The sequence below is a fragment of the Embleya sp. NPDC005971 genome (assembly GCF_040629175.1).
In the GTDB taxonomy this organism is placed as follows: Bacteria; Actinomycetota; Actinomycetes; order Streptomycetales; family Streptomycetaceae; genus Embleya.
Genome location: NZ_JBEXUX010000024.1, coordinates 56015 through 113685, shown reverse-complemented (window position 1 = coordinate 113685; position 57671 = coordinate 56015). Strand labels below are relative to the sequence as shown.

Genomic DNA, 57671 nt, shown 5'->3' with positions numbered 1-57671 from the left:
ACTCAAACACGCCGCCCGCCGCGCCCTGGCCAACCGCACCACCGACGGATACGCCCAACCGGACCCGGCGTGGGCCCGCGAGTTCGACGACGACCTCGCCGACGCCGCGGCCGCCCACCTGACCGAACTCCTCACCGCCCGCACCGGTGGTGTCCCCGTCGCGGTCGGCCCCGGAGCCGACCGCCTCCACCAGGGCCTGGACCGTGTCGACGCCCTCCTCGACGCCCCGCCCGCCCCACCCGGCGGGGCCCTGCGCGGCCACGTCGCGGACCAGCACACCGTCGCCCGGCTGTTGCGCGCCGAGTTCCCGAACCTGCACTGGGGCACCCTCAACCACTGCCTCTTCGACCCCGAACAGGCCGAATGCCACAAACCCCTGCCCGAAACCGAACGCGGCACCGGCCCGGTGATCGGCGCCTGCCACCCCGCGCGCTGCCGCAACTCCGCCGTCACCACCGCGCACGCGCCCGTGTGGCTCTCCGAACGCGACGACCTGGCCGCCATGCTCCGCACCACACGCCTCGCCCCACCGCGGCGCGCGGCACTGCGCGCCCGCCCGGCGGACGTCGAACAGGTCACCGACGCCCTCACCCGCATCGACGAGAACGGCGACAACCCCTGATGCCCGTGTCCGCGACCACCGAGACCCGCCTGCGCGCCGCCATGCAACGCCTGCTCGCCGGCACCCCCGAACACACCGACGGCGCGCTCACCAAGGAGAACCTCGCCCGCGAGGCCGGGGTGAGCCACGCCACCGTCCACCGCGCCGCGACCGTCCTGGCCGACTGGGACGCCGCCGTCGCCCGCCCCGTCCTGCGCACCCCGGGCGAGGTCCGCCGCGACGAGGAGATCGCCACGCTCAAGCGGGCGTTGCGCACCGCCCGGGCCGACGTCACCACCCTGCACGGCAAGTTGGACGCGCTCGCGTCGGTCACCGCGAACCTCTACCACGAGAACACGCTGCTGCGCCGCCGGCCGGGGCCGTCCCCGCTCGGGGCCCTGCCCGCCCCCGACACCCTCGGTGAGGGTTCCGACTGAGGCCGCGGATCCGCCAAGGGCGGACGGGTCGGTCGCGGGCGCCGGCCGCCGAGGCGGCCACTGATCCGCGACGCGCCGACCTGTCCTCTCCGGATGGGCAGGGGCTCCGGGAGGCACCCCTGCCCACCCTCCGCATCACGGACTTGCGCGAACTTTCGGATACATCCTTCGGTCCGCCCCGTCGACCGGCTATGCGGTGACGGTCATGGTGAAGGTGGCGACACCGCTGCCTGTGAGTGCGGTGACGCGGACGCTGAAGCCGCCCGCCTCGGGGCCTGCGGCGAGAGGGGCGGCGGTCGCCTTCCCCTGGGCGTCGGTGACGCCGTCACACGAGGAAACGCCGCCCTTGAAGGTGGGGCGGGTCGTGCCGGTGTCCTGGATCGTGAAGCGGATGGTCGCTCCTTGAACGGCGTTGCCGTCCTTGTCTCGGGCGACGACGGTGAGGGGGTCGGCGAAGTCGGTGTTCCTCCTGGCCGAGAAGTGATCGCCTCCGACCGAGCCGATCGAGTTGACCGGTTTGTGCGCGCCGGTGACTTCCAGGTGGAAGGTGTTGGAGGCCGTGCCGCCCGGCGTGGTGACCTGGACGGTGAAGGGGGCGGCGGTTTTCCCGGCCGTCAGGGCCGGGGCGGTGGCGACGCCGTCGGGGCCCGTGGTCGCGTCGCAGGTCCGGCCGTCGGGGAAGGCGGAGTCGCCGGTGCCGGTGACCGCGAAGTGGACGACCACGCCCGGCACGGGTTCACCGGCCGCGTCGCGGGCGGTGACCCGCAGGGTGGGAAAGGTTTGGCCGGCGGCGGCCTTGCCTCCGTCCCCGGCGGTCAGGACGAGGGTCGTGACCTGGGCGGCGGGATCCAGGACGGTCGCGGTGACGGGGAGGGCGGGGTGGCGGCCGACGACGGCTTTGCCGTCGGTGTGTGTTCCGGGCGGGGCCGAGGCGTCGGCCTTGACCGGGAGGGTGTAGACGAGGGGGCTCTTGTCGTCGGCACCGGTGTTGAGGTGCGGGTCGCCCGTCACGACCAGCGTCCTGTTGCCGTTGTCGAGCCGGAACGCGAGGTCGCCGTGGGTGGTGGGGTAGGCGTAGCGGGGTGTGGGGGTGAAGGTGAATCCGGTCGGGGCGGTGAACGTCTGGTCGATCCTGCCGGGGGAGACCTTGGTATCGGCGGGGGCGGTGAGTTCCAGGACCAGTTCGCCGGTCCGGCCGGGCAGGGCTCGGGTCTGGCCGCGTTGGGCAATGGTCAGCGCGGTCTCGTCCTTGCCGGCCGGATCCTCGGCGGTGAAGCGCACGTTCGCCCGCCCGAGCGATTGCGTCCCCGTATGGGCCACGATCCGGATCGTGTGCTCGCCCGCGGTCCATTGCGGGTCCGGTCGGAACGTCCAGGAGGTGCCGTTCAACTGCGCCGTGCCGATCGGTGTGCCGTTGTCGGTGACGGTGACCTTGTCCACTCCGGCCTGGACGGTGCCGCGGATCGGTTGGCGCAGGTCGGTCTTCGCCCCGTCGTGGGGTTCCTTGACGACCGGGGGCAGGAACTGGGGGGCGACCAGGAAGCGTGAGAGGGTGCCGGAGGTCTGGGCGACGTACAGGTACGCGCCGTCCGACGCGACGTCGCTGCCGCCCGTGAACCCGTTCGCGACGAGAACCTGCCCTCCGATTTTCACGTCCGTGATCTTGATGACGTCCCCGGTGTCGGTGATCAGGTAGACGGTTTCGTGCCCGTCGAGGGCCAGCCCGAGGTTCTTCCAGGTAAGCGTTTCCCCATTGATCTTGCTGCCCGTTTCGATGTCGACCTTCCTGACGCTGTTGAGAATCGCGAGGTACGCGTATTTCTGGCCCACTGCCAGGCCGAAACAGAAACCGTCGCCCGCAAGAATCAATTTCTTCTGTTCGTCCCCGCCGGCGTCGAGTTTGTACACCAGGTTTTCATCGGATCCTTTTGTCGCGTGCCTCTGCACAAACAATGCGTCCTTTTGTGGACTCATCGCCGTGTTCCATGTGTATGCTTCCTGCCAGCGGGTTTTCGCGTGACTTCCACGGAGGAGGTCGACCTTGCGGAGCGTGTGATTCCAGAGCGACGACTCGCGGGCGGTGGTCACGAAGGCGCCGCTTCCCGCGTCCAGTGTGATGCTGCGGACCTCCTCGGGCAGGCGGGCTGCGACCTTGGGGACGGATCCGCCGCGAAGGTCGACCTCCCAGATGACTCCCTCCTGGGACGACTGGTCCAACGCCGTTACGTAGGCGACCGTCCCGTCGTCCCTCACGGCGACACGCCCGGTTTTGCCGAGCCCCTTGGCGACGACCTCGATATCGGGATTCTTGAAACTGCCCACGGGGTGACCTCCGGTCGGGAATCGGATCGAAGTCGATCCTGGCGACACGCACGGACCTCGCCGTCTCGTCGGCGCCGCGCGTTCTTCCCCGCCGGTTCCACGACCACGACAGAACCAACCCTTCGGATGGAAGAGGTCGCGCGTCCGGCCACGCCGTGGCACGGCGCCCGCCCCGCGAACACACCTCGTTGCCGCATTCCTTCACCCCACCCGTGCGCCCCAGTCCACGGACGCGTCACCCGGCCCGGCAGCGGTGCGGAACCCGAGCCGATGAACCGGCTCTCGCGACGGGTACCCGAGGGAGGAACCCGGGAGTAATCCCGCCGCCCCCGGGAGAAGCCTGCCGACCTCGGACGCGCGTCCCGCCCGGTCGACTCGGCCGAGACGTTCACCAGTCGCCACCGGTGTGTTCGCCAGGCTCGCGCCCGGGACGGTCGCCGGGGATCCGGGGGTTGAGGAACATCCGAACGAAGACTGGCGCTAACCCCTCGACCGGGCTGGTGGCGGGTTCGAGCGCAGGCGAGCCGGACGGTCCGTGAAGTCTTGCCGCAGATAACGCCCCATTATCTATGGGAAGTGGATTCGCCACCTGCGGTAACGAGTTCGGGTCGCTACATGAAGCGACCCCGTTATCTGTGACAAAGGGGAACCGGTGCCCAACGTCGTGCTGCTGCCGACCGGGAAGGTGCTCGCGGTCCGGGTGTCGGCCGACGCCTTCCTCGACTCGATCGCCAACCCGAACACGGCCCGCAACTACGGGATCGGGGTGGGCAAGACCGTGGAGCGGCTCGGTGAGGGCCGGCCGCTCGTGTCGGTCGCGGACGACGAGGTCGGCGAAGCCCTCGAACTGCTGTGGGGCACCGCTGCGGTGAACACCTGGAACGCTCGGCGGGCGTCGGTGTTGTCGTGGTTGGGCTGGTGCCGCGAGCGCGGGCACGAGGTCCCGGCGGTCCCGGCCTGGGCGAAGCGGTTGACGGTGCCGGACTCCGAGACCCCGGCCCGTTCGCGGATGGCCGTCGACCGGTTGATCGCCCGCCGGGAGGTGCACCTGCGGGAGAAGACGCTGTACCGGATGCTCTACGAGACGGCGGGGCGGTCGGAGGAGATCCTGAGCCTGAACATCGAGGACCTGGACCTCGCCGGGCGCCGGTGCCTGGTCAAGGCCAAGGGCGCCCGAGCCAAGGCCCGTCGCCGGGGACAGGCCCGCGAGGACTTCGTGCTGGAGACCGTCTACTGGGACGCCGGCACCGCCCGCCTGCTGCCACGTCTGCTGAAGGGCCGGACGCGGGGGCCGGTGTTCGTCGCCCATCGCCGCCCCGGTCCGGGGAAGGTCGTCGGGCCGCGCGACGTGTGGCCGGACACGGGGTTGGCCCGGCTGTCGTACGGCCAGGCGCGTGCGGTCCTGGACGCGCACACCGCGGTGCGCGGGCCGGGTACGGGGTGGGACCTGCACGAGTATCGTCATTCGAGCCTGACGCATCTGGGCGAGGCGGGGGCGAGTCTGCTGATGCTGATGGCCAAGTCCCGGCACAGGAAGCCGGAGAACGTGCGCCGCTACTTCAAACCGTCCCCGAAGGCCATCGCCGAACTCACGGGCCTGCTGGCTCCGGGCGACAGCCGGCGGTGACGGGGACGTCTCCGTCGCGGTGCCCCGGGCTCGGGCACCCGCCCCACACGGTCCGCTTCGGCGGCGGCCGGGAGGTGACGGTCCCGAGGTCGGACGACGTCGAGTCCCGTACGGGCGGGAACCGGAACACACCCGGCGATGCTGCGGGCCCCGGGCGTCACACCGCCTCGGGCCCGTGGTGCGGCGGGCGGGGTCAGGAGTCGAAGCGCACGCTCCCGTAGATCCCGAGACCTCCCACCGCTCCCGCGGCGATGTCGGTCGCGCCTCCCCGGCACCCGGCGGCGGGGAAGGTGTGCGCGACGGCGTCGGTGTCGTTGGTCGCGGTGGCGAACTCTCCCGGCGCCATGTCGTAACAGGTCCCGGGCTGCGGGTCCTCGACGGCTGGCCCGCCGCTGCCGAGGTTGCCGAGGGGTTGCACCGAGAACGTCCCGGCCGCGGCGTGGGCCGGGACGGGGAGGGCCAGGACCAACAGGGCCGCGCTCAGGGCGGCGCCGGCGAACGAGGTGGGGCGCATACGGGGCTCCGGGAGGACGGGGCGACGAGACGGACCACCCGATTACACCCCGGCTCGACCCGGGGCCGGGAGGATTGGCCCATCCACGGGCGTGGTGCCCGTCCGGGCCCCCGCGGCGTCCGCGACTTCCTGCTCCACCGGAATGTGACGCACGGCTACGCCTGGGTGGCCGTGTAGACGAGCTCCATTTTGGGGCCGCCGCTTGGGATGGTGTAGCGGCCTTCGGTGACCGGGCCGTTGTGGAACCATCCGAGTTCCTTGGGGCCGAGGGCGCAGTCGACCTTGATCGGCTTGGAGATGGCCATTTCGATTCTTGTGATCTTGAAGGGTTCCCCGGATCCGCCCTCGTCGAAGGACCGGCTCTTGGAGGCGGGCAGTTCGAGCCTCGTTCCGTCCAGGACGACGTACACGCCTTTCGTCGTGACGAACCCCGCGCCGGCGAATCCCGTCACCTCCAGGGTGACGTTCCCGGCGTCGCCCCAGACGACGGCGTCGTAGGTGGTGGTCTCGCTCATCTTGGCGGGGGTACCGTCGAGGGTCTGGAGGGTGTAGCCGATGCGTCCGTAGGTCTTGAGTTTCTGGTGGGTGGAGAAGTACTCCTTGAGGGTTCCCTCGCTAAGGAGTTCCTTGATCATCTCGGGTTCGACGGACACGCCGACGATGCTGATCTCGGAGTTCGTGAAGACCTCCTTGAAGTGGGCCTTGACGCTGGCGGACATGTTGGCGAAGCCGCTGTAGCTGGCGTTCAGGGCGGCGTTGATCTCGGTCTCGGACGACTTGGAGGTCATGCTGAACATCAGGATGCGGCCGTAGACGACGCTGTTGACCAGCAGCGGCGGGTTGTCGGGGCCCATGTGCCCGAGGTTGACCAGCCGGGTGATCTTGTCCTGAGTGAAGCCGTCCTTGAACAGGGCTTCGGGGGTGGACGTATCGCAGAAAGCGGTGAAGGCGACCTCGCGCAGGAACACCATGAAGGTGTTCTTGGTCTCCTTGCGTTTGGCGTCCACGTCCAGCGAGGCGGCGAATCCCCCGTAGGTGGCGGACACGCCCAGTTCCAGGGCGACCTCGGCGCTGGAGTACGCCGCCTTGGAGTTGTAGGTGATGTTCGGGGACGCCTCGGTCTCCCCGACGACTCTGGCGATGGCCGCGGTCACGTTGGACGCGGAGGGTGGTGAGACCGTCTCTTTCCTGCCCGTCATCCGGTCGACGGTGATCGCCAGGTCCGCCCGGTCGGCGTCCTCGATCTGTGCCGGGACCAGGTAGCCGTGCTCGATGGCGGGTCTGGCCTGGACGATGGCCCCGGGGAAACAGGTGCTCGCGTTCGGGTTGAACGTGATCGCCATGTCGGGGTTCTTGGTGAGGGTGTACGTCTGCTTGGTGCGTTTGACGCCCTTGACGGTGTCGACCTGCGGGGATCCGACCTTGGTCTTGGCGTCGGGCTTGTGCGGGCACAGGCTCGACCACTGACGCCACTTGCCCAACTGCGCGGCGATGTCGGCCTTGCCCGACCGGCTCCCGAAGCCCACCGCCGAGATACCGACGGGAAGGCCGTCCTGGTCCGCGAACGCCACGACGACGTACCGCCCGACGCCCGGCGTACCGTCCTCGGCGAAGGTCAGCCCTCCGGGGTCGGACGCCTCCGCCACCGTTCGCGTCCGTTCGCGATCCCGCTCGGGAGCGTCCTCCACCCGGTGGAGTTCGTAGCGCACGGCCCCGGGCACGTCCCACTCCACCGCCCATCGCCCCTCGCCCAGGTCCACCCCCCACGCCGGGGCGGGGATCTCTCCCGCCCCGACCGTCGTCGCCTCGTCCGGGTCCTGCCTCGTCGCCGTCATCTGGTTCTCCCTCGGATGGGCGTGTCGCGCCGGGGCCGAAGCGGCGGGACCGCTGGGCGAGGGCGCGGACACACGGGTGAGCCGCCGCGCGCGACGCGACGCCCGCGGTCGGGCGTGTGCTCCCCAACAGCGTGGAGGCATCCCACCGGAATCAACCATCCGGTCGGTCCGAATGGTCGGGGAATCACTCGAACGCCCCAACGCCGCGCGGGCGACCGCGGGATGGTCCGGGAAACCCCTGCTCGCCGCATTCGAGTGGAACCCCCCGTTCGGGCGCTCGATCCTCACGCAGGGGGTATTCCTCCGCTCGACCGCCCCGTCCCGGGCGTGAACCGGGGCGCGAGGCGGACGCGAACGACGGGAGCCCTCCACCATGCCCAAGGCCACTGCCTGGAACTTCGCCCCCCTGCCGGACATGGGGCAGCCCTACGGGGCCATCGCCGCCAAGGACCTGAAGGAGCAAAGGAATTACCCGATGATGTACCACCACGTCGTCTCCAAGACGACGTTGTCCAAGCTGTGGCGCGACACCGTCGCGAACACGACCATCTCCGAGACGGCCAGGTTCTACCTCAAACACATGCAGGCCCACGCCGCGCAGTACACGGCGATGATCAGACCCCCCGGAGACATCCATCCGACGGACGTCGCCAAGTGCGCCGAACTGGCCGAGGGCCTGTGGCGGGGCACCCTCGTCCACGCCCCGGACGGAAAGCGACTCGACGCCTTCGACGCCTTCTGGACGTTCTACATGTGGCTGCCCGGCAACCTCTTCGAAGGCCCCCGCAACCGCGCCGACGACCCCAAGGACGCCATCGACGCGAACGCGATCCGCATCGTCGGAACCACCCAATACACCCTCCTCGCCGACCTCCAGACCGCGATCGACGCCTACGGCCAAACCCCCAAGGACCAGACCCGGGCCAAGACGGCCTGGGAGGCCATGCGGAAGATGGCCGCCTCGGACTACAGGAAGCCCCGCCCCTTCAACGCCAAACACTGGACCTGGGTATCCGGGGAGAACGGCCCACGCATCGACCAGGGGTGAACGACACACCGCCCCGTCCGGCGACGTGTCGGGCGCCGGCGTCGACACCGGCGCAGGGACACCGTCCCGCAGGTGCCCCCACCGCCCGGGGCGGGCCGGAGGACGGGCCACGAGGCGGGTCGTCTCCTCGAAGACCTCCTCGGCGCGGCGACAGGACAGTCTGGCCCGCCCGGTGACGGGGCACACGTCGGGCGTCGGCGTCCCGGCGGGCCGTCATTCCCGGTCGACGTTCGGCTCGCGCAACGGCCGCAGCTCGTCGGGGAGTTCGGGCAGGGCGAACGAGTACCGCCCGAGCATGTTCACATGGTCACGCGCGAAGGGGGAAAGACGGGCCACGTCCGCGTCCCGGACGTCGAAGCCGTCGGCCCGCAATCGTTTGACGGCGGCGTCCATGTAGCGGGTGTTGAACAGCACCAAGGCGTTCAGGACCAGACCCAGCGCCCCCAACTGGTCCTCCATCCCGTCCTGGTAGTTCTGATAGAGCTGTCCGGCCCTGCCGTGGAAGATCTTCCGGGCGAGGGCGTGCCGGCCCTCCTGAAGGTTGGCCTGGGCCTTGATCTGTCGCCGGTAGCCGGGCTCGTCCGCGAGCCGCAGGATGTGCAGGGACTTGGAGATCCGGCCGTAGTGCGCGATCGCGTCGCCCAACGGGGTGGGCCAGCCGTCGCGCGAGAGCATCCGGATGACGTCGTGGGTGCGCACCGCGCCGGTGTGGATCGAGCCGACGATCCGCAGGATGTCGTCCCAGTGGCGCTCGATTCTCACCGGGTCCACCCGCCCCCGGGCTACCTGTTGGAACGGTCCGTTGTCCGCTCGCGCGTCGACGCGCCACATCCTCTGGTCGGGCAGGTCCGCCAGTTGCGGGGCGTACGCGTACCCCGCCAGGGTGAGGAGGCCGAAGACGATGTCGCTGTAAGAGGTCCTAACAAAGGCGTTTCACGTGTCGGTGGGTGATGAGGCAGACGGCGATGCCGAGGAAGGCTTCATGGATGTCGTCGCGTCGTTCCCAACGAATGCGAAGGCGACGGAAGCCGTGCAGCCACGAAATGGTTCGCTCCACGACCCAGCGCACGCGTCCGAGGCCGGATCCGTGGGGTTGTCCGCGTCGGGCGATCATTGGTTTGGTGCCCCGTGCCCACACGAGGCGGCGGTATTTGTCGTGGTCGTACCCGCGGTCGCCGTAGAGGGAGTCGGGCCGGTGGCGAGGCCGGCCGACGCGCCCTCGGACGTGGGGCACCATGGCGAGCAGGGGCAGAACCTGGGTGACGTCGTTGCGGTTTCCGCCGGTCGGGGACACCGCGAGTGGAATTCCCCGCCCCTCGACCAGGACGTGGTGCTTACTGCCCGGTCGCGCGCGATCGACCGGGCTCGGACCGCTTTTGGGCCCCTTCGGGCGGCCCGGACGTGGCTGGAGTCGATCACCGCCCGCGACCGGTCGAGCTGTTCGGCCGCGTGCAGTCTCGCGAGGAGAATCGCGTGCAGCCGATCCCACACGCCGGCCTCGTTCCAGGCCGCGAGACGACGCCAACACGTCATCCCCGACCCGAACCCCAACTCCTGCGGCAGGAACTCCCACTGGATTCCCGTGTGCAGGACGAACAGGATCCCGCACAACGCCTGCCGATCCGGCACCCGAGGTCGCCCACGCGTCGACTTCGGAGGAGGTGCGGGCAGCAACGACTCGATCAGGGACCACAGTTCGTCTGAAACGATCCACGGACGCGACTCACCTCTACGCACACCAGGCCCAACGACCGAACAAGCCGATAGTCACACCAAACTCATTATTTGTTAGGACCTCTAAGGAGATCGAGACGTTCACCCGCATCCGCGAGCTCGTCGCCGACGGCACCATCGCCGTCCTGATCACCCACCGCCTCGCCTCGGTCCAACACGCCGACCACATATACGTCCTCGACAAGGGCCGCATCGCTGAACACGGTACCCACGGACGGCTCGTGGCGCGGCGCGGAGGCTACGCGGACATGTTCACCCTCCAATCCGACCAATACGGACGCGAGCGGAATGGCACCGGGTGCAACGTCCCACCGGCGCGCCGATGATCCGGCGAGCGAGCGCCGTCCCAGGCGTCGGGTGTCGGTGTCGATCCTCGGCGGCGATTCCATCGGAGGCCGGGCGCGTGCGTGTGGTGCCCCGGTGTGCGCGCAGAAGGCGCGCCGCGCCACCTGTCGCGAATTCCCCTTTCGATGGTCACGCCACCGCCCACACCGGCCGTCGCTCACCGGCAGGAACGGCCGCAACCGCTCCCATTCAGCGTCCGACAGATCGCCGCGTTGTCCCCGTCCCATAACGGGAACAACGAGCAGAACAGGCGACGGTCACATGATCGGCCGGCCTGCGGTGAGCGTGAACCCGTACGTTCCCGAGACCGCCGGGTCCGGCTTCTCGACGACGATCGCGTAGAGCGTGCTTCCCGGGAGCGTGACCGCGCCGAGGTCCTGGCAGACCGAGACCGGTCCCAGCAGCGGCGGTACCGGGACAGGCTGCTCGGGGTTATAGAAGTCCTGGTAGAGCCGCCATTGGAGGCGACAGTCGCCGCCCGGCAGGTGGGTGAGCGTGACCGTCTGCCCGGCCTCGCCGACGAAGACCAGCTCGTGCATCGAGGAGCCGGTCGGCATGACGCCGGCGCAGGGAACGGCACCGCCTGCCCCGATCGTGTCCCCGATCTTCACGTCGAACAGGGCGCGGGAGACGTCGCCCTCGGCGGCGAGGCACTCGGGCGGAACCGGGGTCCCGTCGGTCGTGGTCTCGGTGCGCCGCACGGCCGTCCGGAACGCCTCCTGCGCCGCGGCCGCGGCGGCGAACTCGGGACGCCCGGTCAGTGCCACGTCGAGGACGCACTCCCCGACGACCAGCGGGTCCGTCACCCCCGAGGCCCGGCACGTCGCCTCGGCCTGGTCGCGTCCCGGCAGCGCCGTAACCGGCTTGGGGAAGGCGCGGTCGGTGAACGTCGCCGTCGACTCCCCCGGCCCGTAGTCGAACAACGACGCTTCCTGCGTGATACGCCACCGGTCGGCGTACGCGCCGTGCAGGTCGGCGGGTCCGGCGGGAACCGTCAGCGTCCGCCCGTCGCCGAGGTCGAGGTCGTTGCCGGGGTCGCCGTCGAAGTTCCCCAGCAGGCCCTCCATCCGGCCCTTCCGGGACGACGGCACGACCACGTCCGCCCTGAGGCCGAACGCGCCGACCGTCGAGACGTGCAGGCGTCTGCCGTCAGGCCACGTGACGCTGTACAGCGTCCCGGTGCCCTCGCCGAGTTTCGTCAGCACCCCGCCGTGCGGCAGCGGGGTGTCGCCGACGGGCGGGGTGATCACGGCACCGTTCAGGTGCGTCTCGATCACCTCCGGGTGCGGCGTCAGGTACAGCCCCACCCGGTCGCCCGCGACATCGGCAGCCAGCGCGCTGTTGACGCTCACCGTGGCAAGGCCCGGGTACGCCTTCTGCCGGGCCTGCACCAGCAGCCCGTCGTCCAGCGACCGCGCCAGCGTGAACTCACCGACGGACTGCAGGTCGTAGCGCAGATTGTCGAACGTCACCAGGTGCGGGTCGCCGTTGCTGCCACCGGTGCCGCAGCTCTCGCCCTCACGGAACGGAGCCGAAAACGGGGTCCACGGGGCAAGGGGAACCGCCCGCCCCCCGGTACCCGCAGGGGCCGGGCGGGACTGCGGCGGTGGCGGGCTCGGCCGCTGACAGCCCGGCGCGGGCGCGGGCGAGAACGGCCCATGACCGACGCCCGGGCCGCCGAAGGGCGGTGCCTCCTTCCGGGGACCGCAGAAGACGTCGAGGCGGGTACCGGTGTACCCGATGGAGTCGGCGGATTCACCCCCCGCGATGCCGAGGTAGGCGCGCCCCTTGGCGATGGACCGGAATCGGGTGCCCGCCCTCGCTGTGTCGTTGGGGCAGTTGCAGGCCGATCCGAGCGTGCAGAACACCTCCGTCAGGGCCTGGGGAAAAACGAAGTCGCCGGTGGTGCCCGGTCCGAACCGGCCGTACGGGGTGCCGCCCGCCCCCGGTGCGAACTCCAGGACCTCCGCCGTGACGTTCAATGCCGTCAAGGCGACACCGAGCGGCTGCGAGGTGATGCTGCCGGATTGCCCATTGCCGATCTCCCGCGGCGGGCCGAGATTCGCCTTGGCGTCGGTGATGTTCAGGCCTTTGGTGGTCCACGCGGCCCCGCGCGCGGCGTCGCGTGTGTAACTGATCGGCCAGCTCGTCCTGATGTCGTCGACATTGGCACCCACGGCCGCGCTGAAGGCCGCGGCGTCGTGCCTGGCGTCCGCGTCGGCCGAGGCCGATACGATTGGGATGAAGCGGTTGAACACGTCGATGCCGCGGTAGTCCAATTCCCACCAGAAGCCCATGGCTTGGTAGGACTGCTGGTCGAGCGCCGTGTTGGTGTCGCCGAGGTAGGCATTCCACAGCCGGGTGGAGCTGCCGTAGTGTCCGAGCGTCTTGACGGCCACCCAGACGGCGAGCCCCTCGGCCACCCAGTCCGGCATCCTGCGGTACGCCTCCGGGTTCGCGACTGTCACGCCCTCGGCGCAGTGGGTGAGTTCGTGGATCATCGTTTCGTCACGGTCGTTCCCGGACTTGAAGAACGACGGGAAGAAGGTGATCTGACACTGCGGAACGCCGTGGGAGACCCAGCCCGTAGCCCACGCGTTGGTATGGATCCCTTCTCTGGCCGAGACGCACGCCGCGAAGTTCGGCACAGCGGTCTTCAGCCCCATGGTCTGCGCGAGGACGTTCCACCAGTTGACGAGTTGGGTGCGCAGACCGGCGTCGCCCGGATTCGCCTTCGGGCAGGAGGCATCCACGGGAAAGACCCCCGGCGTCCCGAGAGGACGGGTCGAGCCCTTCGCGCCACCGGCGTCGGTGTCGCCCGGAAGCACGTCGAACCCGGTCGCCTCACGCACGGCCGCCCGCTGCTCCGGCGTGATCTCCTGCCAGTGGGCGGCGATCCAGCGCAACGCGGTCGACCCCGACCTCAACTCGTTGCGGTCCCCGGAGACCGGTGCGACCCCGGGCAGTGGACCGTACACCGTGGCGAACGCCGCCAGTGCCATCTCCTTGGAGATCTCGCCGTTGGGGCCGGTCATCGCCATGACCTTGCGCCAGGCACTCGGCGGCGGCGTGTGCTGCTGGTGAGCACCGCAGCCCGCCAGGGAGCCGGTCAGCGCGACCGCCGACGCCATGACGCCAACCCGCACCCGCACGCTCGAGAATACCCGTGACATCAATGCGGTCTCCCGGCCGGACGGGGCCGCTCTTCCCGTTCCGGCCGCGTTGCGCCCACCCTAGGCGCGATATACGACAAATACGGCGATTCTTTCGGTATGGCGCGGCGAAACCGCCCGTTCGGCGGTCCGGCACCACCCGCGCCACCCGGGAAAGTCGCGCCCGGCCAAGGTGCGGAGACGCTCGCAGAGGGGGCTCCGTCCGCCCGTGAGCGCTGCACGCCGGAGTTCCGGGGAGTCGCCCGAGCCGGTCATCGAACCGTCCGGAGGTGTTCCGTGATGACCGAGATCCGCCTGGCGGACGTGTTCGCGATCAACCGGGAGGGCTTGAACCTGCGCCGGGGCGCCTCCGTCCGGCTGGTGATGATGGTCCCCCTCATCGTGCTGGGCGCACTCGGCGAGGAGAAGTGCTTCGTCAGCGTCGCCCTCGGTGCGCTGTTCACCGGCCTGTGCGACCCCAACGGGCGATATAGCTACCGGGCGCCGCGACTGGCGCTCATCACCGTCGCGGGCGCGGTGCTCGCCGCGCATCACCCATGCCTTCGACGACGACGATCGCGTATGGGACCAGGCGGCGGCACAGTTCTCCGTCGGCTTTGCCAGGCAGCTCAGCGTCCTGCACCTGACCTCGGCTCTGGAGACACTGCTCGGCAGTACGAACACAGCGAAGGCCCTGGCCAAGCCCCTCAACGGAGCTCTCCTGACCGGCCTTTTCTAGGCAGTCCAGTCTGTGCCGCTCCTGGCGGCCGCGCGGCTGGAGGGAGCAGTCCGGCTCGCCGTTTCCAAGATGGTGAGCCCCATAAAGGTGTGGGGCACCCTCGAAGAACTGGACACGCACGGCCCGGAGGACTTCCTCGAGCGTCTTCCGCGCATTCTCGGTCTCGCCCCGGACTGCTGGTCCCAGGACGAACAGGTCATCACCGAGACCGCGCGCACTCTGCTCACGCAGCTCGCCGGCGACGAAGCCGGCGACGTGGATGCCTTCGTAGAACTCGGCTGCGACCACCTGCGATCTGCTCTGTCCGCGCGGTCGTTGGACAAGGTCGGTGAACACGTCACCACCGCCCGGCAACGGTTCAACGCGGCCGACGCTGCGGAGGAAGCCCGCCACGACACGCAGGCCTATGCCGCCTACTGCGACGCAGTCCTCGGCTTCACCGCCGGGGACGCGACGGCAGTCGCCGCGGTGGCGACACGGCTGGAAGCGGCGCTTCACCGCAGGGACGCAGGGCACTGCTACAGCACCGGAACGGCACCCCGGGACCGGCTTTAACCACTCCACTGCCGTGGCCCTGGTGTCCAACATTGATCGCCGTATTGCCTCCACGGCGGCGCAGGCTGGGCGCGAAGCCCATACACCTGCCGGGGACGACACGGATGAGAGCAGCCTCTCGGAGAACGACGTGGACCGCGCCTACCGGTTTGCGCCCACCACGGTCAGAAAGCTCGGAATCGACTTCACCTCCGCCCTTGCACGCAACATCAGCGATGAGGACCTTGTGACGGTCGACGGCCTCACTCACACCGAGGGCCTCGCCCCCCTCTCTGTCAGTGTGTGGCGAGACGCCCGATAGATCCGGGTTACTGAGGTTTTCTTCGTGGTGTCGTGGACGGTTGAAGATCCCTGCGGTATGCCGTGGAAATGCGGTATGCGCAGGGTGGTGGGCTGACTTCGAAGGAACGGGCGAAGCGGGAACGGTTGCGTCTGGATGCCGCGGAGCGGTTCGAGCGCGGTGATTCCAACGCGGTGATCGCGTCCGGGTTACGGGTGGCGCGTCGGTCGGTGGAGCGTTGGCGTCGGGCCTGGCGCGAGGCGGGGCCGGAGGGTCTGCGATCGGCGGGGCCCGCGTCGCTCCCCAAACTGGATCCGTCGCAGGTGGCGGCTCTGGAACGGGAGTTGGACAAGGGTCCCAGGGCCCACGGTTGGGAGGATCAACGCTGGACCCTGGTGCGGGTGAAGGCGGTGATCCGGCGGCGTTTCGGGGTGACGTACTCGATTCACGGGGTGTGGGACGTGTTGCGTCGGGCGGGCCGGTCGTGTCAACAGCCGGTCCGGCGGGCGGTGGAGCGGGACGAGGACGCCGTTCGGGGCTGGGTGAAGGAGACGTGGCCGTCGGTGGAAGCACCGCGGCGGCGCTCGACGCGTGGATCGTCTTCGAGGACGAGGCCGGGATGTCGATGACGCCGCCGCGAGCGCGCACCTGGGGACGACGCGGGGCAACACCGGTGGTGCGGGTGCGGGGAGCCTCGCGCGGTCGGGTCTCGATCGCCGCCCTGGCCTGCTACAAACCGGGCGAACGCCCCCGTCTGCTCTATCGATCCCGTCTGCACACGCGCCGCAAGGGGGAACGCAGGAGCTTCGCCTGGACGGACTACCGCGACCTGGCGGTCCGGGCCCATCGGCGGCTGGGAGGCCCGATCGTTCTGGTCTGGGACAACCTGAGCACCCATCTCGCGTCCGGGCTGCGGGAGTACACCGCCGACCACGACTGGCTGACGATCGTTCAACTGCCGAGTTACGCGCCGGATCTGAACCCGGTGGAGGGGATCTGGTCCCTGGTTCGTCGCGGTTTCACCGGGAACGTCGCGTTCACCGACTCCGACCACCTGGTCCGCACGATCAAACACGGCCTCCGCCACGTCCAACGACGCCCCCACCTCATCGACGGATGCCTCGCCGAAACCGGACTCGTCATCCGACCCAGGAAATGACATCCAACCAAGCGACACCACGAAGAAAACCTCAGTAGCCTGAGAGGCGACAGGAGCACCACCTTCATGACCAGCCGGAATCCCGGCGGCGACCCGGCTCCCAAGCCCAAGCGCCGCACCTTCTCCCCGGAGTACAAGCTCCGGATCGTCACCGAGTACGACGGCGCCCCGGATGCCGCCGGACGCGGCGCGATCCTGCGACGCGAGCGGCTGTATCACTCCCACATCCAGGAATGGCGGGCCGCGCGCGACACCGGCGCCCTGGCGAAGCTCACCGACCGACGCACGAGCCCCGCCCGACCGAAGAAGCCCGCGGCCGAAGCCGAGAACGAGAAGCTCCGGCGCAAGGTCGAGCGCCTGGAGAAGGAGGTGGCCAAGCGCGACGCCGCGCTGGAGATCCCGGGAAAAGGGGTCAAGCTCTTGGAGATGCTCTCCGAGAGCGAGGACCGAAACACGCCCCGAAAGAGCGTTTTATGCCTGAAAAGGTGTTTGGTTCCGGTCCTGAGGTTGGATGTCGCGCCAGTTCAGGGTGGATTCGCGGGTGAGGCGTCTGCTCATGAGGTCGATCATGGCGAGGTGGATCATGGCTTCGGAGCGGTGTGGGTGGGTTTCGTAGTCGCGGGCGAGGCGGCGGTGGTGCATGAACCATCCGAAGGTTCGCTCGACGATCCAACGTTTGGGGAGGATCTTGAATCCCTTGACGGTGGGGTCGCGTTGCACGACGTGAACGTCGATGTCGAGGGTCGCTCCGTGCTCGATGGCCTTGGTCCGGTAGCCGTTGTCGACCCGGGCCTTGGTGACGCGGGGATGGGCGGTGGCGATCGCGGCGAGCGGGTGGATGCCGCCGACGTTGTCGGAGACGCTCGCCGCGGTGACCCACACGGCGAGAAGGAGGCCGACGGTGTCGACCCGAGCCGATGTGGCGCTTCCGTCGATTTTCTTGCCGGCGTCGATGCCCTGGCCTGCGGTGGGGACGTTGGCGGAGGTCTTGACGCTCTGCGCGTCCAACACGCACGCGCTCGGCTCCGCGTCGCGGCCCTCCCGCTTCCGGACCAGGCGCCGCAGGACTCCGTTGAGCCTCTCGAAGACGCCGTCCTTCTGCCAACGGGCGAAGTAGCCGTAGGTGGTTTCCCATGGTGGGAAGTCGTGCGGGAGGTAGCGCCAGGGAATCCCGGTGCGGTCGACGTGGAGGATGGCTTCCATGATGCGACGCAGCTCGTGCTCGGGTGGGCGTCCGAAGTCCGGTCCGTTGCCCCGGCGTTCGGCTCGCCAGGCCGTCAACGTGGGTTCGAGCAATTTCCAACGGGCGTCGGACGGATCACTGGGATAGCGCCGAAGTCCGGTCATGTTTCGTTGGTAGCGCCGGGCGTCCCGTTCATCCAAGGCGTGAATGGGGGCGGACAGGTGCTTCCCGGGATCAGACAGGAGTTAACGTGGTGAAACGGGCAGGCTCGAATCACCTCAAGCCGCACCCGTCACACAAGACGTGCACTGACCCAATCACGTGGACCGCTCCAGCACTTCGAAAGCCGCAACACGCTTCTCTTGGGGCAAAACGCTCTTTGAAAGAGCGTTTTATCCCGGGATGAGTGTGATACGGCATTCACGGTGTTGGATTGATCCGCATGGTTGGGACCGTGGGTGCCTCCTGTGACATACGCGGCTCAAGACGCTTCGAGTCAGTCTGTTTCGCTACCTTCGCTCCTGTCTGATCCCGCGACGCCCCTGTTCACCCCCGTTCACGCCTTGGGCGGGCGGGCCGCCGAGCGCTACCAACAAAACATGACCGGACATCGTCCCTATCCGAGTGATCTGTCCGACGCCCGCTGGAAGTTGCTCGAACCCACCCTGTCGGCCTGGCGGACCAAACGCCGTGGCAGCGGACTGGATTTCGGACGTCCTCCCGAACACGAGCTGCGTCGGATCATGGAAGCGATCCTGTACGTGGATCGCACCGGGATCCCCTGGCGCTACCTCCCGCACGACTTCCCACCATGGGAAACCACCTACGGCTACTTCGCCCGTTGGCAGAAGGACGGCGTCTTCGAGAAGCTCAACGGAGTCCTGCGGCGCCTGGTCCGCGAACGGGAGGGTCGCGACGCGGAGCCGAGCGCGTGCGTGTCGGACGCGCAGGGCGTCAAGACCTCCGCCAACGTCCCCGCCGCAGGTCAGGGCATCGACGCGGGCAAGAGAATCGTGGGACGGAAACGCCACGTCGGCTTCGACACCGTCGGCCTTTTGCTCGCCGCGTGGGTCACCGCGGCGAGCGTCTCCGACAACGTCGGCGGCATCCACCTGCTCTCGGCGATCGCCGCCGCCCATCCCCGCGTCACCAAGGCCTGGGCCGACGCCGGCTACCGAACCAAGGCAATCGAGCACGCCGCGGCCCCGGGCATCGACGTCGAGGTGGTCCAACGCGACCCCACCGTCAAGGGATTCAAGGTCCTCCCCAGACGTTGGATCGTAGAGCGGACCCTTGGATGGCTCATGCACACCACCGCCGCCTCGCCCGCGACTACGAAACCCACCCACACCGCTCCGAAGCCATGATCCACCTCGCCATGATCGACCTCATGAGCAGACGACTCACCCACGAAAACACCCCGAACCGGCGCTACACCTGAAGCTGGAACCAAACACGTTTCACAAGACGAAACGCTCTTTTACTCCCCCGAACCCCACGACGCCGACGCCATGTGGGCCGATCTTTGCACGAAGGATTCATCGTTCGACACCCGTCGAGCGAACCCGACGACAAACCACTACGTCGTGCGGCATGGGAGGGGCATCCGACCGTGCCGCACAAGCACGTCGAGACCGTTGACGTCAATGGGGAGGTGCGCGCGGTGAAGCTGGTGTCGCGCTCGCCAATGCCCGCCAACGACGGGCCACATGCGCGGCGGAACGGCTGGAGGGCCTGACCGGGCTTGGGATGCGTCGGGGACAGCCGGGCATCGGTGGCGAGGGTCCGTTGCCGCACCGGGTGGGCTTGCCGGTGGTGTGGGTCGCGGTGCGGTGTGTCTTCCACGTCGATGTGGTGTTGCGTCATCATGGGGTCTCTCCGGGTGACCGAGGAGGAGGCGTTCATGGGACAACACGAGAAGCCGCCGCCGGATCCGTCGAAGGGCACTCCGCCGCCGAACAACTCCGACGGGCAGGTGCCCGCTCCCCCGCCGTCGAACGGCCAACACAAGAAGGACAAGTAGCCCGCCGTGGATCCTGTCGAGGCGCGGTCGCGGTTGGCGGCCGAGATGGAACGGCGTGGGGACTGGCCCGAGCGCGCGCCGTGGATCCGCGCCGCCGTGGAGGCCACGCCCCGGGACGAGTTCGCGCCGGACCGGCTGTGGCGCTGGGACGGCGAGGGTTATGTGCCGGTCGATCGGGTGGTCGACGAGGGTGCGTGGGTGTCGCTGGTGTACGCCGGGCCCGACGACGCGGCGGTGACGCAGGTCGTCGACGCGGTGCCCACGTCGAGCCTGTCCTGCCAGGCGGTGGTGGTGGACATGCTCGACTCCCTGCTCCTGGAACCCGGGCACCGGGTCCTGGAGTTGGGCACGGGGACGGGCTGGAACGCGGCGCTGGCCGCGCGACGCGCCGGGCCCGGCAACGTCGTCAGCGTCGAGGTCGATTCCGACCTGGCCGAGGGCGCCCGCAAGGCGCTCGCCGCGGCCGGGCTGGACGTGTGCGTCGAGGTCGGGGACGGCGCGGCCGGTCGCCCGTCGGAGCGGCCGTGGGATCGGGTGGTCTCGACCTACGCGGTGGAACGGGTGCCGTGGGCGTGGATCGCCCAGGCCCGCCCCGGAGGTCGCGTGGTCACGCCGTGGGGGTGGCTGGGGCATGTCGCGTTGACCGTCGCCGACGACGGGCTGTCCGCCTCCGGCTGGGTCCAGGGACTCGCCACGTTCATGCCCGCCCGCGGCACCCCGGCCGAGCGCCGATTCGCCGACATACGCGGCGACACGGCGGCCGGGGAGGAACGCGGCGTCGTCCGCGATCTCGCGCCGTTGTGCGACGACGCGCACCTGCTGTTCGCGTTGCGCGTCGCGCTGCCCCAGTTGCGGGTGCGCGCCGCGCGCGACGCCGACGGCGTGAACGCGTGGATCCACGACGGCGACACCTCCTGGGCCGTGTACTCCGCATCGGCCGGCGGCACAACCACGCTGCACCAGGGCGGCGTGCGCCGGCTGGGAGACGAGCTGGAAACGGCCTGGGACCGGTGGATCGCGCAGGGCGGCCCGGGGCTGTACGACCACGGCATGACCGTCACCCCCGACACCCAGTACGTGTGGGCCCACCACCCCGACACCGGGCCTCGGTGGCCCACGAACACGTAACCGCACACGGGCGCGCGGCCGTGGCCGCACACCGACTCGCCGCCGCGGACACGGGCACGCAGCGTGTGTCAGGAGGCGGGCCGTCGTGCGCCGGTACTCGTCGGGAAGTCCGATGCGAGGCGCGGGACATCCGCCACACCCCGCCCGACGGCTCCCCGGGGGCCGTTTGTTCGTCCCGTTCGGGTGGACCGCGCGCATCGGGGACCCGATCGGTGCGATGGTGTGCGGGTGCCCCGCGCGGGGTCCACACACTCGCCTCGCGGCGTTGTCGTGCGGGCTGTGCCCCGCGCGGGGCCAACAGCAACGATCCCGACCGCGGCAATGCGCGGTCGGAACCGTTCTCGCACACCCGGACCCCGACTCCCGAACCGACCGGCCGAGACCCGGGTCGGCACCGACACCGGAAGCCACCCGCCTACGTCCGCGTCGGGCCCGGACGGGAGGAGAAGCCGAGCCCGAAGGTCGTAAGGAAAACCGGGCAGGAAAATCAGCCCGGGAACCCCGAAGCCCACGGGCCGACAACCCTCCACCCGGCACAGCGGCCGGCGGGCCCATACAAAGACCCGACACGAGCAACTCCCGGACCACGCCACAGGCACCGGGCCGAGGCACGAGGTGTGGTGTGCCCTCGGACGACCTGACCGCGACCGAGCACGCCTGCAACTCGTCGACAACCGGGCCGGCCCCGGCACACGCCGCCGCACCGTCCAGTGAAACGCTCATCGAATAGGTCACGCTGCCCATCGGAAGCCTTGCTCGGCAACGGGTTCTGACCGAGTCACCTCTCGAGCTCATTTCGTTGAGAAGACTTCGGTAGCTCAGACGAGTAGGCCTTCGACGGCGACGGCGACCGCCCGCCGGAGGTGGTGCCATCGCTACCGCACCGCGCGTAGGCGGCGCTCGCCCTGGCTTGGGATCCGGTCACCGTTCCAACAGCGCGGCGACGAAGGCCGTGATGCGACCCACCGGGGAACCACGGGCGCCTCCGTGTCCATGTAGCGGTCGTACAGATCGGCAAAGCACTTGGCCGCAGCGGCGTTCTCTGCCGGCCGCGCGCCCTCCCACACGGCAAGGTCGTAGCTTCGATCGCACCTACTCGAGGACGCCCGTGATCGCGGTGGAGTCCGGTTTCGGAGGTTGCTCCCACGCGACGGTCCCGCTCGTTACGCCCGGTCCAAGTGGCGTCGACCGCACTCGTGTCGGCGTTGTCGCCGCTCGCGTGCACGCAGGCGTCCACGCCCGGTTCCCGGCCGCTCGCGGATCTTCCGCCGGTCCTCGCGGGGGCCACGCGGATCGTGGCCGACGGACGCGGCGCCGATTTCTCCCGACGCCTGGACGGCGACGGCGACGGACGACCCGTGACCGCGTCGAGGGAGTACTCGTAGTTCCTCGCGGCCACCGACATGCTCGACCGGCAGGGCGCCGACCACCCGTATCCGGCCCGGGACGACGGCTACGCCCAGGCCGGTCGCATCGTCGTGGTCACCGCCGAACGCGGGCCCACCTCGGCGCTGGACGTGTTCGCCGAACTCTCCGACAACATCGAAGAGATCCGGGCGGACGTGCCGCTCGGTCCCGGAGAACGGCACATCCTCGAACGCGCGAACGGCGGCCGGATCACCTGCGACTCCCACCCCGCACGACCCGCTCTCGACGCCCGATCCGCACCGCGACGCGCGCCTACGCGTCGTGCACCTGGGCCGACCGCGACCGCCTGGTGAGGATCGACTCCTCGGAGGCGGACATCCGCGCCGTCCGCGCCATGGTCGACACCATCCGCACCGCGCCCCCGGCTGCCACGCCCCGTTGACGCGCGCGAGTCCCTTACCCGCGCCCGATGTTCGCCCGCCCGGATTCACCCGCACCACTTCCGAGGCCCGGACGCACCCGCGCGAACCGCACCCGCCCGGCGTGCCGGGGGTCGGCTTCGGGCGCGACGCGCCTCGCCGAGGCGGCGCGGCGCGTGGGCGAGTTCGGCCCGGGCGTGGTCGAGCCACCTGGTGAGGATGTGGGTACGGGGCCGGGGGCGTTGTGGAGTGCGGTGTGGGTTCGTGGTGGAGTGGGGCGACCGCGACGGCCGTGGTGAACATCGACGCGAGGGGGTCGGGTCGTGGCTGTTGCGCCGTATCCGGAAGGGGTGTGGGGCGGGCGTGTTCCGCGGCACCTGGAACGGACCCTGTCGATCCTGGAGTCCGCGTATCCGCGGGGGATGCCGGACGAGGACTATCTGCCGGTGATGCGGGTCCTGGCCGAGGGGATGTCGATCCGGAACCTGGGGGACGTGATGTTCGCGTTCACCACCTTCACGGAGGCCCACCACGACGCGTACGGTATCGGCGGCGACCAGGAATCGACCGACCCGGACGTGCGACGCGTCCGGGAACTGCTCGTGGGGTGCGGATGGGACCCCGACTCCGACGAATAGGCACGGACGAGCATAACGCTTCCTCGGTCCACCAACGCTGCACGCTCGCGCACGAGGACGAGCCGTCGGGAGCATGTGTCCGCGTCCCGGCTTCGGCCGACGGTGCCGACGGCGCGGGGGCGCGTCCTCGGGTGAGGAGGGTCCGCCGAACTTCCCTGCCACCGTGCGTCGTTGCCACCGGTGACGAAATCGGCGTCGGGGCGTGCGGGTCGCCGGTGGTCGCGGTCGCGGGGTCTCGGTGGTGCGGTCGGGGCACGCCGGCCGGCGGCAGGTTGGGGGTGGTGGGGGCTTCGGCCATCGTCTCCTCCTGGATCCACCGACGGCGAACACGGCCCGGGATGGGGCGGGTTCGGCTGGTCGGGGAAGCGAGTACAGCTCACCTGTTCGACTCGCCGACAGGGCCCGGGCGTATCCCCGCTGTATCCCCGGCCGCCCGGGCACGGACAACCACCCGGGCGTGATGGTGTGATGGGTCCGTGGACACTCCGATTCGTCACCTGTTGTCCCACGTTCGGGCCGAGCGCGGCTGGTCGCTCGAGGATCTCGCCCGCGAGGTCCTCGAGCGACCAGCCCACCGGGGTCTTCGATCGGGCACCCGACGCGGCCGCGTGTGGAAGTGGGAGACCGGGGTCGAACCCTGCGCGGAATCCCAACTCCTGCTCGCCGAGGCCCTCGGCCTGGCCCCGACGACGTCGACGTCCGCGCCTGGCCGCACTGGTTACCGGGCCCGCATGCGCCACTGCCCCTGGGCGCACACCACACCGTCACCGCGTTGAGAGAGGCGTTGAAGACGACGATGAAACGCCGCACCCTGCTCGGCTACACCGGCGCGGCCCTGGCCGGCCTCGCCGGACAGTGGGCCACCCTGGAACCGCCCCCCGCCGCCGGATCACGCCACGGCAGCGCCGTGGACGCCGAGTTCGTCCAATGACTGGAGACCACCGGGGCGCAACTGACCGGCCAGGCCACCGAACAACGCCAACACACCGCCACCCTGCTCGACGCCCACCTGAGCACCGTCACCACGTTGATCACCGACGCCCGCTACACCCCGCGGATCGGCCGGCGCCTGCACCTGTTGGCCGCCGGCCTGTCCCAGACCATCGCACGGCGGGAGCCGGGCCGGGCGTGCCGTGCGGTTCGATGTCGACCGCGGCGAAGCGCGGTCGGGCCGCGGGCACCGTGCCGCACCACCGGATCGGTTCCTCGACGGCGCCGGGGGCCCGGCCGAAGTTTTCGCGCAGAGACCGTGGTTGGTGCGGACGGCGTTGCCGATGAGGTGGGCGGCTTTCTCGTATCCGACGTCGGTCACCAGGAGCGCCATGGTGATCGTCCTCGCTCTTTCGGCCCGGGTCGGTACGGCAATATCGGCTGAACATTCGCGTGGCTTACCAGAATTCGTCATGAATTGAGGGATATAACGGAAAACGGACTACATGAAAGAATTCAACCTGCGGGTGGACGCGTCCCTGCTCGCCGCGTTGCGCATGTCGTCTGTGCCGGCGCGCTGGTCGCCGGGGTGTGGTGCTGGCCGTCCACATCGGCATATGCCGACGCCACGTCGGCCTACGGCGACTGGTCGATGAACGGCACCACGGGCACGGTCGACATCCCCCTCACGGACTTCCCGACCGCGGCGGTGACAACGGACAGCACCACCGCCACGGTGCAGTCCGGAACCTCGGACTTTCTGGGACCGGGAACGCCGGTGGGGGATCGGTACGGATCTTCGCAGGGCAAGGAATACGTCACTCTGCGGACCGCCACGGGCCTGACGCCCTCGACGGCGACCCTCACGTTCGAGCACCCGACGAATGCCGGGAACTTCGCCTTCACCCCGGGCGGCATCGACGCCGACAGCGTCACGGTTGCGGCGACGGGTGCTGACGGCCGGCCCCTGACGGTGGATCGGCTGGGCCGGCAGGGGACCTTCAACCAGTGCCAGGCCAGGCTGAAACCGTCAGCCTGCGGTCCCGCCGGAACCGACACCGACGTGCCTTCCTGGGACCCTGCCACGAACACGCTCGTCGGCCACGGTTCGGACACCACGGGCGCCTCGGGCTGGTTCCAGCCGACCGTGCCGGTTACCGGCATCACGTTGAAGTTCGGCCGGCAGACCGGCTTCCCGGTCTACCAGTTGTGGATCTCGTCGCTCCTCGCAGATCGCCGGCCGCGTCACCGCCGACTGCGGCCCGCCCACCGGGCTCGTGGTGCGGCTCCTGGACGAGAACGGGCAGCCCGTCCCGGGCCCGACGGACAGGCCGTCACCACGACCACGGACGACCAGGGAAACCACGCCTTCACGAATCCGGCTCCCGGCCACTACCAGGTGAGCACGACGTCCGACGCCTACGCCCCGCCGACCAGCTCCCGCACAGCCGACACCAGCGACGGGAACAGCGTCATCGACGCCGATCTGGCCCTCACCTGCCGCACCAACCCCAGCCCCTCTACGACTGTGTCGTCCACTCCCACGTGTCGCGTCTTTCGGCCGCCACACCGGGGGCGGCCACTCCGGCCGCCACGTCACGGCGTACCCCGACGTCGGCCACTTCTCGGCGTGGTGGGCGCGGACGTCCGCCTGGACCACCTCGCCGAAACCCGCCACCGCCCCGGCACCACCAAGTCCCGCACATCCGGTCCGTAGGCCATCCCGACCCTGCAAGCAGGCCCAAATCCCGTGACCAACACAAAACACGGTCCGGGCCTTCAGGCGTACAAGGCTATGTGCAACACACCCGCGTTCTCGACGAAACTGCGACATCCCCAGGCCAGACTACGAGGACGCCGCGGTCGGCCTGGTGTGCGTGGCCGCGCCCGTGCTCGGCCCGGACGACGAGCCCGTCGCGGCGATCGGCGTGGCCGGGCCCAGTCCCCGCTTCCGCCCCGAGGCGCACGTGACCGCGCTGCGCGCCGCGGCGACCGCCCTGGGCGGCGTCCTCGCGCGTCGGGACGCACTGTCCTGATCGGTATGCGCCCGGAACGCGGGCAGCCCGGGGCGGGCCGTCCGCGATTGCGGACGGCCCGCCCCGGGCCCAGTCGGCGCGCTCGGGGGTGGCGGATGCTCAGGTGTTTCGGACGAAGTCCGTGACCAGCCGGTTGAATTCGTCCGCGTGCTCGATCATGGCCCAGTGGCCGCACCGGTTGAGCAGCACCAGGCGGCTGTCGGGGACGTTCGCGAGCAGATGCAGCGAGACCTCGTAGGACACCACTCGGTCGTCGCGGCCGTGGATGATCAGTGTCGGCGTGGTGATCGCCGGGAGCAACCTCGGGTCCACCCACGTGGGCAGCGGGGTGCCGTGCGGCAGGCCGTCCACGTAGTTGCGCAGATGCTCGGGCCGGGCCAGCGCCGCGTCCGAACGGGCCTGGCACAGCTCGGGGGTGGCGAATCGCTCCTTGTCGAAGCACATGATCTCGACGAGCCGCCGCATGTTCTCCGGGCTCGGATCGCGGTAGGCCGTGATGAGCACCTTGAGGCCCTCGGACGGGCCGTCGCCCGCGCCGAAAAGGGTCCGCACGGGGCCGACGGGGGCGCCCATCGTAACGAGGTGGGTGATGCGGTCGGGATGTTCGGTGGCGAGCCGGAGCGAGGTCTGGCCGCCCATCGAGTTGCCGACGAAGGCGGCCTTCTCGATGCCCAGGGCGTCCAGGAACTGGATCGCGGCCTCGACGTGGTCGAGTCGGTCCACCGTGGCCGGGTCGGACTCGCCCCAGCCGGGCATGTCGACGGCGTAGACGTGGAAGTGCTCGGCGAGCGCCCCGATGTTCCCGGCGAAGTTGCTCCAGCCGGTGGCCCCGGGGCCACTGCCGTGCAACAGCACCAGCGGGTGGCCCTCGCCGACCTCGTGGTAGCGGAGCTCCCAGTCCTTGGTCCGGACCAGGCGCGCGGTCGATTCGCGGGTGGGTGTCATCGGTTGTCTCCGTGATCGGTTCCGGCGGCGCGGGCGAGTTGGGCCGCGACCGCCTCGGGCGGAAGGTGTCCCCAGTTGTTCAGCCGGTCGAGGGTCCGGACCTGCCAGGTCGCGTCGTCGATGAGCAGGCCGCCCCAGCCGTATTCGACGCTGAACCCCGAGGGTGTGCGGACGTAGAAGCTGAACATGTTGTCGTTGGGGTGCATCCCCAGCGTCATCTCGAACGGCTGCCCGGCTTCCAGGCAGCGGTCGTGCGCCATGCCGACGTCGCGGATGTCGGCGACTTCGAGCATGAAATGGTGCGTGCTCTTGGGGTGCGGCATGTCGCCGAACGCGACGCTGTGGTGGCGCGGGTTGCAGTGCAGGAAGATCAGATCCGCGACCACGCCCGGGGCGACCTCCTCGACGATGGTGTCGGAGATCCGGAAGCCCAACAGGCCCTCGTAAAAGGCGAGATAATCCTCCCGGGACACGCCTTTGGCGATCAGCACATGGTGACCGGCGCCACCGTCGCCGGTGACGAATCCGCCGAGCAGCCGGTCGGAACGGAACGGGGTGTCGGCGTCCGCGAGTCCGACCACCAGCTCCACCCGGTTGCCGATCGGGTCGGTGGTGACCAGGATCCGGTCCACCCCGCGGGCGGCAGCGAGCGCCGTCCCGCCGTCGGCGACGTCGACGCCGGCCGCGGCAAGCCGGTCCGCGAGCGCGTCGAGGGCGGCCTCCTCCTCGACCGAGTAACCGCTCGCCACCAGGTCGTCGGCGGGTCCGCGCCGGACCAGCCAGCGGTACGCCTTGGCATCGGTGCGCAGGCGCAGCGTGTCGTCGTCCTTCCCCGCGAGTTGCATGCCCAGCAGGTCGACGGCGAAGTGCTCCCAGTCGGCGAGGTCGCTCGCCTCGTAGACGACGTAGGCGAGTTCCTTGACTCCGGTCATGGGTTCTCCTTGGTGTACGTGCTGTGGATGGGGCTGCCGCGCTCCGTGGGCACTCAGGCGGGGACCGCGAGGCCGAAGACATCGGACGCGGCCACGAAGCGGTCGGGGCGGATCGCGACGGCCCGGGCGCCGTAGCGGCGCAGCCACGGCAGCAGCACACGTTCGAGGTCCACGATCTCGTCGGAGCCCTCGGTATACGCGTCCTGCGGGCGGACGGTCAGGTAGCGGGCGCCCAGCGCGTCCCATCCGGCCTTCTCCTCGGCGGTCAGCAGCACCGTGGGGTCGACGCCGTCGCCCAGCAGTACGAAGCCGTTCCCGAGCAGGTCGTCCAGGCGTGCCATCCGACCGACGGTGTCGCCGACGATCGGCTGCGGCACCATGCGTCCGACGATCGACGCGTCGCCGACCGGCCCGCGCAACTTGCCCGCGGTGAGCACCGGGGGCGCGATGAGCGGCGGCTCGAACGGCGTGACCAGCCCCTCGGGGATCCGGTTCATCGCCTCGATCTCGTCGGGCGTGGCCTCCTGTTTGATGACCCGGCCGAGTTGCACGGCCAGGTCGGTGTAGAAGGCGGCGTTCGGTCGCCGTTCCGTCTCGTACGTGTCGAGCCATGCCTGTGGCAGTTCGCCGCGCAGCACTCGGCCCAACTTCCAGCCCAAGTTGTGCGCGTCGCGCATCCCGGTCTGCATGCCGGCCCCGGCCCATGGCGGCATCAGGTGCGCGGCGTCCCCGGCCAGGAAGATCCGGCCCACCCGCCACGTGTCTGCCATCCGGGTGTGGTGGCGGTAGAACGCCCACTGGTGGATCGCCACGTCGTCCGGGGTCACGCCCAGGGCCGCGAGCAGCGGCCACACGGCGCTCTCGTCGGCGAAATCGGCCTCGGTTTCGTGCGGCTTGAGTGGGATCTCCCAGCGGTGGTTGCCGGCCGACAGGGCAATGTCGACGACCGGGCGTTCGCTGTCGGACCAGAAGGTGAGCAGGTCGCGGTCGGGCCACCAGCGCTTGACCCGACAGTCGATGACGATCCACTGGACGTCGACGGTGTCGCCCAGGAGTTGGGAGCCGATCTGTGCGCGGGTGAAGCTTGTCCCGCCGTCCGCGCCGATGGCGTAGCGGGCGCGCACGGTGTGCGTCTCACCGGTCGCGGGGTCTGCGGCGGTGACCGTGACGCCGTTCGCGTCCTGTTCCACCGCGGTCGCCCGCGCGCCGAATCGCACGTCGAGCAGGTCGCCGTACTCCTCGGCGCACGCGCGGAGTTCGGCTTCCATGGTGGGTTGGTAGATGTTGTAGAAGCGCGGCCGTACGCCGAGCGTGGACGGCGGGTGCTCGACGCGCATGATCTCGGTGCCGTCGTAGGTCGTCCAGCGCAGTGCCCGCTGCGGCTCGATCACAGCGGCGATCCGCTCGTCGACGCCGAGGTCCTGGAAGATCCGCATCGTCCAGTCGTTGACGGTGACCGCGCGAGCACGCGCGTGGATGTCGCGGTCGCGCTCCAAGGCGACGACCGAGGCTCCCTGCCGGAGAAGCGTGAGTGCGGCGGTCACGCCGGTGGGGCCGTACCCGATGAGGGCGACGTCCGCGTCGTGGTTATGCGTCATGAGGGCTCCGGGCGATGGACAGTCGGCACTTTTGGACCGAGCGTTCTATTCTTGTATGCCGACCGTCACATGCCTCGCCGGGCCCGTCCAGACGATTCCGCTGTGCAGAAAGCCGCCGGTGCGACGTGCGATCGCCCGGCGCTTATGCTTCGGCGCATGGCCGACCCGAAACGCAGCAATCGGCGCGGGCGGCGTTCCCGCGAGGAGATCCTCGACGTCGCGACGCGGGTGATGGCCGAGCGCGGATACGCCGCCACCTCGCTCTCGACACTGAGCCGGGAGACCGGCCTGCCCAAGAGCGCGGTCTACCACCACTTCCGGTCCAAGGGCGGCCTGTTGTCGGCGGTCATGGCGCGCGGCGCGTACGACTTCTTCGCGGCCATGCGCACGGCACACACCGGGGGGCCACCGCCCGGGACCCCGCGGGAGCGACTCGACTGGTTCCTCCAGCGCACCGGCGAGATGTTCCTGGCCCGGCCGGACTTCCTGCGCCTGCACCTGATGCTGGTGATGAGTGCGGAGGCGACCGAGGCGGAGGTCGGGACGCTCATCCGCCAGGTACGTCGTGACGGCCGCGCCTACATGCACCGGATGATCTCCGTCGCGTTCGCGGAGGAGGGCCCCGAGATCGCCCAGGCCGTCGCCGACCGCCTCGACCATTTCGCGATCGCGGGTTTCGACGGCGCCTTCGTCGCGATGCAGGCCGACTCCGGGCCGGACCTGCCCGAGCAGATGCGGCTCCTCGGCGAGGCCCTCGCGGCGCTCGGTGGGGCACGCGCCGCCGAGCTGCGCACGCGCGGCTGAGTCGGAGCTCCCCGGATCCGGGCCGGGGGTTCAGCCGGCGAGCAAGTCCCGTTCCAGCGCGACCGCCGCGCTCCGCAGCGTGGCGACCAACTGGGTCACCCGCGTCCTGTCATAGCGGATGCTCGGCATCGAGACGGACAGCCCGCCGACCGATGTGGCGTCCGCGCCGCGCACCGACACCCCGACGGCGACCAGGCCGCGTTCCGAGCGGCTCTGGTTGACCGCGAAGCCGTTGCGGGCGACGCGGGACAGTTCGGCGCGAAGTTCGACCAGGTCTGGCCGGTCGAAGGCCCGGTTCTCCCAGCGCTCGGCCGCGTACAGCGACTCCAACTCCGCGTCGTCCAGCTCGGCGAGCAGCACCAGGCCGACGGTGGTGCGGTGCGCCGGGAAGACCATGCCTTCGCGCGAGCCCACCCGCAGCGCCTGTGTGCACTCGACACTGGCGATGAACCGGACCGTCTCACCGGTGCGTACGGCCAGGTTGGCCGACTCCCCCAACATGTCGACCAGACGGCGAAGGTGCGGCAGCGCCGCGGCACGGAGCCGGGAGACCGCGGACTGCGAGTGCGCGGCCAGCTCCAGTACCGGGCCCACCCGGTAGGTGCGATCCGGCCCCTGGACGGCGAAGTCGCGGTAGACGAGCATCGCGAGCAGGCGGTGCGCCGTGGAGATGGCGACGCCGAGGCGCCGGGCCACCTCGCTGACCGTCATCGGGCCCTCCAGTTGCAACATCGTGGCTGTCCTGAGGGCGTTGTCCACGCTGGCGATGGCGTACGGCGGCGGGGTCTTGAGGGGCTTTTCCACGCTGCCTCCCGAAAAGCGTTCTGCACAACAGAATCTTGTTTTCTGTCCTGCGCTGTGCCGTCACGGTATACGCATGACCGCCAGCCCTGTCGAACCACGTGCCGAGCGGCGCACCGTCGCCGCATCGAACCAACCGGAGGTGACTCCGGCCCTGGAGGCCCTGTACCGGGGATTCGACCGTGAACTGCTCGTCCCGCTGTGGACCGAGATCGGCGACCTGATGCCGACCCACCCGCGCTCACGCGCGCTGCCGCACCTGTGGAAGTGGCGCAACCTGCTCATGCTCGCCGAGCAGGCGGGCGAACTCGTGCCCGTCGGCCGCGGCGGCGAGCGGCGGGCCCTCGCACTCGCGAATCCCGGCCTGGACGGCCGCCCCTTCGCGACCCCTACCCTGTGGGCGGCCATCCAGTACCTCATGCCGGGCGAGGACGCCCCCGAGCACCGCCACACCCAGCACGCCTTCCGCTTCGTCGTCGAGGGCTCCGGCGTGTGGACGGTCGTCGGTGGCGACCCGGTGCCCATGAACCGCGGCGACTTCCTGCCTCAGGCGGGCTGGAACTGGCACGCCCACCACAACGCCGGGGCCTCCCCCATGGCCTGGATCGACGGCCTCGACATCCCGTTCCAGTACGGCGCCGAGACGCAGTTCTTCGAGTTCGGCCGCGACCGGCTCGATGTCGCCGAGCGCAGCACGCCCGAGCGCTCCCGTTCCGAACGGCTCTGGGGCCACCCCGGACTGCGTCCCCTGCGCGCACCCGCCGCCACCGCCCCCGGCTCGCCGTTGCTCTCCTACAAGTGGGCGGTCACCGACCGAGCGCTGGACGACCAACTGGAGCTGGCGAAGGAGGGCCACGGCGGCGTGGTCGAACCCGGCCACGCCGCCGTCCGCTACACCGACCCGGCCACCGGCGCCGACGTGCTGCCGACGATCCGCGCCGAGTTTCACCGCATCACCCGCGGTACCGAAACGGCACCGTTCCGGGAGACCGGCTCCTCCGTCTACCAGGTCTTCGACGGCTCCGGCACGGTCACCGTCGGGGATCGGACCTGGTCCGTGACGCGCGGCGACCTGTTCACGGTGCCGTCCTGGACGCCGTTCTCGGCCCGCTCCGAGGCCGGCGCCACGGACTCCGACAGCGGCGCCCTCGACCTGTTCCGATTCGGCGACGCGCCGATCTTCGAAGCCCTGCGACTCCACCGCTCCACCACCGACGAGGATCCCCGATGAAGCTCGCCACCCTGCGCACCCCCGCCGGCACCCGTGCCGTCCTGCTCGCCGGAGAGGAACTGATCGACCTCGGCGCCGCCGACGTCGGCGCGCTGCTCGCCGACCCGGACTGGCGCGAGCGGGCCGCAACCGCCTCCGGTACCCGTTTCCACCTCGCCGGCGCCGACTTCGCCCCGGTCGTGCCGCAGCCGTCCAAGGTGGTGTGCGTCGGCCTCAACTACAAGAACCACATCCAGGAGATGGGGCGTGAACTCCCCAGCCATCCCACGCTGTTCGCGAAGTTCGCGGACTCTCTGACCGGCCCGGCCGACGACATCCCGCACCCGGCCGAGACCACCGAACTGGACTGGGAGGTCGAACTCGCGGTCGTCATCGGCCGACGGGTGCGCCGGGTGAGCACCGCCGAGGCCGAGGCCGCCATCGCCGGGTTCACCGTGTTGAACGACATCACGTGCCGCGACTGGCAGTTCCGCACCCGCGAGTGGCTGCAGGGCAAGATGTGGGACGCCTCCACACCCATCGGCCCCTACCTGGTCACCCCGGACGAGCTGCCCGGTGGTGTGCGTCCGGTGCTCGATGTGCGACTCGATGTCGATGGCGAGGTGATGCAATCCGACACCACCGGCGACCTCCTGTTCGACCCGGTCGCGCTGGTCGAGTACGTCTCCGCGGTGATCCGCCTCAACCCGGGCGACGTGATCGCCACCGGCACACCCGGCGGCGTCGGCCACGCCCGCACCCCGCACCGGTACCTGCGCCCGGGCTCGACGGTGGTCGCCGAGATCGACGGCATCGGCCGCCTGGTGAACCATGTCGTCAGGGACGCCGGGTGAGCGGCGCACCCGCCGACCCGGTGGATGGGGCGCCCCACGGTCCGCTGCGCTGGATGCGGCTCGGCACCGCCCGGTTCCTCGACGCCTGCGCGGCACTCGACGAAGCCGCGTTCGACGCCGACACTCCTGTGCCCGGCTGGACCCGGCGGCACCTGGCCGCGCACGTGGCGGGCAACGCGGACGCCTTGGGCAACCTGGTGAGGTGGGCCGCCACCGGTGAGCCGACCCCCATGTACGCGTCCGCGGACGAGCGTCGGACCGGCATCGAACGCGGCACGACGATGACCGACGCCGAACTGATGAACCGGCTGAACCGATCCGCCACCGCCCTGGCGGCCGGCCTCGACGCGCTCGCCCCCGACCGGTGGGCACACGAAGTGGTCACCGCCCAGGGCCGCGTCCTGCCTGCCGGGGAGATCCCCTGGCTCCGGGCTCGCGAAGTATGCGTACACACGGTCGACTTGGCAGTGGGGATCGGATTCGCCGCATTCCCGGAGGGCTTCCTGAGGCGGCTGACCACCGAAGCCGCTGCCAAGCACGGCGCCGGATCCGGCCCGGCCGTCGATCTCACGGCCACCGACATCGACCACACGTGGCGACTGGCCGACCACGGTGAACCGGTCGTGATCCGCGCCTCGTTGGCCGACATCACCGCATACCTGACCGGGCGCGTCGCGGTTCTCCCCACCGAGTCCGGCATACCCGCGCCCGAGCTCGGCGCATGGCTGTAAGGACACACGCAATGACCGAAGACACGACGCCTCGCGACACGGCGTCCGGCTACACGACGCCCCCCGACGTGCTCGTCGTCGGCGGCGGAATCGGCGTCCTCGGCGCGGCGTTCGCCCTCGCCATCGAGGGGCTGCGGGTGCGAGTGCTGGAACAGGCACCGGAGTTCGGCGAGGTCGGTGCCGGCCTCCAACTCGCTCCCAACTGCACCCGCATCCTGCACGAGTACGGCCTGCTGGACGAGGCCAAGAGGCTCGGCGTCGTGCCGGACTCCATGGTGATGTTCGACGCCGTCGATGGCACCGAGCTCACCCGCCTCGATCTGCGCAACCTGGAACGACGCTACGGCTTCCCGTACATCGTGATCCACCGCAGCGACCTGCACACCCTGCTGTTGAACGCCTGCCGACGTGCCGGCGTCGACCTGGCCACCGACAGCCGGGTCACCGAGTACCACCGCGACGGCCCGCGACCGTCGGTCCTTCTGGCCGACGGTCGCACCGAGCACGCCGACGTGGTGATCGCGGCGGACGGCCTGCACTCGGTCGCCCGCGACCGGTTCGTCGGTGACACGCCGGTCAGTTCGTCCTACGTGGCGTACCGCGGCGCGGTTCCCATCGACAACGTCCGCGACCACCATGTGCACGAGAACGCCGTCGTCGTACACGTCGGCCCGCGCTGCCACTTCGTGCAGTACGCCCTCCGCGGCGGCGAGATGTTCAACCAGGTGGCCGTGTTCGAGTCACCGAAAGCCCTTGCCGGCAAAGCCGATTGGGGCACACCGGACGAACTCGACGAGGCCTTCGCGGATACCACCGACCAGGTCCGCGCGGGCATTCCCCTGATGTGGCGCGACCGGTGGTGGCGCATGTTCGACCGCGAACCGATCGACACCTGGGTGTACGACCGGGTCGTCCTGCTCGGCGACGCGGCCCATCCACCCCTGCAATACCTGGCCCAGGGCGCGATCATGGCGCTCGAAGACGGCTGGGTGCTGGCCCGGCACGCCGCCCGGAACCGCGCGGCCGACAAAACCGTGGACTGGACCGCCACCCTCGCCGCCTACCAGGCTGTCCGCCCCGAGCACTGCCGCCGCGTACAGCGCACCGCCCGGGCCTGGGGCGAACTCTGGCACCTCGACGGGCTCGCCCGCGCACAACGCAACGCGATCCTGCGAGAACGCGACACCCACGACTACACGTTCGTCGACTGGCTGTACGGCCCGACGGCACTGGAACCGGACGAGGAACCCCCCGCGTTCGTACCGATCCCGCTCGGGACTCCCCCGTCCACGATCGCGCGAGGGTGAGCGACGCGCCCCGTCGGGGACGTTGGGAACACCTCGCGTACGAAGACCCGTTGCCCACGACGCGGGAGATCACGGACGGGGTGGGCACCGGATCCCGGGATAACCGCGGTGGCCCGTCGTCCCCCGGGCAGTGGTACGCAATGCCGTTGCTTTAAGGAGTCGTTTCATTTGGCGTGTTCGCTATTCTGGCGTGTGTGACGACGCTTGTGGAGCGGCTGGTGCCGGACGAGTTGTGGGAGTTGTTCGAGCGCGTGGTGCCGTCGAAGCCGACCCGGCCGCAGGGTGGTGGCCGGCGGCGGTTCGGGGATCGTGAGGTGTTGGCCGGGATCGTGTTCGTGGCGACGTCGGGGTGCACGTGGCGTCAACTGCCGCCCGTGTTCGGGGCGTCCTGGCAGACGATCCACCGGCGGTTCGCCGAGTGGAGTCGCGCGCGGGTGTGGGCGAAGCTGCACCGTGTCCTGTTGGACGAGCTCGGCGCGCGGGGTGCGTTGGACTGGTCGCGGTGCGCTGTGGACTCGGTGAACATGCGGGCCCTGAAAAGGGGGATTTGACGGGTCCGAATCCTGTGGATCGGGGGAAGTACGGGTCGAAGATCCACCTGCTGACCGAACGCTCCGGTCTGCCCTTGTCGATCGGGATCTCCGGCGCGAACACGCACGACAGCCAGGCCCTGATACCCCTGGTCGAGGGCATCCCGCCGATCCGTTCCCGCCGCGGACCACGTCGCCGCAGGCCTGCCAAGCTCCACGGCGACAAGGCGTACGACCACCGATTCATTCGCGCGTTCCGCCGGCAACGCCGCATCACACACCGAATCGCCCGACGCGGCATCGACTCCTCGACGCGCCTCGGCCGACACCGATGGGTCGTCGAACGAACCGTGTCCTGGCTCAACGCCTTCCGCCGACTCCACCGCCGATACGAGATCAAGGCAGCGCACTTCGGCGCGTTCGTCAGCATCGCCGCCGCATTCATCTGCTACCGCCAATATGCCAAATGAAACGGCTTCTTACTCACGAAACGTGATGTGGGGGCAGGCTGCGGTGGGGCAGACGAGGCGGCGGAGCCGTGCCGAGACGACCACCCGGCAGGCGTCGACAGGCACGTCCGTCACCGTGCGTTCATGGAAGGAGTGCACCCGATCGATCCGACCGACGCGATCCGGGCAATCCGCCCGGGCGCCAGGCGCCCGGGCCCGCACCCGGATGACCTCGCCCTCGTCGGCAACCGCTTCGACCACCAGCGGCGCAAGCCCTGAAAACACCACACCCACAAGCTCGTTCGCACTCAACGCCTGCACGTGATCAACGACTCACAGTCCATCACCACCGGATGTGAGACAGAGCCGTACGTTTTACAGTCCCTGCGGAAAGGGCGTGTACGCCCGTAAGGGTCGGTCCCGCAGCATCCGGTCCGGCGCCGGGAGCGGGGAAGTGAGTCCCGATGAGACGTGCCGCCGTGTTGGCGTCGGTAATCGCCATGGTTGGGTGGGGATGAGTGGTTGCAGGATGGTGCGGCACGACGTGCAGATGAGCGCGGACGGCGCGGTAGAGGTGCCGACTACACGACACCGGCCCAGATCCCGCGAGCGTGTTTGAGGTGTGTGCTCATCAGTTCGGCGGCCTCGTCCGCTTTTCCGGCCTCGACAGCGTCGAGCAACGCGTCGTGTTCCCGTGTGGACTCGAGGAAGTCCTGGGTGCCCGCGACGTGGTTCAGGCCGTACAGGCGGCCTTGGTCGCGTAGCTGGCCGACGATGGCGACCAGCCGGGGATTGCCCAGGTGGCCGAGCAGGGTGAGGTGGAGTTCCCGGTCTGTACCGAGGAAGCCGACCCAGTCCCCGGCCAGCGCGGCCTCTTCGGTGCGCGCGGCCAGATCGCGCAGGGGAGCGAAGTCGTCGACAAGTCCGCGAGCGGCGATCTCGCGGACGGCGGAGACTTCGAGCATCAACCGGATCTGGATGATCTGATCGAGATCGGCTTCGGTCACGACGCGGATTTGGAAGCCCCGGTTGCGCACCATTTCGATCAGGCCTTCCTTGGCCAGATCGAGCAGAGCTTCCCGTACCGGGGTGATCGACACCTGCAGCTGTTCGGCCATCTGGCCGATCGCGTACAGCGTCCCGGGACGGATTTCACCCGCCACGATCTGGGCGCGGATCACTTGGCCGGCGTCGTCGCGAAGGCTTTGCCGCCGCAGCCCGGTGCCGGGTGTGACCGTGGTGCCGGGACGGGACATAGTGGACCCCTTGGTCGTCGAAGCCGCGCGAAACCCAGCCGCCGCGGCGCTATCCAAGGTATAAGGTATCGCAGGTCTTGCTCAAAAGGCGGGCGACAGCCCGGTCCTGAGCGGCGATTCCCACGGTTTTGAAGACCGTTCGCCCGGTGGTCTCCGGTGCGGTTTCGAGCATCCCGGCCAGCTCGTGGATCCGGTTACGCGTGAGTGTGCCGGCCCCGAGCGCGTGGATGATCTCGCCGGCTTCGTCGGTGGCCGCCTCGATCTGTTCGACGACGACCGGGTCCGCGGTCGCGAGCAACTCGTCCGGCAGTTCGCGCATCGTCGGCTGGAACGAGCCGATCGCGTTGACATGTTCTCCGAGCCGGCAGGGCGTCTGCCGGGAACAAGGGAGTACTCGACGAGGTCGCACACGAGACGATCTCGACGTCGGTCAAGGCAGTCGTGACGTCATCAGCACTCCGCAGGTGTACCCCGGGCAGGTCGCCCTCCAGCTCGGACGGGAGTTTCTCGGCGCGGGGGCGGTTCCGGTCGAACACGGTCAACGCGGTCAGCGGCCGGACAGTGTGCACGGCCCGGACCTGGTCCGGGGCCTGGGCTCCGGCGCCGAACAAGGGCATCACGGACGCGTCGCGGGGAGCGAGCGCGTCGGTGGCCACACCGGCGATCGCACCGATCCGCAGGGTGGTGATCGCCGAGGCGTCGGCGATGATGCGGCCGTTGGCGCCCATCCGGGTCACGGTGCCGATGATCGCAGGCATGCGGTCGAGTCGGGCTTCGAGCGCTTTCACGGCCGCGGTTCCGGTCTGTTGGTGGAACGCCGTCATCACCAGGACCCGGCCGTCGCCCAAAGCCAGTCGCGGTGGGCGGACGAACGAGCCTGCGGCAACCTCGAGCAGAACCTCGCGCACGGCGTCGATCGCACGACGCATCGGCACCCGGCGCCGGATGTCCTCCGCGCTCGGTACCTCCTCTGACGTGGTCGTCATCGTTTCTCCTCGCGTCGTGGACCTGCTAAGGCTTGACACCTGAGGTGTAAGGTATTACACCTATCGGCAACGCCAAGTGAGGTGAGAATGGGTTCGAATCAAGTGGACGTCGCCATCGTGGGCGGCGGGGTCATCGGCAGCGCGGCCGCCTACTACCTCGCACGTTCCGGTGCCGACGTCATGGTGGTGGACCCGGCTCCGGGGCGTGGTGCGTCGGCGGGAAACGCCGGCCTCGTCGTGCCGAGCTACAGCCTGCCCATGTCCAACCCCGGTGTTCTGCTGGCAGGGGTCCGGTCGTTGTGGGGCGCCGATCCGGCCGCCACCCTGAGTCGTCCGCTGTCTCTGCGCACCTTGCTGTGGCTCGGGCGCTTCACAGTGGCTTCCCGGCCGGGACGCGCTATGCGCGATGCGCGACGGCTTGGTGAACTCGCCGCCGCGAGTATGAGGCTCTACGACGATCTCCTCAACGACCTCGAAGTGTGCTCGCATTCGTCCGGGTTCCTGCACGTTGCCCGCGATCCGGCGATCTGGCAGGCCGAACGGAAGGCCGCTTCGCGGCTGGCGGGGTTGGGAATCCGGCATGAGGTGCTCGATGCCGCCGCCCTCGCGAACGCCGAACCGGGGATGGCCGACGGATTCGCCGGCGCTGTTCGATTCCCCGACGATCGAGCCCTCGACCCCGCAGCCGTGACGAACGCGGTCCTGGCGGCCGCCGTGAGGAGTGGCGCGGTCGTGCGCACCGACCGTGTGGTGGGAGTCCGGATGCGGGATCGTCGGGCGGACGCGATCGAAACCACCGGAGGACCTGTTCGTGCCAGGGCCTTCGTGCTCGCCGCCGGCGCGGACAGTGCCGCAGTCGGGCGGCTGTTCGGCCTCCGGCTGAAGGTCGAAGCCGGTTACGGCTGGAGCCTGACGCTTCCCGCTCCGAATCGGCTGCACGACCACGCACTGATGTGCGCGGACGACCACGTGATCCTCACTTCCACACCCGGCCGGCTCCGCCTCACCGGCGGCATGGAATTCGGTGGGCCGCCGGGGGCACCCAAGGCGGAAGCCATCGCGAGGCTTCGCGCCGTGGCCGAACGCGCGCTACCCGCAGTGCGTCGGGTCACCGCGGACGGAACCGCATGGCGCGGCGCGCGCCCCATGACCCCGAGCGGGTTGCCCGTGATCCGTCGCTTCGGGGGCGACTCGGGCAACGTCGTCGTAGCCACCGGCCACGGCACGCTCGGTCTGACCCTCGCCCCGGCCACCGGCCGGATCGTCGCGCGGCTTCTGGCGCCCACGCAGAAAGGCAGTGTCGGTACGTCGTCCCGTTTTCTGTGACCTTCCCACCGGAGGTTCTGCCATGACCGCTCCTTCTCCTTCGCCTTCTCCTTCTCCTGCCCGTGCCCGGCTCGTTCTCGCCGTCTTGGTCCTCGGTATTTTCGCTTACCAAGCACTGGAAACCATGCTGGCTCCCGCGTTGCCACTCATCCAGCAGGCCGTCGGCGCCTCGACCCCGGCGATCGCGTGGGTGTTCACCGGTGTCCTGCTCGCCGGGGCGGTCGCCGCTCCGGTCATCTGCCGACTGGCCGACATCCGCGACAAGCGCCGGGTCCTGCTCGCGGTACTGGCCATCGTCTGCGCCGGAACGCTGGTCGCCGCACTGGCGACGTCGGTCTGGGTCCTGACCGTCGGCCAGCTTCTGCAAGGAGCCGGACTGGGACTGATTCCGCTGGCCATCGGGATGATCCGTGACACCCAGTCGCCCGAGCGGGTGAAGTCCGCGAACGGCCTGATCATCGGGGTCGCGGCGTTGTCGACGGCCGTCGGACTCCTCGCAGCCGGGCCGATCGTGGCGAGGATGCCCTACACATGGCTCTTCTGGCTGCCTTTCGTACTCCTCGTCATCACGTTCGCCGTCGCGTGGTTCGTCGTCCCGCCGTGCCCGCCGGGCGAAACAGGCAGGGTCGACATCACCGGTGCGGTGTTGCTCGGCGGTGGCCTCGCCGCCCTGCTCGTGGCGATCACCGGAAGATCGAGGTGGGGCTGGGTATCTCTTGAGGTCCTGGGTCTCACCGCGGCTTCGCTCGTCCTGCTCGCCGTGTTCGTCGCGGTCGAACTGCGGACCGAGAAGCCTCTGGTCGACCTGCGAATGCTCGCCGGAAGGTCGGTGATGCTGGTCTCTGCCGTGTCGTTCGCGGTCGGCTTCAGCAGTTTCGCGGTCTTCGTGCTGGTCCCGATGTTGGTCCAGCTTCCGGCCGAAACCGGGTACGGTCTTGGCGCAACGGCCACCCTGACAGGTCTTTGCCTGGTGCCTCTCGGGCTGGTCGGGACCCTCGCCGCCCCGCTGACCGGACGGCTTGAGCGCCGGATCGGCTCCAGGGCGGTGATGGTGCTGGGAACCGGGGCCCTCGCCGGGGCCAGCGCCGTGCTCCTCGGCGCGGGCGAGCCGTGGGTGATCTTCGTGGCGACCGCCGTTGCCGGCGCCGGTACCGGCTTCGGCATGACTCAGGCGATGAACATCGTGGTCGCCACGGTCCCGGCTGAACGGACCGCGAGCCTCACCGGCGTGATCTTCGTGATCAAGGCCGTCGGCGGTGCGCTGGGTGCTCAAGTCGGCGCGAGCGTTCTCGCCGCGGGAGGCACGCCGATCCCGAGCTGGGGCGATTTCCGGACCGCGTTCCTTCTCAGTGCGGCGATCGGCCTGGTCGCCGTCGTGCTGAGCTGGGCACTACCGGCGAAGGTCAACAGGACGGCTCAGGACGACGTCGTCCTGGCCGGCTGAAATACAACGCAATGGATAGGAGACCCATGATTCCCGACGACATCACGCGGTACCTCACCACGATCCCGGACTGGGCCGAGATCCCCACCGTCGACGGCCTGATCGGCGACCTCGAAACGCTGGCGGCCTCGAACGGGGACCTGTGCCGATGGCGGCGTTACGGGACGAGCCGTCTCGGTGATCCGCTCCGTGTCCTGTCGATCGGGCACGGTGAGCGGAACGTCCTGATCCTGGGTGGCCCGCACGCGAACGAGCCGTTCGGCGCTCTGACGGTCAGCCATCTGTCCCGGCTCGTGACCGAGCACGCCGAACTGCGCGACGACCTGACGTGGCATTTCCTGCCCTGGGCCAACCCCGATGCCGCCAGGATGAACGAAGGGTGGTTCGCCGGCCCACGTTCCATTCGGGACTATCACGAGTACTTGTACCGCCCGGCGCCGGTGGACGACGTCGACTACACCTTCCCCAACCTCTCCGAGAATGGTTACTACGACCGGCCGTTGCCGGAAACCCAAGCGGTGATGCGGATCCTGGAAGACCTGCGTCCGGTGTTCCAGTACTCGCTGCACAACTGCGATTTCGGTGGCGTCTTCTACCTCCTCGACCATGACGTACCGGGGCTCGCCGAGGATCTGCTGGCGTTCACCGGCCAAAGTGCCGTGCCCCTTGCGATGGACTCCGTCGTCGTGACGGGGCTCGACAGCCCCGGCAAGGGGGTCTACCTCTTCCCGCCCGCGGAGCTGATCGATGGCGGGATCGCCGAACTCGGCGGAACCAGCGGGCACTGGGCCGCCCGGTACGGGACCACCACCCTGGTCGCCGAGATTCCGATGTGGAACGACCCGCGTGCGGCGGACGAAACCGATTCCGGCCGGACGCTAGGCGAGGTGTTCGGTCAGGCGGCCACGGAGGTGGCCGAATCATCGGACCTGCTCGCCGACCTGATGGCAACGGTCCGCCCAGCGCTGCGCAGCGGATCACCCCTCACGGCCTCGGTCGAGTCACTGGCCCGGCTCGGCCCCTCGTTGGCGCAAGGAATGCGGGCCGCGGCCGAAGCGATGGACGAGCGGCCCGCCGCGGTCGGCGAAGCCTTCGTCGGCGCGATAACCCCGATCATGATCCGGATGCGCGGTCTCGGGCAGCTGCGACGGCTGCTGCGGGCCGAACTCGCCACCGGTAACCACGCACCGGCCCTCCGGGCGACCGTCCGGAAAGCCGACGAGTTGTTCGACCGGGCCTGCCACGCCGCGGGCACGGTATCGGAGGGGAATCCCTTTCCGCTGCGGGACGTGGTCGCCGTCCAGGTGGGCGCCGGGCTGGTCGCCCTGCGGAGGATTCTGCAGGAGGCGGAGTGACCGGCTTCCATGACGAGGTGATCGTCGGTGACGCCCACAACGATCTCCTGGTGCTCGTCGCACGCCGTCCACGAGAGGTCTGGGCTTCCTACTTCCGCGAGCGCTGGTATCCGCAGCTGCGGGGCGGCGGGATCGACATCCAGGTTCTGCCTGTGTTCATCGACGACGAGTTCCGGCCCGAGGGCGCGCTGCGGGAGACGTTGCGGATGATCGAGGCCGCGCACCGGCTGGCCGAGGGCAATGCCGATGTCGTCGCCCTGTGCCGGACGGGCGACGAGGTCTCCGCGGCGGTTGCGTCCGGTCGCATCGCGCTGGTACCGGCGTTGGAAGGCTGTCCCCAGGTGGACGACGACATCGAACTCTTCCAGACCCTGCACCGGCTCGGTGTACGGATGGCATCCTTCACCCACTACGGGCGCACGATGCTCGCCGACGGCTCGGCCGAGAACGCCACCGGGGGCAGGCTCACCCGCGCCGGGGTCGAAGCGGTCGGCCTGCTGGAAGAACTCGGGCTGCTGATCGACGTCTCGCACGTCGGCAGGGCGAGTGTCGAGCACATTCTCGAGCTGGCCACCAAACCGGTGATCGCCACGCATTCCTGTGCCGACGCGGTATACCCGCATCACCGCAACCTCACCGACGAGCAGGTGCGCGGGATTGCGGCGACCGGCGGGATCGTCTGTGTCAACTTCTTCGCCGGCTTCCTCACCGATGCGAAACCCACGATCGAGCACCTGGTGGAGCACATCGCTCACGTGATCGCCATCGCGGGAGAAGACCATGTCGGCCTCGGCAGTGACTTCGTCGCCGAGTTGTTCGACGAGAAGATCCCCACCTGCGACCGGCCTCTCATGATCGAAGGCGTCGACGCCGAGACCTTGGTACCCGGCCTCGAAGGACCTGCCGGCATGCCGCTGGTCACCGAGGCACTCGTCAGGCACGGCATGCCCGAGCCCGTCGTGGCCAAGATCGTCGGCGGGAACCTGTTCCGAGTGCTCAGGGAGCTCACGTGAAAAACCTGTACAACCTGACGGTCCCGCTGCGTGACGGCGTTACTCTCGCGGCCGACCGTTACGGGCCGGCCGGTGACGCCCCGGCGCCTGCGATCGTTCTCGGCACGCCCTATGGCAAGAACGACCCGAGGCGGCCCGCGCAGACAAAACTCCTGGCGGCGCGGGGCTACGCGGTCGTGATCTACGATGTCCGCGGCCGCGGCGATTCGGACGGCGTGTTCGAGCCGTACCGGAACGAAGGCCCGGATGGCTATGACGTGATCGAGTGGGTGGCCGCTCAGGACTGGTGCGATGGCAACGTCGCGAGCTGGGGTGGTTCCTACTCCGGCCACACCCAATGGCTGACCGCGCTGGAGAAGCCGCCGCATCTGCGCGCGATCGTCGCCTACGCGACACCCTCGGATCCTTTCGTGGACTTCCCGACCGGAACCCGGGTTCCGCAGGAGGTCTGCTGGTACCGGATGGTCGACCGTCGCGCCATGCAGAACGTGGCCGGATTCGATTGGGGCGCCGTCTACAGCCATCTCCCGCTGTACACCATGGACGAGGCCGCCGGGTTCGTCAGCGCCAACTGGCGGGCGGACATCGGACATGCCCCTGGCGACACCGAGTACTGGGCCCCGCTCGTCTACCAGACGAAACTGTCCGAAGTGGACGTACCGGCGCTGCACGTCACCGGCTGGTACGACGACGTCCAACCGGGAACGCTGCGGAACTTCGCGGCGATGATCGCGAAGGCACCCACGGAGGCGACGCGGCGCGCGCAACGATTGGTGATGGGCCCCTGGGGGCACGACGCCGGCCGCGCGGGCGGCCGGAAGATCGGTGACGTCGACTTCGGTGACCATGCCGAGGACGTCGATGTGACCGAACTCGAGGTGCGGTTCCTGGATCACCATCTGCGGGGTGTCGACAACGGCGTGGACCGGGAAGCACGAGCACGGTTGTTCCTGATGGGACGCGGGGAATGGCGCGACGCCGATGAATGGCCGCTGTCGGAAACCGTGTGGACGTCGCTGTACCTGCACAGCGCGGGTGACGCCAACACCCGTGGCGGCGGCGGGCGATTGACCCCTGAGGCCCCGGCGTCGGAGGAGCCGGCGGACACCTACCGGTACGACCCGGCCGATCCGGTGCCGTTCCTCACCGAGCCGACGTCGATGCAGATCGGCGGCCCCGACGATTACGCCGAGGTCGAAGATCGTGACGATGTCCTCGTCTACCTCGGACCGCCGCTCGGGGAGCCGCTGACGGTAATCGGTCCGGTCCGCGCCGAGCTGTTCGTCGGCAGCGATGCCCCCGACACCGACTTCACCGCGAAGCTCGTCGACGTCGGACCCGACGGTGTGCGGCGCCGCCTCTGCGACGGGATCGTCCGCGCGCGCTACCGGGAGGGCTTCGCCACGGAGCTCGCTCTGCGGCCGGGCGAGGTGTATCGCATCGAGATCGACATGTGGAGCACCGCGCACGAGTTCGCCGTCACGCACCGGGTCGGACTGGAGATCTCGTCGAGTGCCTTCCCGAAGTACGACCGGAACCAGAACACCGGCGGATCGATCGTCCACGGCACCGAACTGCGGGTGGCGCACAACGAAATCCGGCACAGCCCGGCGCATCCCTCCCGCCTGATCCTGCCGGTGATCCCCTGACCGGTCGGTCTTCGGCGCCTGGCAATGAGCCCGACGTGGCCTGCCTGCCGACGTGCGGGGCCGACGGTTTCCAGGACACCCCCGGTCACCTCCGGAGGCGGGTCGCAGACCTTGTAGGAGAGGCTGTCGTAGTCGCGCCGCCAATCCACCCGGGCCGCGGCGGAGCCGGCGTGGATCTCCGCGAACACCCTGCCCGCCACCACCGTCAGAGGACGTCTCGCTCGCCTGAGTGATAGTTGATGGATTGTGACAGGTTATGGTGCTTTCGCCGGTTGCCCGCTTCGCGAGATTGGAAATCATGACGAGGCGGATCATGCTTTCGGAGTGCTCGGGGCTGATCTCGTAGTCGCGGGCCGGCCGGCGGTGCATCATGATCCAGCCGAAGCTGCGCTCGACCACCCACCTCCGCGGAACGACCGGGAAGCCCTTGACCGGTGGGTTTCCCGGAACGACGTCGACGTCGATGCCAAGCTTCGCTCCGTGTTCGACGGCCTGGGTCTTGCAGCAGGTGTCGACCCGGGCCTTGGTGATCGTGGAGTGGATGGCGGCGAGTCGTGTGAGGAGTTGCTTTCCGGCGTCGTTGTCCGAGACGCCCGCGGCGGTGACCGTGACGAGCAGGAGAAGGCCCGGGGTGTCGACGACGATGCTGCGCTTGCGGCCGACGATCCTCTTCGCCGCGTCGACGCCCTGGGTCGCGGTGGGCACGCCGGGAGCGGTCTTGATGCTCTGCGCGTCGATCACGCAGGCGGTCGGCCCGGCCGACCGGCCTTCCTTCTCGCGGACCAGGCGGTGGAGTCGGACGCCGAGCCGCTCGATCGTGCCGTCCGCCGTCCGGGCGCCGAAGGGGGCGAACACGGTGGTGTGGGGCGGGAAGTCGTGCGGAAGGTAGCGCCAGGCATCCCGGTCCGGTTCACGTACGGGATCGCGTTCATGATCTCCCGCAGGTCGGAGATCCTGCCGCCGAGGCCGAGCGAAGTCTTCTGCCGTTCGGCCCGCCACGCGGTCGGGACCGGCTCCACCAGTGCCCAGCGGGCGTCGGACAAATCACGTGGAGAGGCTTTGCGCTGCGGCGAGTTCGTCATAACTCCACTGGTACATAAGGGAGTTGGAGTCCGCCATCGCTCGTCCGAGTGAACCGCCACGGACAATCCGCGACCCTGCTGCACCGCGGAGCCGAGATCGCACTGCTGCGCGACCTCTGTCACGCACGATCCCGCGGAGCCCCGGCAGCGGTGATGACCCGCCTGCCCGAGGAAGGCGGCTCCCGCCGCGTGCAGCCCAGCCACACAGGCAAGCCTTCGTCGCCGCTCGCCGGCGAGCGGCGCTACGCCCTTCCCTTGCGCTGGTCCCGGTCCCGGACCCTCGCGCCGCAGACCCGGGTAGATCGCCTCGGCGCGTTCACGGGTGGCGCGGGGCCGGGACTCAGGGGCGGCTCACCCACGACTCACCGGTGGCTCAGCACGTTGACAACTCGGCCGTTGGGGTCGCGGACGAAGAAGCGGCGTACTCCCCACTCCTCGTCCTGCAACGGGTGCACGATCTCCGCGCCGCTCGCCCGTACCGCCGCATGAACCGCGTCCACGTCGTCGACCTCGACGCTCACGTCGGGGACGACCGGCGCGGTCTTGTCGTGGGTCATGAAGGTGACCTGTGCCGTGGGATTGGAAGAGGAGGCGAGCGTCATCACCCAGCCCTGATTCATCACCTCCTCGAATCCGAGGAGACCGTAGAAGTCCCGACTCTCCGCCATGGCCTGTGATGGAAAATCGGGCATCACGCGGCGAATGGACATGGGCGACTCCTGGTGAGACAGGCCGGGGAGGGCAGCGAGGACTGCTCGCCGGCGGGCGGACACCGACAAGAGTGCCCGAAACCGCCTTCGCGGTCTTGGACGAATGGGAACGCCACGCCCAGTGGCCGACGGCAGTCCGTCCCGGGTTCACCGACCGATGGGCGAGGGCGAATCCGGAGGACTGCGCCGGGGGCTCGGGCGGGCTCTCGGTCCTGGCAGATCCAAGGGAGTACTGCGGCAGCAGGTCGACGGTGCCGAACCCCGCCTCGGCCCCGCCCCGGGCCGGGCGGCGAAGGGCCTCGTGGGCAGCCGGCTCGCCGACCCGGATCTCTCTCCCCGTCGATGTTGGCCCGTGAACTCGGCGTCTCCGTAAGGACGTTGCACCGGGCGTTCGCGGCGGCCGAGGAGAGCGCCGCCGGGTACATCCGCCACAGCAGGCTCGAACAGGCCCGGCTCGAACTCCGCACATCGACGACCCGGCCGAGCATCTCGGAACTCGCCGCCCACTGGCACTTCGCCGGAAGCAGCCACTTCACCCGAGCCTTCAGGAGCCAATACGGCCAAACCCCGACCGAGTTCGCGCGCCGAGCACCGGGAGCGGCTCGGCCTCGGTAGCGGCGACGGGAGCCGTGGCACGTGGGTGCGCGTCGTCGGGCTCGTGGCCCAGTGTGCCGGCGCCGTGGCGAGCCACGCGCGGACCCCGTCCCGATGCCCGGTCAGGGCGCGCTCGGCCCGTCCGGTCGCGGGGTCCTACAGACGCACCGTGCCGTCGTGGCCGCCGCTTGCCAGGCGAGCCACCTGCGTTCGCGCGTACAGGGTGTGGGGCGCCCCGAGGTGGGCCGACCTCAGGTAGCACTCGCGTGCCTCGGCGACGCGGTCGGTTCGGGCCAGGAGGTCGGCGAGTCGGACGTGGACCTTGGCGTCGAGCTCGTCGTGCGCCACGAGGGCGCGGTAGTAGCGCTCGGCCGCGTCAATGTCGCCGGATTCCCAGGCGGCGCGTCCCCTGGTCTCAAGGAGCAGATGCATGTTCTCCGCGGCCGGAATGCCCTCGACCTGCCCGGGGTCGGCCGATGCCGCGACGGCGGTGACGGCGTTCTCCTCGGCGGCGTCGAGCATGTCCCGGGTCGAGCCGTGGTCTCCGTGGAGAAAGGGAACGAAGCTCAATCCCCGCCAGTACGCGCTGCGCAGGATCGCACTCAACCGTGCCGGGTCCGTCGCCTCGAACAGTGCGGTGGCCCGTCGCCCCCAGTGGTCGACGGCGGCGATCTCGGACGCCGCGCGGGCGTGGCCGACGAGCAGATTGATCGCGGCACCGATTCTCGTGCTCGCCGGCAACGTCTCGTCATCGGTCAGTCGGGTGGTCGACTCCCGGATTCGCGTCGCCGCGCCCGTCGGGTCGACACCGATCCTCAGGAACGCGCTATCGCGCACCTGTGCCAGGCGGCACACCTCGAGGTTTGATGGATCACCGTCGAGAGGATCGACGATCTCGGTGAGCAGTTGCCAGAACCCGAGCCGAGCGAGTACCCGCGCCACGCGCAGTTGTCGCGTCGACCCGAGCCCCGCCCAGTGGTCGAGTTGCTCGCACAGGAACGACCACGGATCGGATCGACCCTCGGGAGGACAATCCCTGGGATCCTCCAGGAAGGCGATCTCGGGCGCGTCGAGCGAGATGAGCGCCCGCAATGGGCCCGGCGTGGAGACCTGATAGGCCGGCAACGGGTGGTCGGTCGGCAGTCTTCGACCCAGGTCCGCGGTCGCACGGGCGTGAATCGGGCCGTAGTCGCTGCGCATGTCGTGGTATGCGGCCAGCAGTTCCCCAGCGCGCGTCGGGGGTGCGTCGGGTGCATGGGTGGGCGTCATCGAACCTCCCCACTCTCGACCGGTGTTGCCGCGTCGCCGCTTTCCGGACGTGGCGAGACGGCGAATCCCGGTTCGTCCGCTTTGCGCGCGTGTCGAAGCAACATGCCGCCGACGAGCGCGAGAAGGGCCACGGTGACGGGCAGGGTCCAGGCCACGGTTCCCGTGCTCCACCCCGCCAACAGGTAGCCACCGAGGGCGGCGCCCAGCGGTATGGCACCGCTGGTGATCAGCGAGATGATTCCGATCACTCGGCCCAGCACTTCCGGCGGCACGAGATCGATTCGACTGAGCGTGTTCAGGACCGCGATCACGGTGCCCACCGCACCGACGGCGCACCAGGCGACGGCAAGTATGAACGGATTCGTGGTCAAGGCCATCGGCAGGAGCGCCACCACCCACGCCCAGAGCGCGACCGGATAGACCGAATACGGCGAAAAGCGTCGGGTGATCCAAGGCGCGGCCACGGCGCCCAGCGTGCCGCCGACCCCGGCCGCGGCCAGGACGACTCCGATCACCCAGCCCGGCCATCTCTCCTGCTGCGCCTGAACGATCAACAGGAGGATGGTCACCTGGAAGACGACGTTGGCCACTCCGGTCAGTACGGTCGAGACAGTGATGAAGCGGGAGCCGAGGACCCATGAGAACCCTGCTCGTACGCTGCTCCGGAAGGAATCCTCGGTGGCGGGGCGCGGTGATACCCGAGAGATCTTCTCGCTTCGAATGCCGGCGAGAAATCCGGCGGAGACGACGTAGGAAAGAAAATTGGCCGCGAACGGGAACCAACGGATCCAGCCGACCGACGCCGCGCCGGACAAGCGCCCCAGGAGAATCGCCGCAGGCTGCTCCATCTCGTACAGCGAGAACGCCGAAGCGTGCTGGGCCTCCGGGACGACGTCACGGATGGCCGCTACCTCGGCAAGGCTGAAGTAGGAGAATATGACGCCCTCCAGGAGAGCGGCCGTCACCAGCACGGCAGGCAACGCGACCCCGTCGAACACTATCCACAGGGTCAGGGCGGCGGAGACGGTCGCCCCCAGCAACTGGCAGCGGAACATCGTCCTTTTGCGGTTCGCGTAGTCCGCGACGACGCCGGCGTGCACGTAGCACAGCAGTGTGGGAATCGATACGGCAAAGCTCACCCAGCCGGCCAGGACCGGCGAGCCCGAGATTTCGAGGGCAAGAATGGGATATGCCACTCGGGCCCCGAATGAACCGATCAACGAGAGGCCGTTCCCGCTCCACAGCAACAGGAAATCGCGATTGCGAACGACGCCGGCCGGTCCCCCGCTCACGGCTTCCCGCCGGTGGACAGCCACAGCACGAGGTCCGTGGGTCGAACGTCGAATCCCGCTGTTGAGCCCGCGGCGTAGAGTTGGGCCACGAGTTCGCCGCGCTCCATCAGGGCCGAGACCTCGACGGCCGTGCGTGTTCGTTGCAACGTGAGCGCGAGGCCGGCCCAGGACTGTCCCGACATCGGGTTCGCCGCTATCTCCTGCGCATAGAGTTCCTCGGCTGCGGCGTAGTCGGCGTTCGCATAGGCCAGGTCCGCTTTCGGACAGTCCCGGAAGATGTCGTCGTGCCCGCGTCCCGGCGAGGCGTCGCTCAGAATTTTGAGGTAGGTGGGCAGCAGGCGACTTCGCTGTCGGAGCTCGTCGTGGGGGACCACGAGACGACTCGGCGGAAGTTCGACGCTCCGTTCGACTCCGGACGTCCACAGCGAACCGAGGGAGGCGAGGGCGTCGGCATGCACGCGACGATTGCGTACGCACCACGCCACCCGGTGAACGGACGCCGAATCATGGGCGATCTCCTCGGCGACGTCGGACACTTCTTCCCGAAGCCAGGGTGCGAGGGTGGTCGAAGCGGCCTCGACGAATACCGACCCGTGTTCCGTGAGGAGGCCCGAGTCCCGCAGTTCGGCGATCGCACGTTCCACCTGCGTCCGCCATCGAGCGAACTCCACCCGCGCCAGCTCGGATTCGGGGCGCCGCATCCGATCGACGCGCCAGAATTCCGTGACGCCGAGATGGGCGTACGTGCCTTGGAGCAGCGCACCGATCGGACGCGGGTCGTCGCGCCACGGGGCATAGAATTTCGCCTCGGACCTGTCCGCACACAGCTCCACGAAGTCGGTCAGGGCGCCCAGTTTCGCGTGCTGGAACTCGTGGACGAGGGTCAACGCCATTTGATGGCCGCCGTGCGGCGACGTCGCCGATATACAACCGAAGGCATCGCTCGACGTACTGCTCACCCCGGATATCACCGGTTCCGCCGAAAGTGGTACAAGTGATCGGAAGGCGATGGAAATGGGCGTGGCGTAGGCCGGGTAGTCCCGCTCCATTAATCGCCAGGCGAAGGCCAGCGTCTCGCTCCATCGGGCAGTTTGTTGCGCCGACAATCGAGGCGGGTTTCGCACCCCCTCGCGCCGAAGGTACGGGTCGCTCAGGTCACGAAACGGGTCGAGATCGTCGATAACGACGTCGAAGGAATCCCGGCCCCGAAGCTCGATTCTTGCCGACGGCGCCCAGTCGTCCCGGTCTCCGGCGTCGAGATCGGTGATCCGCAGAGATTCGGACCGAAATTCGATCTCCAGCGAGGAATCCTCGTGCCAATGCAGGACGCCCGTCCCACTCGAGCCTCCCGGGGCGACGCGCGCGAGTCCCAGCATGGGCAACATGACGTTGCCGTCACGCACCACTACGGGTATCGAGGCGGGAATGCCGGCTCTGATTGCGGCTGCCGAGGCCAGCCAGCCGAGATATCCCAGATCCGGCCACATCGTGCCGTCCGCGGGAGGTGCCTCGGCGCGGAGACGGCGCATACAGGAGGCCAACCAGGCTCCGGTGGTGGGATGGAGGAGTTGACTCCGGGTGATCTCCGGTCGATCCCTGTCGAGCGTGGTCAGTAGCTGGTAGGCGTGCTCGAAACCCGATTTGTGCGCATCCTGCGGATGCGTTCCGCGGATCTCCTCCGCCAGAGCCGCGAGCATGGCGATCCGTTTTGTAGTCTGCCCGGCGAGAAGTGCCTGGACGAGCGTTCTTCCACCGTATCCGGAGCCCAGTTCAGCAACTCCGGATTCCATTTCCTTGATACATTTCATGAATCCCCCGGAACGACCCAAGGCGACAGTTCGGAGCCGACGTGTCGCAGAATATGTGAGATCAGTTTCAGGAGGTCCGGGCAGTAGACGGACGGGTTCAGAAACCCCGATCCGCCCGACCCCTCCTTGAATCGATGTGTGTACTGTCCGCCTCCGCAGACGAGCCCTATGGGACATTTCCTGCACACCGGGCTCAGCGCGTCGACACCTGTCTGCCTGGCCACGATCGCCGGGTGTCGCAGGGCCTCGGACAGTGGGTCCCGGCGAGCCCGTAACCCGAGTTCAGTGGCTCCCGGGAAGGTCGACTTGAGCGCGTCGACCTGTTCGATACTGCCGTTGGTCTCCACCACCGCCAATCGGACCGGAGCCAGACCGACGGTCTCCGAGGCGACCTCGCCGCCCAGCATGGTTTCGATGATGTCGGCGAACAGCCGGATGCGCGGCGCTCCCTCGGCGCCGTACCACACATCGAAAACCGAGATCAGCCAGTCGGCGTATGGGGTGAGCTGCGGATCGTCGCCCCTGGCCGGGGGTGGGCCGCTCCAATTTCCGTGTGGGAGCAAGAAATCGATCGCCGGCGGATCGAAGCTCGCCAGGCTCAGGTAGGTACCGACCGGGTCGTGTGCCACGTCGATGACCGAGAGAATCCCGGAGAACAGGCTTCGATGCTCCGGCCGGCGGAGAATTTCAAGTCCGCTTTCGACATCGACGTAGCTGCCCTTTCCGTTCCGGTATTTTCGGTGCCGGTCGTGGTCGGCTGCCCGCCCGTCGACACTGACCCCTATCTTTATGTGCCAGCGACGAAGGATGCGCAGGAATTCCTCGTCCAACAGCACGCCATTGGTCTGGATGCCCAGACGCACTTCCGCGAGCGGGGCCAGGTGCTCGTGCAGCTTCATGGCGATGGCGTTCAGTGTGCGATGTCCCACAAGGAGCGGCTCGCCACCGTGCAGCACGACACCGACGGCAGGTATCGCATGTGTCGCGATGTGTTCGGAAATACTCCGGCACGTGGATTCGACGGTTTCGACGGACATGGTCCCGGGCTGGGCGCGCCAGCTTTGATCCGCCATTTCATACATGTAGCAATAGTCGCAGGCGAGATTGCAGCGACTGTGTATCTTGAGAATGAACTCGTTGAACGGAAGCGGTTTTCGAAGTCGATCGTTTCCCGCTCCGGATTCCGTCGGCAGGTATCGCGAGGTGTTCATTTCCCCCACTCGAAACACTTCATGCTTCTTGTGGAGCGAGTGGGCCTCGGAAGTCTGGGCAGCATGCCCGCTCCGAGGCCCACCCGATCCGCAACGAGGTCGATCTAGAGATCGGCGTCTATGAAGGAACCGAAACCGCAACTCTTCGAGCCGCGGCCGAGATACGTGCGCTCCAGCGCCTGCCGCAACGCCGGGCCGGCGTTTTCCAACAGGCTGTCCAGCTCGGTCTGCGCCAGTCCGGCGAGGCTCGGATTGTCGGTATTTCTAATGTTCTCGTTCATGGTTCCCTCCTTGCGTCGGAGTCCACTACGGCACGCGAGGGGACCCCCACGTGTTTTCGACGATTTCGAATTCGTCGAATCGGAACACTAACCTTCGAGCGCAAGCACCGTCAAGACAATCACTCACGCAAAGAATGGAATAGCCGCACTCCGTTTGTGTGCAGCGTTTCCCGAAGCCCGTGAAACGAAAAGCGAGTCGCGCGCGTTCCGCTTTCCCGAAGCGTACTTCTTGAAGAGGGTTTCACCCATGGCTTCGGATGTGGTTCCAAGTTCAGCTATCAGACCGATTCGGGGGGGTTCCGAATGCGCCGTCCGCATGCAAGAGCGATTACACAGAGGTCGATCACGGCTTCGGAATGTAGAACACTCCAGGTGTCTACGATGACTTTTCCGCGTCTTTGTCACAGGTTCTGAACGCAGGCGGTACCGGCACGGCCGCCCGGATCACGAGGGTCCTGAGGGCTGCCGACGATGGATCGTGATCCCGACGTGGAGGCACGGACCGGTGCCACGAACCGATCTCTGCCCGGACACCGTGCCGAGGAACGGGCCTTGCGACGAACCGGGTGCATGTCGCACAGGTGCCCACCGACGGGTGCCGACGCGCCGTGGTGGAAAGGGAGTTCGGGCCGGCGCTCGCTGCGGACGGGCTCAGCGGTTGAGCGCCTCGTGGGCCGGGTCGGGCTGCCGGCCCGGCGCCCCGCACGTCCTCGGCCGCGCGCACGGCCGAGACCCGGGACCCCGGATCGCTCGTGTGGCCGCACGACGCCCCCTTCAACACGACACTGCGCACGATGACAGGCACATGGGAGGCCCCCCAAGCCGTCCTGACCCTGCGCGAGCGAGCAGGACTTCCACCGCAAGCCGCTGTTCACGACGGCCCCTGCGACTGTTCGCGACCACGTCCGGCCCGCTGACGCTTGGGGAGATCGCCGCCGCCGTCGGCGCGGATCCCGTCCACGACCTGGTGCCGCCGGCCTTCGCCCTCGACATGCACACCGAGATCGGCATGCTGATCGGGGACCCCGACGCCATGCCCGGTCAGACGTCCGGGATCCCCGTCGACGCGTTCAGCCTGGGGGGGTGAACCCGGAGCCCGGGCGTTTCCGAGTACGGGTGTGGAGGGTCCGACGGGGACGCCCGATCGTCCACGGCGGCAGACTCCTCTCGCGCAGCACGAGGTACGGCCCGGGAGTCCTGCGCTTCGGATATCGCCCGTCGGGCCGGAAGGGGACGATGTCGGTTTCGCGGGTCGCGGGATGTCGGCGGCCGGCGGGTCGTCCGGAGCGCGTGGGGCGACGATCGTGCGGCCGTCGTCGGGTACGCCGGGTTCGGAGCGCACGATCCGGGCCTTGAGACGGAGAGGGTATGTGCCACACCCGGGGTGTTCCGGACGAAACCGCAACAACCCCAGGCCGGACGCCCGCGGCCCCGGCCCGGACGGCCACGAGACGTTCTCACCCCGCCTGCAACACCCCAGCCCACATCACCGCCCACATACCAACCACCACTGCGAATTCGCACAAAGCAATGCAGAAATGCATCAACGACGAAATGCGCTAAATGTACCTATATTGTAAGTTGGTTATGCAATCGTTTTTGCTCGGACGGCCCGTCTTGGCTTCGGGCTCCGGGCAGTTCGGAAGGAGCCGGTCATGGAGCGATACGAGAATGCGACGGAGCAGCAGGTGTACGTGGCGCCCGAGGTGGTGGAGGTCGGCGGGTTCGCCGAAGTAACCCTCGGCCAACAGGGGGACCTCCTGGAGTTCATCCTGGAACGAACGTTCTGATCGGACCGTGTCAGCCGTGTCCAGGCGGGCGGGCGAGGATCCGGGCCCAGAACGGGAGAGGCCGTTGTCGGTCGAGGCAGGGTTCGTCGTGTTGCCGGACTGTGACAACGCGGCAGCCGCGGCCCGGATCCTGGTCGCGGACGGTGGGCGCGTGCTGGCACACGCGTCGGGACGGCCGTGGCTGGTCGGCCGCCGCCTTTCCGGCACCTTGACGACGGCCGCGGTCGGACGCACCCGGCTGGCATTGATCGGTCACTGCCCGCTCGACGCCGGCGAAGCGGAGCGGGCCCTGGCCCGGACCCGCGACGCGGCCGGGCTCGACGCCCTGGCCCGGCGGCTTCCCGGCAGCGCCCATCTCGTGGCCTCCCTCGACGGCCACGTCCGCGTCCAGGGAACCCTCTCGGGGACCCGGGCGGTCTTCCATGCCGACGTTCACGGCACACCGGTGGCCTCGGACCGGCCGGCGACTCTGGCCGGACTGACCGGCGCCGGCGTGGACGAAGAGGCGCTGGCGCTGCGTCTGCTCACCCCCTTCGCACCCCACCCGCTGAGCCCGCGCCCGGTATGGCGGGGAGTACGGCAGGTCCCCGAGGACTGCTGGCTGCTGCTCGCCCCCGACGGCACCGTCCGCATCACGCGCTGGTGGCACCCGCCCCCGGCGGAACTGACCCTCCAGGAGGGCGCCGCTCGGATGCGCGAGGCCCTGAGCGAGGCGGTCCGCACCCGCGTCTCCGCCGCGGCGGACGGCATCACGAGCAGCGACCTGTCCGGCGGCATGGACTCGGGCACGCTGACCTGCCTCGCCGCCGACAGCCACCCGGGAACCCTACTGACCGTTCGCGCCCCCCAACTGGACCCCGGCGGGGACGACATGGCCTTCGCCCGTCACCTCGGCGACCGACTCCCGGGAGCCACACACCTGTTGCTCGACCACGAGCAGGCGCCGACGATGTATGCCGACCTGGACCGCCCCGGCGGCTTCGTCCTGCGCGACGGCCCCCCGGCGTGGGTACGGGCAGGCGCCTGGTTCGCCGACATCATCCACCAGGTCGCCACCCGGGGATCCCACCTGCACCTGTGCGGGCACGGCGGCGACGAACTCTTCACTCCGTCGCCTGCGTACCTGCACACCCTGGCCCGCTCCCACCCCCTCCTCGCCCTGCGGCACGCCCGCGGGCATGGCGCCCTCGCCCACTGGCCCCCGCACGCCACGGCCCGCGCCCTGGCCGACTCACGCACCTTCCCCGCCTGGCTCGACGACAGCGCCCGGCACCTGACCGCCCCGGCACCCCCGCCGTTCCGCCCCGCCCTGGGATGGACACCCCCACTGCGCATGCCCGGCTGGGCCACCCCGGACGCGGTGCGCACCGTCCGCGCCCACACCCACCGGGTCGCTGCCGAACACCCCGTACCCCTGGCCCCGGACCGGGGGACCCACAGCACCCTGGAGCGAGTACGGCAGGCCGGAGCCGCCATCCGCTACGCAGCCCGGCTCACGGCCGCGCACGGCATCGACTTCGCCGCACCGTACCTGGACGACCGCGTGATCGAATCCGCACTGGCCGTACGTCCCGACCACCGCAGCACCCCCGACCGCTACAAACCCCTTCTCGCCGAAGCCATGCGCGGCCTGGCGCCCGACGAACTCCTCGGCCGCGCAACGAAAGGCGAATACGGAGAAGACGCCTACAACGGGCTGCGCCGCCACCGCGCCACCTTGCTCAGCCTCTTCGAACACTCCGCCCTGGCCGACCGCGGCCTGATCGACGACACCGCCGTACGCGCCACCCTGCTCGGCGACCATCCCACCGTCCGCCCGCTCAACGCCCTGGAACCCACCCTGGCCTGCGAACTCTGGCTCCGTGAGCTGCCCCTCCCACACCGGCCGCCGCTCGCCGCCACCCAAGGAGCGCCGTGACGTTCGCCCTCAGACCCAACGTGATCCCGACCCCCACCGAACACGGCACCGTGCTCCTCGACGAGCGCCGCGGCCGCTACTTCCAACTCAACCCCACCGGCACCCTGGTCCTGGGAGCCCTCCTGAACGGCGCCACCGCCCACCAGGCCGCCACACTCCTCAGCGACCGCTACAGCATCACCCTCGAACAGGCCGCAGCCGACGTCACGGCCCTGCTCGACAGCCTGCGCAAGAAAAAGCTGGCCACCCCATGACCACCCCGAGCGCCCTCGAAGAACGCCACCCCCTGACCTGGCGCCGGAGCGTCGCCGCCCGCCTGGCCGTCGCCGCAGCCCACGTACTCGCCGCCCTCCCACCCCGAAGCATCCGCACCACCCTGCTCCTGGCCCGCACCGGCGCCACCCCGGCCACCTCCACCCAGGCCCGGGTCGCCCGCGACGCCGTCGTCGCCGT

At 69.3% G+C, this 57671-nt stretch carries 51 protein-coding genes and 3 pseudogenes (2 of these 54 running past the window's edge); 31 read left to right on the top strand and 23 right to left on the bottom strand.

Annotation, left to right across the window (positions count from 1 at the left end; all coding sequences use genetic code 11):
* Positions 1–622, top strand: partial view of a hypothetical protein gene (locus ABZ374_RS22265; RefSeq protein ID WP_360313634.1) — the end only. Its footprint begins 1676 nt before the window's first position; 622 of the gene's 2298 nt are visible here — the last part of the coding sequence; its start codon lies off the left edge, out of view; its stop codon occupies positions 620–622.
* Positions 622–1038: a hypothetical protein gene (locus ABZ374_RS22260; RefSeq protein ID WP_360313632.1), complete on the top strand. Its 417-nt coding sequence runs from the start codon at positions 622–624 to the stop codon at positions 1036–1038. Before ABZ374_RS22265 ends, ABZ374_RS22260 begins: the two co-directional genes overlap by 1 nt.
* A gap of 189 nt (positions 1039–1227) precedes the next feature.
* Here the strand turns inward: ABZ374_RS22260 and ABZ374_RS22255 are convergent, their stop codons facing one another.
* Positions 1228–2946: a hypothetical protein gene (locus ABZ374_RS22255; protein WP_360313630.1), complete on the bottom strand. Its 1719-nt coding sequence runs from the start codon at positions 2944–2946 to the stop codon at positions 1228–1230.
* A gap of 1066 nt (positions 2947–4012) precedes the next feature.
* Here ABZ374_RS22255 and ABZ374_RS22250 point away from each other — a divergent pair.
* Complete coding sequence (locus tag ABZ374_RS22250) at positions 4013–4987, top strand: site-specific integrase (RefSeq protein WP_360313628.1); 975 nt, start codon at positions 4013–4015, stop codon at positions 4985–4987.
* 193 nt (positions 4988–5180) lie between these two features.
* Here ABZ374_RS22250 and ABZ374_RS22245 read toward each other — a convergent pair whose 3' ends face one another.
* Together ABZ374_RS22245 and ABZ374_RS22240 are read right to left on the bottom strand one after the other, a co-directional pair.
* Positions 5181–5501 (bottom strand): hypothetical protein, encoded by a 321-nt coding sequence (locus ABZ374_RS22245; RefSeq protein WP_360313626.1) that lies wholly within the window; start codon positions 5499–5501, stop codon positions 5181–5183.
* A gap of 155 nt (positions 5502–5656) precedes the next feature.
* On the bottom strand, positions 5657–7336 hold the full coding sequence (locus ABZ374_RS22240; RefSeq protein ID WP_360313624.1) for a thiol-activated cytolysin family protein: 1680 nt from the start codon (positions 7334–7336) through the stop codon (positions 5657–5659).
* 373 nt (positions 7337–7709) lie between these two features.
* Here ABZ374_RS22240 and ABZ374_RS22235 point away from each other — a divergent pair, with 373 nt between their 5' ends.
* Positions 7710–8384, top strand: a complete 675-nt coding sequence (locus tag ABZ374_RS22235) for a hypothetical protein (RefSeq protein WP_360313622.1) — start codon at positions 7710–7712, stop codon at positions 8382–8384.
* A gap of 213 nt (positions 8385–8597) precedes the next feature.
* Here the strand turns inward: ABZ374_RS22235 and ABZ374_RS22230 are convergent.
* The 3 genes and pseudogenes from ABZ374_RS22230 to ABZ374_RS22220 form a co-directional block, all read right to left on the bottom strand.
* A pseudogene (locus ABZ374_RS22230) lies at positions 8598–9299 on the bottom strand (Tn3 family transposase); the annotation flags it as partial.
* Positions 9300–9303: 4 nt separating this feature from the next.
* Positions 9304–10121, bottom strand: a protein-coding gene (locus ABZ374_RS22225; protein ID WP_360313620.1) for an IS5 family transposase whose coding sequence is annotated in 2 segments (ribosomal slippage) — positions 9304–9789 and positions 9792–10121 — 816 coding nt in all. Because the reading frame shifts where the segments join, the coding sequence is not laid out codon by codon here.
* Between the two features lie 599 nt (positions 10122–10720).
* Complete coding sequence (locus tag ABZ374_RS22220; RefSeq protein ID WP_360313618.1) at positions 10721–13594, bottom strand: VWD domain-containing protein; 2874 nt, start codon at positions 13592–13594, stop codon at positions 10721–10723.
* 772 nt (positions 13595–14366) lie between these two features.
* On the opposite strand from ABZ374_RS22220, the gene ABZ374_RS22215 reads away from it, so the two are divergent.
* The 4 genes from ABZ374_RS22215 (at position 14367) to ABZ374_RS22200 (ending at position 16348) form a co-directional block, all read left to right on the top strand.
* A complete protein-coding gene (locus ABZ374_RS22215) occupies positions 14367–14909 on the top strand; it encodes a hypothetical protein (RefSeq protein ID WP_360313616.1) in 543 nt (180 codons plus the stop codon).
* 22 nt (positions 14910–14931) lie between these two features.
* Positions 14932–15210 carry a hypothetical protein gene (locus ABZ374_RS22210; RefSeq protein WP_360313614.1) on the top strand — a complete coding sequence of 93 codons (279 nt, stop codon included), beginning with the start codon at positions 14932–14934 and terminating at the stop codon, positions 15208–15210.
* 68 nt (positions 15211–15278) lie between these two features.
* Positions 15279–15818 (top strand): winged helix-turn-helix domain-containing protein, encoded by a 540-nt coding sequence (locus ABZ374_RS22205; protein ID WP_360313612.1) that lies wholly within the window; start codon positions 15279–15281, stop codon positions 15816–15818.
* The gene (locus ABZ374_RS22200) at positions 15815–16348 is read left to right on the top strand and encodes a transposase (RefSeq protein WP_360313668.1); all 534 of its coding nucleotides are present in this window, start codon (positions 15815–15817) and stop codon (positions 16346–16348) included. Before ABZ374_RS22205 ends, ABZ374_RS22200 begins: the two co-directional genes overlap by 4 nt.
* Before the next feature lie 471 nt (positions 16349–16819).
* Here the strand turns inward: ABZ374_RS22200 and ABZ374_RS22195 are convergent, their stop codons facing one another.
* Complete coding sequence (locus tag ABZ374_RS22195; protein WP_360313610.1) at positions 16820–17695, bottom strand: IS5 family transposase; 876 nt, start codon at positions 17693–17695, stop codon at positions 16820–16822.
* A 435-nt stretch (positions 17696–18130) separates the two neighbouring features.
* On the opposite strand from ABZ374_RS22195, the pseudogene ABZ374_RS22190 reads away from it, so the two are divergent.
* The 6 genes and pseudogenes from ABZ374_RS22190 (at position 18131) to ABZ374_RS22165 (ending at position 24038) form a co-directional block, all read left to right on the top strand.
* A pseudogene (locus ABZ374_RS22190) lies at positions 18131–18972 on the top strand (IS5 family transposase).
* Positions 18973–19560: 588 nt separating this feature from the next.
* Positions 19561–20682, top strand: coding sequence for a methyltransferase domain-containing protein (locus ABZ374_RS22185; RefSeq protein WP_360313608.1), 1122 nt, complete (start codon positions 19561–19563; stop codon positions 20680–20682).
* 1178 nt (positions 20683–21860) lie between these two features.
* Positions 21861–22067 carry a hypothetical protein gene (locus ABZ374_RS22180; RefSeq protein ID WP_360313606.1) on the top strand — a complete coding sequence of 69 codons (207 nt, stop codon included), beginning with the start codon at positions 21861–21863 and terminating at the stop codon, positions 22065–22067.
* Positions 22068–22085: 18 nt separating this feature from the next.
* The gene (locus tag ABZ374_RS22175; protein WP_360313604.1) at positions 22086–22403 is read left to right on the top strand and encodes a hypothetical protein; all 318 of its coding nucleotides are present in this window, start codon (positions 22086–22088) and stop codon (positions 22401–22403) included.
* Positions 22404–22792: 389 nt separating this feature from the next.
* Positions 22793–23107, top strand: coding sequence for a DUF3349 domain-containing protein (locus tag ABZ374_RS22170; RefSeq protein WP_360313602.1), 315 nt, complete (start codon positions 22793–22795; stop codon positions 23105–23107).
* 796 nt (positions 23108–23903) lie between these two features.
* On the top strand, positions 23904–24038 hold the full coding sequence (locus ABZ374_RS22165) for a hypothetical protein (protein WP_360313600.1): 135 nt from the start codon (positions 23904–23906) through the stop codon (positions 24036–24038).
* Positions 24039–24673: 635 nt separating this feature from the next.
* On the opposite strand, the gene ABZ374_RS22160 is transcribed toward ABZ374_RS22165, so the two are convergent.
* The gene (locus ABZ374_RS22160) at positions 24674–25201 is read right to left on the bottom strand and encodes a hypothetical protein (RefSeq protein ID WP_360313598.1); all 528 of its coding nucleotides are present in this window, start codon (positions 25199–25201) and stop codon (positions 24674–24676) included.
* A gap of 668 nt (positions 25202–25869) precedes the next feature.
* Between ABZ374_RS22160 and ABZ374_RS22155 the strand changes: the two genes are divergently transcribed.
* On the top strand, positions 25870–26073 hold the full coding sequence (locus tag ABZ374_RS22155) for an IclR family transcriptional regulator C-terminal domain-containing protein (RefSeq protein WP_360313666.1): 204 nt from the start codon (positions 25870–25872) through the stop codon (positions 26071–26073).
* Between the two features lie 99 nt (positions 26074–26172).
* On the opposite strand, the gene ABZ374_RS22150 is transcribed toward ABZ374_RS22155, so the two are convergent.
* From ABZ374_RS22150 to ABZ374_RS22140, 3 genes are read right to left on the bottom strand one after another with little or no spacing between them, the layout of a single operon-like run.
* Positions 26173–27018: an alpha/beta hydrolase gene (locus ABZ374_RS22150; RefSeq protein WP_360313596.1), complete on the bottom strand. Its 846-nt coding sequence runs from the start codon at positions 27016–27018 to the stop codon at positions 26173–26175.
* Complete coding sequence (locus ABZ374_RS22145; protein WP_360313594.1) at positions 27015–27950, bottom strand: VOC family protein; 936 nt, start codon at positions 27948–27950, stop codon at positions 27015–27017. Before ABZ374_RS22145 ends, ABZ374_RS22150 begins: the two co-directional genes overlap by 4 nt.
* Positions 27951–28003: 53 nt before the next feature.
* On the bottom strand, positions 28004–29548 hold the full coding sequence (locus ABZ374_RS22140; RefSeq protein WP_360313592.1) for a bifunctional 3-(3-hydroxy-phenyl)propionate/3-hydroxycinnamic acid hydroxylase: 1545 nt from the start codon (positions 29546–29548) through the stop codon (positions 28004–28006).
* A gap of 156 nt (positions 29549–29704) precedes the next feature.
* On the opposite strand from ABZ374_RS22140, the gene ABZ374_RS22135 reads away from it, so the two are divergent.
* Entirely contained in the window at positions 29705–30352 is a 648-nt protein-coding gene (locus ABZ374_RS22135; protein ID WP_360313590.1) for a helix-turn-helix domain-containing protein, read from the top strand.
* Between the two features lie 30 nt (positions 30353–30382).
* Here the strand turns inward: ABZ374_RS22135 and ABZ374_RS22130 are convergent, their stop codons facing one another.
* Entirely contained in the window at positions 30383–31156 is a 774-nt protein-coding gene (locus ABZ374_RS22130; protein WP_360313588.1) for an IclR family transcriptional regulator, read from the bottom strand.
* A gap of 73 nt (positions 31157–31229) precedes the next feature.
* Here ABZ374_RS22130 and ABZ374_RS22125 point away from each other — a divergent pair, with 73 nt between their 5' ends.
* The 5 genes from ABZ374_RS22125 to ABZ374_RS22105 all read left to right on the top strand — a co-directional run bounded on the left by ABZ374_RS22125 (position 31230) and on the right by ABZ374_RS22105 (position 36255).
* Positions 31230–32384, top strand: a complete 1155-nt coding sequence (locus ABZ374_RS22125) for a cupin domain-containing protein (RefSeq protein ID WP_360313586.1) — start codon at positions 31230–31232, stop codon at positions 32382–32384.
* The gene (locus ABZ374_RS22120; protein WP_360313584.1) at positions 32381–33217 is read left to right on the top strand and encodes a fumarylacetoacetate hydrolase family protein; all 837 of its coding nucleotides are present in this window, start codon (positions 32381–32383) and stop codon (positions 33215–33217) included. The genes ABZ374_RS22125 and ABZ374_RS22120 overlap by 4 nt, the downstream gene beginning before the upstream one ends.
* Complete coding sequence (locus ABZ374_RS22115) at positions 33214–33948, top strand: maleylpyruvate isomerase family mycothiol-dependent enzyme (protein ID WP_360313582.1); 735 nt, start codon at positions 33214–33216, stop codon at positions 33946–33948. Before ABZ374_RS22120 ends, ABZ374_RS22115 begins: the two co-directional genes overlap by 4 nt.
* Positions 33949–33959: 11 nt before the next feature.
* Positions 33960–35255 carry an FAD-dependent monooxygenase gene (locus tag ABZ374_RS22110; RefSeq protein ID WP_360313580.1) on the top strand — a complete coding sequence of 432 codons (1296 nt, stop codon included), beginning with the start codon at positions 33960–33962 and terminating at the stop codon, positions 35253–35255.
* Between the two features lie 206 nt (positions 35256–35461).
* Positions 35462–36255, top strand: a protein-coding gene (locus ABZ374_RS22105) for an IS5 family transposase (protein ID WP_360313664.1) whose coding sequence is annotated in 2 segments (ribosomal slippage) — positions 35462–35795 and positions 35795–36255 — 795 coding nt in all. Because the reading frame shifts where the segments join, the coding sequence is not laid out codon by codon here.
* 9 nt (positions 36256–36264) lie between these two features.
* On the opposite strand, the gene ABZ374_RS22100 is transcribed toward ABZ374_RS22105, so the two are convergent.
* From ABZ374_RS22100 to ABZ374_RS22085, 4 genes are all read right to left on the bottom strand, one after another.
* Positions 36265–36546, bottom strand: coding sequence for a hypothetical protein (locus ABZ374_RS22100; RefSeq protein WP_360313578.1), 282 nt, complete (start codon positions 36544–36546; stop codon positions 36265–36267).
* 269 nt (positions 36547–36815) lie between these two features.
* Positions 36816–37490: a GntR family transcriptional regulator gene (locus tag ABZ374_RS22095; RefSeq protein ID WP_360313576.1), complete on the bottom strand. Its 675-nt coding sequence runs from the start codon at positions 37488–37490 to the stop codon at positions 36816–36818.
* A gap of 49 nt (positions 37491–37539) precedes the next feature.
* A complete protein-coding gene (locus ABZ374_RS22090; RefSeq protein WP_360313662.1) occupies positions 37540–37800 on the bottom strand; it encodes a hypothetical protein in 261 nt (86 codons plus the stop codon).
* The gene (locus tag ABZ374_RS22085) at positions 37685–38419 is read right to left on the bottom strand and encodes a hypothetical protein (protein ID WP_360313574.1); all 735 of its coding nucleotides are present in this window, start codon (positions 38417–38419) and stop codon (positions 37685–37687) included. Before ABZ374_RS22085 ends, ABZ374_RS22090 begins: the two co-directional genes overlap by 116 nt.
* Positions 38420–38578: 159 nt before the next feature.
* On the opposite strand from ABZ374_RS22085, the gene ABZ374_RS22080 reads away from it, so the two are divergent.
* From ABZ374_RS22080 to ABZ374_RS22060, 5 genes are read left to right on the top strand one after another with little or no spacing between them, the layout of a single operon-like run.
* The gene (locus ABZ374_RS22080; RefSeq protein ID WP_360313572.1) at positions 38579–39802 is read left to right on the top strand and encodes an FAD-dependent oxidoreductase; all 1224 of its coding nucleotides are present in this window, start codon (positions 38579–38581) and stop codon (positions 39800–39802) included.
* Positions 39774–41246, top strand: coding sequence for an MFS transporter (locus tag ABZ374_RS22075; protein WP_360313571.1), 1473 nt, complete (start codon positions 39774–39776; stop codon positions 41244–41246). The genes ABZ374_RS22080 and ABZ374_RS22075 overlap by 29 nt, the downstream gene beginning before the upstream one ends.
* Before the next feature lie 11 nt (positions 41247–41257).
* A complete protein-coding gene (locus ABZ374_RS22070; RefSeq protein ID WP_360313570.1) occupies positions 41258–42601 on the top strand; it encodes a M14 family zinc carboxypeptidase in 1344 nt (447 codons plus the stop codon).
* A complete protein-coding gene (locus ABZ374_RS22065) occupies positions 42598–43614 on the top strand; it encodes a membrane dipeptidase (protein WP_360313568.1) in 1017 nt (338 codons plus the stop codon). Before ABZ374_RS22070 ends, ABZ374_RS22065 begins: the two co-directional genes overlap by 4 nt.
* A complete protein-coding gene (locus ABZ374_RS22060; protein WP_360313566.1) occupies positions 43611–45263 on the top strand; it encodes a CocE/NonD family hydrolase in 1653 nt (550 codons plus the stop codon). The genes ABZ374_RS22065 and ABZ374_RS22060 overlap by 4 nt, the downstream gene beginning before the upstream one ends.
* Positions 45264–45515: 252 nt before the next feature.
* Here the strand turns inward: ABZ374_RS22060 and ABZ374_RS22055 are convergent.
* A pseudogene (locus tag ABZ374_RS22055) lies at positions 45516–46345 on the bottom strand (IS5 family transposase); the annotation flags it as partial.
* 362 nt (positions 46346–46707) lie between these two features.
* A complete protein-coding gene (locus ABZ374_RS22050) occupies positions 46708–47055 on the bottom strand; it encodes a VOC family protein (protein WP_360313564.1) in 348 nt (115 codons plus the stop codon).
* Positions 47056–47397: 342 nt separating this feature from the next.
* Here ABZ374_RS22050 and ABZ374_RS22045 point away from each other — a divergent pair, with 342 nt between their 5' ends.
* Positions 47398–47670, top strand: coding sequence for a helix-turn-helix domain-containing protein (locus tag ABZ374_RS22045; protein WP_360313562.1), 273 nt, complete (start codon positions 47398–47400; stop codon positions 47668–47670).
* Between the two features lie 135 nt (positions 47671–47805).
* Here ABZ374_RS22045 and ABZ374_RS22040 read toward each other — a convergent pair whose 3' ends face one another.
* The 5 genes from ABZ374_RS22040 to ABZ374_RS22020 form a co-directional block, all read right to left on the bottom strand.
* Entirely contained in the window at positions 47806–48918 is a 1113-nt protein-coding gene (locus ABZ374_RS22040; protein ID WP_360313560.1) for a bacterial transcriptional activator domain-containing protein, read from the bottom strand.
* On the bottom strand, positions 48915–50210 hold the full coding sequence (locus ABZ374_RS22035) for an MFS transporter (RefSeq protein WP_360313558.1): 1296 nt from the start codon (positions 50208–50210) through the stop codon (positions 48915–48917). Before ABZ374_RS22035 ends, ABZ374_RS22040 begins: the two co-directional genes overlap by 4 nt.
* Positions 50207–52018, bottom strand: a complete 1812-nt coding sequence (locus ABZ374_RS22030) for an HEXXH motif domain-containing protein (RefSeq protein WP_360313556.1) — start codon at positions 52016–52018, stop codon at positions 50207–50209. The genes ABZ374_RS22035 and ABZ374_RS22030 overlap by 4 nt, the downstream gene beginning before the upstream one ends.
* A complete protein-coding gene (locus ABZ374_RS22025) occupies positions 52015–53229 on the bottom strand; it encodes an FxsB family cyclophane-forming radical SAM/SPASM peptide maturase (RefSeq protein ID WP_360313554.1) in 1215 nt (404 codons plus the stop codon). The genes ABZ374_RS22030 and ABZ374_RS22025 overlap by 4 nt, the downstream gene beginning before the upstream one ends.
* 104 nt (positions 53230–53333) lie before the next feature.
* Positions 53334–53510: a hypothetical protein gene (locus tag ABZ374_RS22020; protein WP_360313552.1), complete on the bottom strand. Its 177-nt coding sequence runs from the start codon at positions 53508–53510 to the stop codon at positions 53334–53336.
* A 1655-nt stretch (positions 53511–55165) separates the two neighbouring features.
* On the opposite strand from ABZ374_RS22020, the gene ABZ374_RS22015 reads away from it, so the two are divergent.
* From ABZ374_RS22015 to ABZ374_RS22000, 4 genes are all read left to right on the top strand, one after another.
* Complete coding sequence (locus ABZ374_RS22015) at positions 55166–55300, top strand: lasso RiPP family leader peptide-containing protein (RefSeq protein ID WP_360313550.1); 135 nt, start codon at positions 55166–55168, stop codon at positions 55298–55300.
* Positions 55301–55364: 64 nt separating this feature from the next.
* On the top strand, positions 55365–57218 hold the full coding sequence (locus ABZ374_RS22010) for an asparagine synthase-related protein (protein WP_360313548.1): 1854 nt from the start codon (positions 55365–55367) through the stop codon (positions 57216–57218).
* Positions 57215–57472, top strand: coding sequence for a lasso peptide biosynthesis PqqD family chaperone (locus ABZ374_RS22005; protein WP_360313546.1), 258 nt, complete (start codon positions 57215–57217; stop codon positions 57470–57472). The genes ABZ374_RS22010 and ABZ374_RS22005 overlap by 4 nt, the downstream gene beginning before the upstream one ends.
* Positions 57469–57671: the 5' end (the start) of a lasso peptide biosynthesis B2 protein gene (locus tag ABZ374_RS22000; protein WP_360313544.1), read on the top strand. It continues 217 nt past the right edge of the window; 203 of the gene's 420 nt are visible here — the first part of the coding sequence; it begins with the start codon at positions 57469–57471; its stop codon lies beyond the right edge, outside the window. The genes ABZ374_RS22005 and ABZ374_RS22000 overlap by 4 nt, the downstream gene beginning before the upstream one ends.

What these genes read in the sequence shown, in the direction of transcription:
- ABZ374_RS22260 (WP_360313632.1), top strand. Translation starts at nt 622, where the DNA reads ATGCCCGTGTCCGCGACCACCGAGACCCGCCTGCGCGCCGCCATGCAA.
- ABZ374_RS22245 (WP_360313626.1), bottom strand. Translation starts at nt 5,501, where the DNA reads ATGCGCCCCACCTCGTTCGCCGGCGCCGCCCTGAGCGCGGCCCTGTTG.
- ABZ374_RS22240 (WP_360313624.1), bottom strand. Translation starts at nt 7,336, where the DNA reads ATGACGGCGACGAGGCAGGACCCGGACGAGGCGACGACGGTCGGGGCG.
- ABZ374_RS22235 (WP_360313622.1), top strand. Translation starts at nt 7,710, where the DNA reads ATGCCCAAGGCCACTGCCTGGAACTTCGCCCCCCTGCCGGACATGGGG.
- ABZ374_RS22220 (WP_360313618.1), bottom strand. Translation starts at nt 13,594, where the DNA reads ATGGCGTCGGCGGTCGCGCTGACCGGCTCCCTGGCGGGCTGCGGTGCT.
- ABZ374_RS22205 (WP_360313612.1), top strand. Translation starts at nt 15,279, where the DNA reads ATGCGGTATGCGCAGGGTGGTGGGCTGACTTCGAAGGAACGGGCGAAG.
- ABZ374_RS22200 (WP_360313668.1), top strand. Translation starts at nt 15,815, where the DNA reads ATGACGCCGCCGCGAGCGCGCACCTGGGGACGACGCGGGGCAACACCG.
- ABZ374_RS22195 (WP_360313610.1), bottom strand. Translation starts at nt 17,695, where the DNA reads ATGACCGGACTTCGGCGCTATCCCAGTGATCCGTCCGACGCCCGTTGG.
- ABZ374_RS22175 (WP_360313604.1), top strand. Translation starts at nt 22,086, where the DNA reads ATGCTCGACCGGCAGGGCGCCGACCACCCGTATCCGGCCCGGGACGAC.
- ABZ374_RS22165 (WP_360313600.1), top strand. Translation starts at nt 23,904, where the DNA reads ATGAAACGCCGCACCCTGCTCGGCTACACCGGCGCGGCCCTGGCCGGC.
- ABZ374_RS22160 (WP_360313598.1), bottom strand. Translation starts at nt 25,201, where the DNA reads ATGCCGGTAACCGGCACGGTCGGCTGGAACCAGCCCGAGGCGCCCGTG.
- ABZ374_RS22150 (WP_360313596.1), bottom strand. Translation starts at nt 27,018, where the DNA reads ATGACACCCACCCGCGAATCGACCGCGCGCCTGGTCCGGACCAAGGAC.
- ABZ374_RS22145 (WP_360313594.1), bottom strand. Translation starts at nt 27,950, where the DNA reads ATGACCGGAGTCAAGGAACTCGCCTACGTCGTCTACGAGGCGAGCGAC.
- ABZ374_RS22140 (WP_360313592.1), bottom strand. Translation starts at nt 29,548, where the DNA reads ATGACGCATAACCACGACGCGGACGTCGCCCTCATCGGGTACGGCCCC.
- ABZ374_RS22135 (WP_360313590.1), top strand. Translation starts at nt 29,705, where the DNA reads ATGGCCGACCCGAAACGCAGCAATCGGCGCGGGCGGCGTTCCCGCGAG.
- ABZ374_RS22125 (WP_360313586.1), top strand. Translation starts at nt 31,230, where the DNA reads ATGACCGCCAGCCCTGTCGAACCACGTGCCGAGCGGCGCACCGTCGCC.
- ABZ374_RS22120 (WP_360313584.1), top strand. Translation starts at nt 32,381, where the DNA reads ATGAAGCTCGCCACCCTGCGCACCCCCGCCGGCACCCGTGCCGTCCTG.
- ABZ374_RS22110 (WP_360313580.1), top strand. Translation starts at nt 33,960, where the DNA reads ATGACCGAAGACACGACGCCTCGCGACACGGCGTCCGGCTACACGACG.
- ABZ374_RS22095 (WP_360313576.1), bottom strand. Translation starts at nt 37,490, where the DNA reads ATGTCCCGTCCCGGCACCACGGTCACACCCGGCACCGGGCTGCGGCGG.
- ABZ374_RS22085 (WP_360313574.1), bottom strand. Translation starts at nt 38,419, where the DNA reads ATGCGTCGTGCGATCGACGCCGTGCGCGAGGTTCTGCTCGAGGTTGCC.
- ABZ374_RS22070 (WP_360313570.1), top strand. Translation starts at nt 41,258, where the DNA reads ATGGATAGGAGACCCATGATTCCCGACGACATCACGCGGTACCTCACC.
- ABZ374_RS22050 (WP_360313564.1), bottom strand. Translation starts at nt 47,055, where the DNA reads ATGTCCATTCGCCGCGTGATGCCCGATTTTCCATCACAGGCCATGGCG.
- ABZ374_RS22045 (WP_360313562.1), top strand. Translation starts at nt 47,398, where the DNA reads ATGTTGGCCCGTGAACTCGGCGTCTCCGTAAGGACGTTGCACCGGGCG.
- ABZ374_RS22040 (WP_360313560.1), bottom strand. Translation starts at nt 48,918, where the DNA reads ATGACGCCCACCCATGCACCCGACGCACCCCCGACGCGCGCTGGGGAA.
- ABZ374_RS22030 (WP_360313556.1), bottom strand. Translation starts at nt 52,018, where the DNA reads ATGAAATGTATCAAGGAAATGGAATCCGGAGTTGCTGAACTGGGCTCC.
- ABZ374_RS22025 (WP_360313554.1), bottom strand. Translation starts at nt 53,229, where the DNA reads ATGAACACCTCGCGATACCTGCCGACGGAATCCGGAGCGGGAAACGAT.
- ABZ374_RS22020 (WP_360313552.1), bottom strand. Translation starts at nt 53,510, where the DNA reads ATGAACGAGAACATTAGAAATACCGACAATCCGAGCCTCGCCGGACTG.
- ABZ374_RS22015 (WP_360313550.1), top strand. Translation starts at nt 55,166, where the DNA reads ATGGAGCGATACGAGAATGCGACGGAGCAGCAGGTGTACGTGGCGCCC.